Here is a 57,671-nt window from a genome sequence, read left to right on the forward strand (position 1 = left end):
TCGCTGTTGCGGGTGCAAAAGTAGAACCTTTTTCCGCTTTTCCAATGCTTTTGCCCAGCTTTTTTTGATCTTTTTTTTGATTATTTCCTAACTGTCTGGCAACGGACAGTTTACATTTCAGGATTTTTTAGCTTTATGTGGGGTTTTTCTGAATACAACCTTGTTTTTGATATTTTTTGGCGCTTCCCGCTTCCCCATTCTGCAGAATTTTCAGCTTTTCCATCTCTTTCCTGAAAAGATTTCAAGCCTCAAAGCTTCTTTTCCGCCATTTCTAATCTCGCAAAGGCGCTAAGCCTGCCCTTATCTTTCTTCTGGAAACCGCATCCCATAGCCCCGATAGGAGCGGAAATCCTTTTTGGGCCGGGGTTCGGCCCAAAAGATTGAAGCGCATAGCGGGAATAGCTCCTAATTAATATTAAAACTCCAATATTCCAAATTCCAAATTCCAAAACTCGATGCGCTTCGCTCCGCTCAGACCGGCAGTCGAGGCTTTCTCCTTATTATACAAACATAAGACGCACTGCAGTGCGTCTCTACGGGAAATTGGAATTTGATTAATCTTATTATACATCTATACACATATAATAAAAACAAACCCAACAGGTTTTAAAAACCTGTCGGGATAAGAACGAGAATTACCCTTATATATAATAATGAGTAAAAACTATACTATATATAATAAAGTAAACTTCTACATATATATTGTATGTATTTTTGTAATCATGTATATTTGCATTCACAAAATTATAAACAATGATCAAGATTACTTTACCCGATGGGTCAATTAGAGAGTTCGCTTCGGGCGTAACTCCAATGGAGGTCGCTAAAAACATTAGCGAAGGTTTTGCAAGAAATGTTATTTCTGCATCTTTTAATGGTACAACTATTGAAACCGAGACTCCATTAACGACCGACGGTAATCTTATTTTATATACTTGGAATGATGCGGAAGGTAAAAAAGCTTTCTGGCATTCGACTTCGCACGTAATGGCTCAGGCTCTTGAGGAATTGTACCCTGGAATTAAATTAACTCTAGGACCTGCAATTGCCAACGGTTTTTATTATGATGTGGATTTTGAAGATCAGAAAATTTCTGAAGCTGATTTCAAAAAGATCGAAGATCGTATTCTTGAAATCGCAAGAGGAAAATTTGACTTTAAAATGCGTCCTGTAACTAAAGCGGAAGCTTTAGAAATGTATAAAGACAACGTTTACAAGACTGAATTGATTTCAAATCTTGAAGACGGGACTATTACTTTCTGTGATCATGCAACTTTTACTGATTTATGCCGTGGTGGACATATTCCGAATACAGGAATTATCAAAGCTGTAAAAATCATGAGCGTTGCTGGCGCTTACTGGAGAGGTGACGAGAAAAACAAACAGTTAACTCGCGTTTATGGAACTTCGTTTCCTAAACAAAAAGATTTAACGGAGTATCTTGAACTTCTTGAGGAAGCAAAACGTCGCGATCACCGTAAGTTAGGAAAAGAACTTGAATTGTTTGCTTTCTCTCAAAAGGTCGGTCAAGGTTTGCCGTTATGGCTACCAAAAGGTGCTGCGCTTAGAGATCGTTTAGAGCAATTTTTAAAGAGAGCCCAGAAGAAAGCTGGATACGAACAAGTAGTTAGTCCGCATATTGGTCAAAAGGAGCTTTATGTTACTTCTGGTCACTATGCAAAATATGGAGCCGACAGTTTTCAGCCAATTCATACGCCAGCAGAAGGTGAAGAGTTTTTATTGAAACCAATGAACTGCCCTCACCACTGCGAAATTTACAATGTAAGACCTTGGTCATATAAAGATTTACCTAAGCGTTATGCTGAATTTGGAACTGTTTACAGATACGAGCAATCTGGCGAATTACATGGTTTAACTCGCGTTAGAGGATTTACTCAGGATGATGCGCATATTTTCTGTACTCCAGAGCAATTGGACGAAGAATTCAAAAAAGTAATTGACCTTGTATTGTACGTATTTGGTTCATTAGGCTTTGAAAACTTTACTGCTCAAATTTCATTGAGAGATCAGGAGAATAGAGATAAATATATTGGTACTGATGAAAACTGGGAAAAAGCCGAAAGCGCCATCATTAACGCCGCAAAAGACAAAGGTCTTAATACTGTTGTAGAATATGGCGAAGCAGCGTTTTACGGACCAAAACTTGATTTCATGGTAAAAGATGCCTTAGGAAGACAATGGCAGTTAGGAACTATTCAGGTGGATTATAATTTACCTGAACGTTTTGAATTGACATACAAAGGTGCTGATAATGAATTACATCGCCCTGTTATGATTCACAGAGCTCCTTTTGGATCTATGGAACGTTTTATAGCAATTTTACTTGAACATACAGCAGGAAATTTCCCACTTTGGCTAATGCCTGAGCAGGCTATTATCTTGTCTTTGAGCGAGAAATACGAAAATTATGCTAAAAAAGTTTTAGATTTGCTAGAAAATCACGAAATTCGCGCCCTAATTGACAACCGAAACGAAACTATCGGTAAGAAAATTAGAGATGCAGAAATGCAGAAAATCCCATTTATGCTTATCGTTGGTGAGGAAGAAGAGAAAAACGGTACGATTTCTATTCGCCGCCACGGTCAAGAAGGAAAAGGAAATATCACAGTTTCTATCGAAGAATTTGCTTCGATTGTAGACGAAGAAATAAAAAAGACATTAAAAGTATTTACAGTTTAACTTAAATTAGAAAGTCATAGCAATAAAAAGTAACAGAGGTTTTCAACCTCGAGTAGAGAAAAAAGATGCGCACAGAATAAACAATCTTATTCGTGTTCCTGAAGTACGTCTTGTAGGTGAAAACATTGAACCAGGGGTTTTTAAAATCGCCGATGCGCTACGTTTAGCTGACCAATTTGAATTGGATTTAGTTGAAATCTCGCCAAATGCAGAACCGCCGGTTTGTAAAATCATGGATTACAAGAAATTTGTTTACGAACAAAAGAAAAGAGATAAGGCATTAAAAGCCAAGTCTTCTCAGGTTGTTGTAAAGGAAATTCGATTTGGTCCTCAAACTGACGAGCATGATTATGAATTTAAAAGAAAGAACGCTGAAAAATTCTTAAAAGAAGGAGCTAAATTAAAAGCTTTCGTTTTCTTCAAAGGACGTTCTATCATTTATAAAGATCAAGGTCAGATTTTATTATTACGTCTTGCTCAAGATTTAGAGGAACATGGTAAAGTTGAAGCTATGCCTGTTTTGGAAGGAAAGAGAATGATTATGTTCATTGCTCCTAAAAAGAAAAAATAATTATTTGCTTTACAGTAAGCCTTAAGCTTTAAGCAAAAATTCAAACATTTGCCTAGAGCTTAAAGCCTACTGCCTAAAGCTTTTGAAAATATAAGTAAGTAAGAATAAATTAAAACACTAGGAAAAATGCCTAAAATGAAAACAAAATCTAGCGCTAAGAAACGTTTTAAAGTTACTGGCTCTGGAAAAATTAAAAGAAAGCATGCTTTTAAAAGTCACATCTTGACTAAAAAATCTAAAAAACGTAAATTAGCTTTGACTCACTCAGCGCTAGTTCACCAAACAGATATGAGAAGCATTAAACAACAATTAAGAATTATCTAATAAGTCTAAAGTTGGAAAGTCTTAAAGTCAAAAGTAATTTTCTTTCGACATCAGGCTTTCGATATTTGACTAAAGATTTTCTTTAGGTTAAAAAATTATTTATATAACCTTGGAGTATGGCTTTAAGTTCCTTTGATTCAATTCAGGACGCCTGCTACAAAAACACATTAAAATTATGCCAAGATCGGTAAATTCAGTTGCTAAAAGAGCAAGAAGAAAAAAAATAATGAAGCAAGCCAAAGGTTTCTTTGGAAGACGTAAAAACGTTTGGACAGTTGCTAAGAATGCAGTAGAGAAAGCGATGAGCTACGCTTACCGCGATAGAAAACAAAACAAAAGAAATTTCCGTTCATTATGGATTCAACGTATCAACGCTGGAGCTAGATTAGAAGGAATGTCTTATTCTCAATTCATGGGGAAAGTTAAAGCTAACGGAATCGAATTGAACCGTAAAGTTCTTGCAGATTTAGCTATGAACCACCCAGAAGCTTTCAAAGCTATTCTTAATAAAGTAAAATAAACGTTTTATAAACTCAATTTAAGATTACTTACTTATTATAAAAAAAGCCATTCGTTTATTCGAATGGCTTTTTTGTTTTTATTATCTTTCGATCCGAACACAATAAAGAAATGAAAAAACTCTTTGTATTCTTATTCCTTACACAAATACTTTGGACAAAAGCCCAAGAGAGTAATTTGGATAAAAACTCCGTGCAAACAATCGTTGGTATAATTGACAAACGTGATGCTGGCTGTCTCTCGGAAATTAGGAGAGCACAATTTGATTTTAAATCTAGAGAAGTCCTTTGTAATATTATTCCCGAAGGATCTCTTGACAGCAACTACAATAGACATTATCCTTATTTAATAAATTTACTTAAAGAAAAGGGAATTGCTTATTCTGAATCTTTTGAACCCGAGTTCTCACCAATTTGGAGTTCAGATAGTGCGAATAAATACCCTTTAGTAACAAATTGCTACTGCAAAGCATCTAATGAATTGTTGAATGTAAAATATGGTCGAAACTTCATTAAAAACATTGAAAAGACTGCTGACAGTTTGTATGTGATGAGTAGAATACACATACCTTTTGAATATCCTTATGGAGTAGATTATTACTGCATGATATATCCAAAAGCTCGAGACTTCCTCGAGCAAAAGATTCAAATTCAAAAAGATTTTTTCTCTTCGTTTGCATTGCCTAAAAATTTTATTCAAAGCAATGAAAAAAGAGATTTTTTTGCCAAAACTAAATTTACAATTAATAAAGACAATTCAATATCCAACATTACTGTAAAGATTGAATTTAAGAATCCGCAAAATGAAAAGTTTTACAATTTGATAGCAGACCAAATCAACGCATTTATTAAACATGCAGACTGGACTGCTGCGGTTAGTAATGGCATAAAAGTAAATAGTAACTTTGATATCAATTTCTACAATTAAAATATATAAATTTCAAAGTAATGCAAAACTCACTTATCCTTCATATTAAAAAATTCATTACTCTTGAACCTTCAGATATTGATAAACTAGAATCATGTCTAGAACTTTCGAAAATAAAAAAGAAAGAACACATTTTAGAAGAAGGCCAAATCTGCAATACAATGTATTTTGTTGTTAAAGGCTGTATGAGACAATATATCATCAATTCTAAAGGCACGGAACAAACACTTCAATTTGGCATTGAAAATTGGTGGATTACTGATTATTTGAGCTATCACAATCACATACCTTCAAGCTTTTATTTGCAGGCAGTCGAAAACTCAGAAGTTATTGCAATTGATAAAAACGTTTTAGAATCCTTACTAATTGAAATTCCGAATCTTGAAAGGTATTTTAGAATCGTCACTCAAAAAAGTTTCGGTGCCATGCAAATGCGAATTAAATTCTTATTTACAATGTCAGCCGAAGAAAGATACCATCACTTTAACGACCATTTCCCAGAATTTGTTCAACGCGTTCCCCAGTATATGCTTGCCTCCTATTTAGATTTCTCTGCAGAATTTATGAGTAAAATACGAGCTGGAAAAGTCTGATTTGAATTTCTTGAAGTAGTTCAAGTTTTTAAGAGTATCCATTACTGACCTTTGTAATGAACTTTTAAAACATATAAAAATGAAACCAAGAATTGTTATCCCACAAGTTGCTCCCGAAGCTTATCAGGCCATGTTAGGCTTAGAAAAATATATTGCTTCAACATCTTTAACTCCAGTTCACAAAGAATTAATCAAAATTAGAGCATCGCAAATTAACGGCTGTGCCTATTGCATAAAAATGCATACTGCCGATGCCAGAAAACTAGGGGTTACAGAAGAGCGCATATACTTATTAAGTGCATGGCGCGAAGCCGATTTTTATTCTGAAGAAGAAAAAGCAATACTAGCTTTGACCGAAGAAATTACTTTAATAAGCAATCATGTTTCTGAAGAAGTTTATCAAAAGGCAGCCCAATTATTTGATGAAAAATACCTTGCTGAAATCATTCTAGCGATTATCACAATTAATGCTTGGAATAGAATAGGAATTACAACTGGAATGAGAGCTATTTAAGTTTTATAAAGATAAGTTTTACAACATTTTAAAATTTTAACAACCCTCACTCTGAGGGTTTATTTGTATATCATTGTAAATGAATACTAGAAAATAAAAAAAATACATTTTTTGCAAAAACAGGTATTTATACTCTTTTACAGGAATTCAGATTTTTTATTTTTGGCGCATGATACCAAAAAGAATACAATTAATAACCTCTATTGCCTCCCTTTTATTAGTGCTTTTTTCTTGTCAGAAAGACAACAACGATAATTTAAAAGAGCTAAATAACAAGTTAGAAATTCAAAAAAAATATAGACAAAGCTGCGGTTTTTTACCAAAACTATAATAATAGCGATAGTTCCTTTTTTTACTATAACAAAGCAAAATTACTTTGTGATCCCAAAAAAGACCCTGATAATTATGCAAACATTCTTAACCATATGGCAGATATCCAACTTAATCATGGAGACCATATTGGAAGTGAAACTACAATAACCGATGCAATTCCTTATTTAAAGTCAATAAAGGATCAAACAAATGTTTGGAATATTTATACAACTTTAGGAACTAACTATCTTCGAACTTATAATCTTAATGATGCTTTGCTCTATTATAATAAAGCATTGGGTCTTAAAGTAGATGAATCTAGAAAATCATTAACTAAAAGTAATATTGCAACTGTTTTATTAGAACAGCAAAAATATGATGAGGCCTTACAGATTTTTTTACGTTTATCCACTCAAAAAGAACTGCAACAGAAGCCAGAATACAATGCAAAAAATATAGACAATATTGGTCTGTGTTATAACAAGATGAATGATCCGAAAGGAATTCAGTATCTGAATCATGCCTTAGAAATTAGAAAAGGGCTCAAAAATATTTCAGGAATTGGCACTAGCAATTTCCATATTGCAAAATATTATGATGAGACCAAAAATTATGTTCTAGCCAAAAAACATGCTCAGTTGAGTTATGAAAGTTATACAAAAGCCAACTCTATGGAGGACCGTCTTAACGCTTTAGCATTAATTATAAAAAACAGTAATGGGTCGGAGCTAAAGAAGAATTCTTTATTGTATGTTGCCTTGGTTGACAGTGCTTTTGAGGTTAGACAAAGAGCTAAAAATAAATTTGCAAAGATCAAATATGATTCAAAAAGTGAAAAAGAAGAGAACTTAAAACTTAGAACTCAAAAAGCGCAAAAAGAACTTCAAATAGAAAAACAAAAAAACAAAAATATAATCTCCTATCTTATTATTATTTTAAGTGTTATCATCATTTTTATTATATACTATTATTTAACATCAAAAGTTAATAAAGAAAAAATTGAAGCAACATATAGAAGTGAAACTCGAATTGCTAAAAAATTACATGATGAATTAGCTAATGACATTTATCACACGATTGCATTTACGGAAAATAAAAATCTTTCGATTGCAGAAAATAAAGATCAATTGATGCGCAATCTAGATGCAATTTACACAAGAACAAGAGACATTTCGAAAGAAAACAATCCAATTTCTACTGATCAAAATTACGTTTTACACTTAAAACAAATGATCTCTGAATTTAGTACTCCAGATATAAATCTTATGCTCAATGGCCTCAATATAGTTTCGTGGGATGCTATCGACCAAAATAAGAAAGAAGCGATTTACCGAATACTTCAGGAGTTACTTGTGAACATGAAAAAACATAGCAATGCAACATTAGTAAGTATCAGTTTTAAAAAAGTAGAGAAATATATTATTGTAAACTATAATGATAACGGAAAAGGCATTGATGCTAAAAAAATAACTTTTAAGAATGGACTACACAACATTGAAAGTCGTATTACGAAAATAAGAGGAGAAATTTCATTTGATTCTTTACCAAATAAAGGGTTCAAAGCTACATTTAAATTTCCATCTTAAAAATGCAAACAACTTTTCCATTTATACTTTTTTATAAATTAAAAATGTTCCTCCTATTTTTTGGAATTATATTTTTAATGCATGCATGCGAAACTAAAACAACTCAAAAAATACGGCAAAAGAAATATTCTGCTGAAATCGAAAAATTTGTAGCTAAAGCAGATACATTTTATGACCATAACAAAATTGACAGTTCACTACTTTATTATAACAAAGCACTGGCTCTGTCCAATCCAGATGTAGACCATGTTCAATACGTTTATATACTTTCTTCTATTGCCGACATTCTTACTATTGACAGTGATTATGCCACGAGCGAAGAATTACTAACAAGAACTCTCCCTTATTTAAGCAAAATAAAAGAACCAATATATGCCCGTAATGTATATTCATACATGGCATACAATTATTATAACACTTATGATTTTGAAAACGCACTATTATATCACAAAAAGGCACTAAAACAGCCAGCAACATCATACAAAAAGGCAGTAATTTTAAACGATATAGCCACAGTTTTCATAGCTCAAAAAAAATATAAAACAGCTGTCGAAATTCTGAAGCCATTAACGTCAGAAAAAATAATATTTAAAAAGTGGCCTCGATATAGCAATCAATTTCATGCCGATGTTCTTTTAAACCTTGGATATTGTTATTTTAAGCTAAAACAACCTAATGCAATTAAGTATTATGAGGAAAGTTTAAAAATTGGCATCAAAGTAAATAATGAGTATTCACTAGATTATACTTATCGCTTACTCTCAGAGTTTCATCAAGAAAGCAATCCCAAGCTTGCACTTATCTATGCAAAAAAATCATATGAACAAGCTTTCTTAGTAAAATCAGCTAGAAACAGAGCAAACTCTCTAGCCCAACTAATAAGAACAAGTGAAGGAAATGAGCTCAAAAAATATTCGCATGATTACATTAAAATAATTGATAGCATTACTGAAGGAAGGAGGCGTGCAAAAAATCAATTTTCAAACATGAAATATCTTTCCAAAAAAGATAAAGACGAAAATTTACAGCTAAAAACAGATAAAATTGAAAACGAACTTCAATTAGAAAGAGAAAGAAACAGAAATTTTATCTTATACGTCATTATTGCTTTCAGTCTTACAACATTACTGTTTTTATTTTATTATTTAATTTCAAAAGGGCGAAGAGAAAAAATAGATGCTGTATATACAAGTGAAGCCCAAATAGCTAGAAAACTTCACACTGAACTCTCATACGACATTTATGAAACTCTTTCTTTCGCAAAAGAAAATAATCTAGGATATGATAATAAAGAAAAGTTTCTATCTCATCTAAACAATATTTATTCAAAGACAAGAAACTTATCCAGAGAAAACAGCGAAATACTTACCGATGAAAATTTCGAAAAAGTTCTTAAAGAGATGATTTCCGGGTATTCAAGCTCTAAATTAAACATCATCACAAATGGTTTAAGTACGTTTTCTTGGTCCAAAATTGATCGTGCAAAAAAAATTACTGTTTTTCGCGTTATTCAGGAAATTTTCAATCAAGTAAAAACTCGCAATAATTTCTCTCTTGCAAGTATAACATTTAAAATGGATGAAGAAGAAATTATAATAACGTACGCTGACAATAGTAGCGAAATTCACGATCAAAATAATTTAAACGAAAGATTTGCTAATATTGAAAACCGTCTAAAATTGATAAAAGGCACTTTTAATGTTTCTTTAAACCAAAGTCAAGGTTTTAAGGTTTTAATTAAATTTCCATTATAATGATTAGAGATTTGCTTTACTTTTTTCAAAAAAAACACATTCTTTATTGTTTGCTAATCTGTTGTGCTATTTTTATTGCCTTTCTTTCTATACAATCTTCGGACACTAAAAAATCACCTTTAAGTTATACCAAACCCGATCGTTTGCCAGAAATAAAACAAACATTGGAAAAGGCACATGCTTTTTGGGACGCTGGAAAAGGCGACAGTGCTTATTTTTATTTTAATAAAACTCAATTATTATGTGAACCAAAAGAGAATTATGCCGATTATTATGTGGAATCACTAAACTATATTGCTGAAATTTTACAAAGATATGGCGATTATTATGAAGTAGAAAATACACTCGTAAAAGCCTTTCCATACTTAGACAAGACAACTAATGTAAAGTATGCCGTTAATGCTTATACATTTATGGCTTATAACTATCATTCTACTTATGACTATGAAAAAGCATTGTATTATCACAAAAAAGCATTAAAAAAGGCCTTCTCCACATTTAGAAAATCACGTATAATATCTGAAATTGCCTTTGTTTATATGGAACAAGGAAAATATCAGGAGGCTATAGATTTACTAGAACCGATAGCCTGGCTGAATATCGAGGACAAAATTACTCCTTCAAATACAGGTTATCAACGTACCGCTAAACTATATAATTTGGGGCTTTCCTACCTCTATCTCGGAGGTCACAAGCAAGAAGCCTTTGATTGCTTTAATGAAAGTCTAAAAGTAGCTCTTACTTTAAATGATGACTACGAACTAATTACCTGCTATTATGCCTTTTATAAATATTACAAAAAATACAATAATCCTGAACTCAAAAAAAACAATATTGAGAAAGCTTATTATTATGCCAAAAAATCAAATTCTAAACTCTACGAGATTAACATGTTAGGTTATTTGATCAAAGCTGAAAATGATGAAAATATTGACAATACTGAAAGTTTAAAAAAACATTTGAAAATTTATATAAGAAAAACGGATAGTCTCATGACTGCCAGAAAAAAAGCAAAAAATCAATTTGCCGATATTATTTATAATTCAAAGAAAGATAAAGAAGAAAATTTAGAACTAAAAAATCAAAAAACAGAAAATGAATTACTGCTTCAAAGGCACAAAAACAGAAGCTATATCTCTTATGTCATAATTTCTGTCAGTCTTCTATCATTAATTTTTATAGCTTTTTATATAACCAAAAAAGGAAGAAGAGAAAGAACCAGTGAAATTTTTAAGAATGAAATGCGCATTACTGAAAAATTGCAGTTTGAACTTGAAAAAGATATTGACAAAATCTTGCAGTTTACAGCAAAAAGCGATTTAGAAAAAGAAGAAAACAAAGAAAAACTCCTTTCTCATTTAAACAATATCTATTCAACAACAAGAAACATATCTAGAGAAAACAGCGAAATACTTACCGATGAAAATTTCGAAAAAGTTCTTAAAGAAATGATTTCAGGATATACCAATCCAAATTTGAACATCATAATAAATGGAGTAAATACTATTTTATGGAATAAAATGGATCGAGTAAAAAAAATTGTTCTTTTTCGTGCTATCCAGGAAACTCTCAATCAAATGAAAACACTGAACGATGCTACATTAATGAGTTTAATATTTAAAAAAGAAGAAGAAAATATTGTAATACTATACTCTGATAATGGCCATAAAATCAAGCAAAAATACGGTATTTTAGAAAAAAGACTACAAAATGTGGAAAACCGTATTGAAACAATAAAAGGAACATTTAATTTTGATGCAAATTCAGAAAGTGGTTTTAAAATAAGTTTCAAATTTCCTATATAACCCAATATATGTTTAAAAAAGTTTTAGTTGCCGAAGATTTAGATAGTATCAGCATTGCAGTTGTTCAAGTACTTGAAGAGCTTAAAGTTCCTGTAATTAACCACGTGAAATATTGCGATGAAGGTTTGCTTAAAATTAAAAAAGCACTGGCTGATAAAGAACCTTATGATTTATTGATTACAGATTTATCATTTAAATCAGATCACAGAAAAGTAAGCTTAAATAGTGGCGATGAACTTATTGATGCCATAAATAAAGTGCAACCAAATCTAAAAAAAATAGTTTTTTCTATAGAAGATAAAAGTTATAGAATTAAAACACTTTTTAACGAACTAGGTATTAATGCTTATGTATCTAAAGGAAGAAATAGTATTTCAGAACTAAGAAATGCTATTGAAAGTACATTTAATAATGAAGAAAAAATACTTTCTTCTGATTTGTCTTTTAGTTTTAACGATAAGTCCTTAATCGAAATTGAATCGTATGATATTTCCATCTTAAAACTTTTATCGCAAGGATATATTCTAGAGAGTATTTCAAAAGAGTTTAAAGATTTATCTATAACTCCTAACGGAACAAGCAGTATAGAAAAAAGAATCAATAAACTAAAAATTTATTTTAAAGCTAACAATAATGTGCATTTGATCGCAATTGCAAAAGATTTCGGATTGGTGTAATTTCTACAACTCTTTACGGTTTCCCGTAAGGATTGCACATCTGATACTGCTATATTTGTGATACTCTATCAATTAACCGATGAAACCAAAAAGTAAAGCGAGTATTATATTCTCTAAAATTAATACTACTCAAAATAAAATTATTATGAAAACAATGTTACTCTGCCTTTTTTTATCTCTAAGTTTTGCTGTTATTTCTGAAAGAACAGGCTGGCTTGAAATTGATTGGAAAATAATATTTATTCCAGCATTATTAGTATTGCAAATTATAATTATTGGGACTGCGTTAAAAAATAGATATAAAAAACATTAATTAATTTTAAGAAGGGCTTAATTATTGCTGGAAGGGAAGATTCATATCTTAGCTTCATTAATTGTACATGAAAAAAACGCTCAGTCTAGTCTTATTATTATTTACATTTTTATCTTTTGCGCAAACCAAAGTAGTATCATGGAATATTGAAAACTTTGGAAAATCCAAAACAGACACCCATCTAAATTACGTTGCAAAAACAGTTTCCAATTACGATATAATTGCAATTCAAGAAGTTGTTGCAGGAAATGGAGGCGCACAAACTGTTGCAAAGCTTGCAGAATTACTTAATCAAAAAGGAAATAAGTGGGACTACACAATAAGCGATCCAACTTCTAGCAGCAGTTACAAAACCGAGCGTTATGCATTTATTTGGAAAACCCGCAAAGTCAAATTAAAAAACAAACCTTGGCTAGAGAGGAAATTTAGTGTAGAAATTGATCGTGAGCCCTATTTTGCCACATTTGAGATCGACAGAAAAACTGTTACTCTTGTCAATTTTCACGCGATAACACAAAAGAAGCAACCTGAAACTGAAATCAAATATTTCAAGTTTTTACCAAACGAACACCCCTCTTTAAATCTCGTTTTTTTAGGCGACTTTAACTGTCCCGAAAAACACTCTGTTTTTAATCCTTTAAAAAAAATGGGGTATAACTCTATATTCAAAAACCAAAAAACGACTCTTAAACATAAATGCAAAAACAATATTTGTCTTGCCTCTGAGTTTGACAATATTTTTTATAAAACATCAAACCTAAAAATCATCAATTCTGGCATTGTTAAATTTTACGAAGATTTTGATTCTTTACAAAGCGCCAGAAAAATATCTGACCATATTCCGATTTGGTTTGAGTTTTCTTTAAACTAATTTACGTTTTAAGTTTCTTTTTTCTAGCGGCAGGAAACAAAACATTATTCAAAATCAATCTATAACCTGGCGAATTAGGATGTAAATCTAAAACCGTTGGCGGATCTCCAACCTGATGCTGAAAATCTTCTGGATCATGTCCGCCAAAAAAAGTAAACATTCCTTTGCCTTTTTCTCCATGAATATATCTAGACTCACCGTTTAGTTCGCACGTACCCATAATCAAAATATTTGATTTGATCAATGAGGTATCAAATGAAGTTGTTTGTCCCATAAAACCTTTCACTAATTGTGTATGGTTCTGACACAACATACTCGGAATTGGATCCCATTTTGCTGAAAATTCCATTAATGTAAAATAATCTTTCTCCATTACAATACGCCTTTTCGTCGTCATATCGATATCTGAAAACTCGTAAACTTCTGGTCTTCTTTCTAAAGTGAAATTTTTGAAAGCAAAAGAATTGTTATAATTTAATTTTGACTGGTAATTAGATTCACTCGGATCTCCGTCAAACATGGTTTCGCAAATATCGACACCATCGGCAGCAAGTGCAATATCAAAACTATCTGTTGCAGAGCACATGGCAAACATAAAACCTCCGCCAATTACAAAATCTCTAATTTTTTTGGCAACCGCTCCTTTTTCTTGAGATACTTTTCCATATCCTAATTTGGCCGCCAGAGCTTCTGCATCCTTTTTTTGATCAATATACCAAGGTGTATTTTTATACGCTGCATAAAATTTTCCATACTGTCCTGTAAAATCTTCGTGATGCAAATGAAGCCAATCGTACATTAATAGCTGATCACTTAAAACTTCTTCATCATAAATTGGAGTAAAAGGAATTTCGGCATACGTTAAAACCAAAGTCACAGCATCATCCCATGGCTGTTTTCCTTTTGGAGTATAAACGGCAATTTTTGGCGCTTTTTCCAAAATAACTGATTCCATATTCTGGGAAGGACTCGAAATTTCATTTAAAATAGATGTTTGTTCGCTATCTGAGATAACTTCAAAACTAACTCCTCTTATCTTACACTCTTTTCTAATTTCATCAGCATCAGGAAGTAAAAAAGAACCTCCACGATAATTTAAAAGCCAACTTGCTTTATAATCTCTACTTAAACACCAATAGGTAATTCCGTAAGCTTTTAAATGATTTTGCTGTGTTGTTTCGTCCATCGGAAGTAAGATAAACGAAGCTCTAGCATTAAATCCTGCTAGTAGTATAAAAAGGTAGAGTAAACTCTTATTCATCAGAAAATTATTTTAGTAAAGATATAAAAGGCCGCAAGAAAAAAAGAACGCTTACAACCTTTTCTGACACAATAGAATGTTAAATAAGAAAGCTCGAAAAAAAGATGACTTTCAACGATAAAAAAACAGGTAAAAATACCTGTACTTTGATAGAATTTTCTCTATAAATTTGTTGTCCCAAGTTCACAGAACTAATCGCTGTAAAAAATTAACCACTATGAAGTTTAATGAAAGTAACAACCAACAAAAGGGTTTAAATATGATTCAGAAAATAGGTTTATGTGTTCTTGTGATAACAATCATATTGTATTATGTATTGTCAATTCAATTTTTGACAGCATAATTTAAATCGTTAAAACTGCTAATTCATTTTGAATAGCATAAACAACCAAACCAGCTATATTTCTTGATTCTGTTTTAAGCAATAAGTTGTTTCTATGTCCTTCTATAGTTCTTGGGCTCAAAAAAAGATGTTCTGCAATCTCCGCAGTAGTTTTCTGCTGGCAAATTAATTGCAAAATTTCAATTTCACGAGGCGAAAGAAAATTAGTCTCTAACCCCCCTCTTGAATTTTTAGGAGATACTATTGTTTCTTGAATTGTTTTTAAAACATTCTCATTATAATAAAACCCTTTTTTTGCTACTTCGCTAATTGTATGAATTAGATCTTTTGGAGTCGTATTTTTAATTAAGTACGCCACAGCGCCAACTTGAATCATATTTGCGATAAAAGATTTTGTATCATAACTGGTCAATGCAATAATCTTAATATCAGGAAAGAGTTTTTTAATAATTTTAGTGGCCTCGACTCCGTTTAAAACTGGCATCTTTAAGTCCATTATTATTATATCGGGTTTGATTTCTCTCTCGCTTAGTTGAGAAATAAGCTCTTCTCCGTTTGAGGCTTCAAAAATAACGTCTATATTTTCTTCCCTCTGTAGTAAAAAAGAAATTCCTTTTCGAAACAAAATTTCATCATCAACTAGAGCAATTTTAATAACAGAATTCATCTTATTTGATTTTGGTCGTTTATTTGGTTTATCGAAATTACAAAATATGATTTAGAAAAAATCTAAATACCTTGTTTTATTGACCAAAAACCTTAATAAAATAGTTAAATTATGCTTAGAAGGTAAAACTCACATTAATTCCGTTATTAATTTTAGAACTAATTTCTATTGTCCCTTCCAAAAATGATATTCGGCTGTCAATATTTTTCATTCCCAGACCTTTTTGATTTTCAGCATTTGAACTATCAAAACCAACACCGTTATCTTCATAATAACAAGTGTTAATTCCATCTTTATCTGTAAAAGAAATCCATACTTCTGATGCTTTTCCATGACGGATTGAATTATTCATGAGTTCTTGCAGAATTCTAAAAACATGCAAATGCCTGTCTATTTCTTTCTCGTCAAAATCAATTTCGTTTTTATAATGTGTTTTTACCGATTTGCTGCTTTCAAACTCTTCACATAACTCCTCTATGCCGGCATTCAATCCAAATTTTTCAAAAACTGGCGGCAATAAATTGTGCGCAATTTTTCTAGAATTATCCAATGCCTTTGTTGTCAAAGCAATTATATTTTCTGTAATTTCTGCAGTTTCAGCTTCAGTTAAGTTTGGCGCTGTAAGCAAATGGCTGTTTAAGGAAACAATATTTAATTTTGAACTAATATCATCATGCAAATCTTGCGCAATTCTTTTACGCTCTTCTTCCTGTGTTACAATAATGGCATGTAATTGTTCTTTTTGATATTGAAGTATTAAATCTATTTTCTCTAATTCTTTTTGAATGATTTTTTTTCTAGAAAAATAAAAAAATACGATTAATACAACTGCTAGAATCATTAGAAACATAGAGATATACAAAATAATTGCAACAATCTCTTTTTCTGGCAACGCATGTACACCCATCTTTATATAACAACATTAATTAGCAACATCTTTTGATAAATTCTTTTTCCAATCATACAAAATAAAACCATAATACATAACTAGCAAAATAGAATTTAACTGCCAACTCAAAAACTTAAACTCTTTGCTTAGGTTGTGGGTTAAATTACCAATTAAAAACAACACTGTGCTAGTCAACAGATAGAACACTACAGCAATACTAATATAATAGTATTCTTTGCTTTCTGTAAGCATGTTATAAAAATGAATTAAGGCAAAAATTACAACTAGTAGAGAAGTCAGAGTTATTTCGAACAAATTGAAACGTAAAAATTGATTCCAATCTATTATAAATTGAACCGCGAGTATTAATAATGCTGCGACAATACTAATCAGTACGAATTTCTTTTGACTTTTTAATTTAAAAATAGAATTATAAAATAACCCTAATAAAATCATTTGTCCAATAATAAAAATATTCACTAGAAATAAATTATTCATTCTAAAATGATACATCACTTCCATTGAAAACTGCATTATAAAAGAAAACGCGAGGTAACTGACAAAAAAAACATTAGCTTTTTTCTTTCGAAAAAAGCTATATGTATATAAAATTAGGTCTATAGATAAAACGAAATAGCCTAAGTATATAAAAAAATCAAACATTTTTATGGGTTTAATGGACTCTCAGGATCACCGTAAGGAGGAACTGGACGAGCACCATCATAAACAACATCTCCACCAGTTAATAATCCATCATTTCTGAAAACATCAACATAAATTTTCTTTTCAGGATCCCATTTTGCTCCAACAAATATTAGAGTTTGTTCTCCCTCATTATTGATTCCATTGTAAGCACGCACAGCTTGAATATCCTGATCCAATACCATTCTTAGTGTTTCAACCGGTATCAAAAATCCGTCAACTTTTTTTCTTTTACCTTCTTCAATCCCAGTATCTTTACGATACTTATCTGCCCATTTAATTCCCTCAGACAAAGAAATCTCAATATTTTCTAAACTTAATTCTTCATTCATAATTTAAAATTTGTTATTGGTTAATAATTAAAAAAAAACTTTAATAGTTTATAATTGGTTTAGCTAAACTACTGATTTTTATTAGAAAATTAACATTCAAACATAAAAAAAGCCTTAAAAATTAAGGCTTTTTGATTTTTTAGAATGGAACATCGCTATCATCATCGTCATCATTTAAATTACTTCCGAAGGCTTCATTAGCAGATGGTAAATTTTTTGTTAGGAAAGGGTTATCATCATGGTTCATTTTAGATGGCAAATCATCGTAACCTCCAGTAAATTCTTCAAGGTTATCAAACTTACCCAAATGTCCTAAGAATTTCAGACGAATATTCTCCAAACCACCATTACGGTGCTTGGCTATAATAAACTCTGCCTGACCCTGTGTAGAAGAAGCTTCATCATCATCCCACTCTTCAATTTTATAATATTCAGGACGATAGATAAACGATACGATATCGGCATCCTGCTCAATAGCTCCAGATTCACGAAGATCCGAAAGAAGTGGTCGTTTACTAGATCCACGGGTTTCAACGGCACGCGATAACTGAGAAAGTGCAATTACCGGAACGTTTAGCTCTTTTGCCAATGCCTTTAAGTTTCGGGAAATTGTCGAGATCTCCTGCTCACGGTTTCCTCCTCCTTTTCCGCTTCCTCCTGCAGTCATTAACTGCAAGTAGTCAATAATAATCAATTTGATTCCGTGCTGAGAAGCCAAACGACGGCATTTTGCACGTAAATCGAATATCGAAAGCGAAGGCGTATCATCAATAAATAATGGTGCTTTTTCTAAGTTTTTTACTTTCGTACTTAATTGCTCCCATTCGTGTTTTTCTAGCTTACCAGTCCTTAATTTTTCTGAAGACAATCCTGTTTCAGAAGAAATAAGCCTCGTAATCAACTGAACCGATGCCATCTCCAGAGAGAAAATCGCAACGGCATGCCCAAACTGAATACTTACGTTTCTCGCCATCGAAAGGACGAAAGCCGTTTTACCCATACCAGGACGAGCCGCAATAATGATCAAATCCGAAGGCTGCCATCCAGAAGTAACTTCATCTAGTTTCTCAAATCCAGTTGCAACACCACTCAATCCTTCTTTACCAGCAATTTCTTCAATACGTTTCTTTGCTTGAAGAACCAAACTTTGAGCTGTTTCAGAACTACGTTTGATGTTTCCTTGCGTTACTTCATACAATTTAGATTCTGCTTTGTCCAGCAAATCGAATACGTCTGTTGTCTCGTCATACGATTCTTCGATAATTTCAGATGAAATTCGAATCAAACTTCTTTGAATAAATTTTTGAAGAATAATACGTGAGTGGAATTCGATGTGGGCAGAAGAAGCAATTTTTTGCGTAAGCTGAATTAAATAAAAATCTCCTCCAGCCAAATCTAGCTTTCCGTTTTTCTTTAACTGTGTAGAAACCGTCAGCAAATCGATTGGCTGAGTTTCTGTAAAAAGCTGCAAAATTGCTTCAAAAATATGTTTGTGTGCGTCTTTATAAAAAGCATCTGGCTGTAAAATATCAATTACATCATCTACCCCTTTCTTATCAATCATCATCGCACCAAGCACAGCCTCTTCCAAGTCAATTACTTGCGGAGGAAGCTTACCTTTTTCTAGATTGATGATTGTGGTTTTATCGACCTTGACAGGGTTTACATTTTTGAAATTTTCCATATAGCGAAAGTAGCAAAATTTAAAAAAAATCTGCTATCTAGTTATAACTAATTAATTGTTTATAAATAATACCGACCTGTTCATAACCAAAAAAAAATCCGAAACCGCAGGGCTTCGGATTTTTAATTCTATTTTATGAATTTACTCTTTAAACTCGCCCATATTGCTGTATTTGTCCATTCTTTGGGCAATTAAATCGGCTGTTGATAAGTCTTTCAATTCGTTATATCCTTTTGTAATATATTCCGCTACTGTTTTAAAAGTAGTTTCTCTGTCATAATGTGCTCCTCCTAGTGGTTCTGGAATTACATCATCAACAAGTTTTTGTTTTTTCATATCAGAAGAAGTCAGCTTTAAAGCTTCCGCTGCACGCTCTTTATACTCCCAGCTTTTCCATAAAATAGAAGAGCAAGATTCTGGAGAAATTACAGAGTACCAAGTGTTTTCTAACATATAAACACGGTCTCCAACACCAATTCCTAAAGCTCCACCAGAAGCACCTTCACCTACAATAATAGTAATGATTGGCACTTGCAAACGAACCATTTCGAAGATATTTCTAGCAATAGCCTCTCCTTGTCCTCTTTCCTCAGCTTCAAGTCCTGGATATGCACCCGGAGTATCTACTAAAGTAAGAACTGGAATCCCGAATTTTTCTGCCATCTTCATCAAACGCAAAGCTTTACGGTATCCTTCTGGATTAGCCATACCAAAATTACGGTATTGACGTGTTTTTGTATTAAAACCTTTTTGTTGACCGATAATCATAAACGATTGTCCGTTTATTTTACCAAGACCACCAACCATTGCTTTGTCATCTTTAAAACCTCTGTCTCCATGAAGTTCTAAGAAAGTCTCTCCACAGATTGCTCTAATGTAATCTAAAGTATATGGTCTATTTGGATGTCTTGACAATTGCACTCTCTGCCAAGCCGTAAGGTTTTTATATATTTCTTTTTTAGTCTCTACTAATTTTTTGTTGATTTCCTTGCACGTTGGCGTTACGTCAACGTCAGATTCTTTCCCAATAATAACGCACTTTTCTAACTGTTCTTCAAGTTCTTTAATTGGAAGCTCAAAATCTAAATATTCCATGGATTTTTGAATTTTGTTTTTAAATCGAACCGCAAATATAAAAATATTATATCATTGGCGAAGTTAATTGTTATTTAAAGTATAAAAATGCAATTTAAAAATAAGTAAACTATTACAAGTTTTCTTTCTTGTTCTGATAATGCTTGAATATGCCATTTAGAATAACTGTTATGATTATTATAACAGCTCCAATATAAAATTCGACACTCATTTTTTCTTTTCCTCCCAAAATAAAATAAGCCAACACTATCCCGTAAACTGGCTCTAAATTAGTGGTTAACATCACGGTATAAGGTGTCAATCGCTGCATTACTTTTACCGAAGCAGTAAACGCGTACGCCGTACAGATTGAAGCTAAAACCAATAATAAAACCCAGTTATTTAAAGACATTTGAAAGAAATCTGCTGTGAATTTTCCTTGAAATAAAAAATAAATTGTAATAAAGAAAACGCCCGCTCCAAACTCATAGAAAGTAATAACTGAAGGTTCATGATCTGAAATTAATTTCCCATTCATCAAAGTAAACAAAACACCTAAAATAATCGCAGCCAAAGCATAATAAACACCTTCAAGGTATTTTATTTCAACCTGAAGAATCAATCCTAAACCGGCAATTATTACAAGTCCGAAGAGAACCTCATACCAAAGCACTTTTCTTCCGTAAAATAATGGTTCTAATAAGGAGGCAAAAAAAGCTCCCAAAGAAAATATGGAAAGTGTAATTGAAACATTGGAAACATGAATTGCTTTAAAAAAGAAAATCCAATGAAGCGCAATTAGTAATCCAACAAAAATCAATTTGAAAAGTTCTTTTATCGGGACTTGAAAAGACTGTTTTTTAAATGCAATAAATCCGCCAAGAAAAACCATGGCGATCAACATTCTGTACCAAACCAGATTATCGGCATCAATGGTAATTAAAGCGCCTAAAATGGCTGTAAAACCCCAGATAAAAACAATTAAGTGAAGATTTAAATAACTTTTTAAATTATCGTTTCGCATTGCGTAATAAGTAAACTGCTAAAATTCCGAAAACAATATTCGGGAACCAAACAGCTAATAAAGGTGAGAATGTAGATTTTTCGGCAAGTGTACCAAAGATTTTATCAAAGAATACGAAAGAAAACGCGATGGCAATTCCAATAGCAAGGTTCATTCCCATTCCTCCACGGCGTTTCATAGAAGAAACTGAAACCGCAATAATGGTCAGAATAAATGCTGAAACAGGAATACTATATTTTTTGTAAAGAACAACCAAATAGGTATTAATGTTTCCCGAACCTCTTTTTCTTTCTTTTTCAATAAAATCTATCAATTTGCCCAAAGTCAATGTTTCTGCAATATAAACTACAGGCGTTAAATCGGCCAATTCAAATTTAAAAGCAACATTTCTTTCAGGAAATTTTTCAATTACATCGTTTAATTCCCCTACTGTTCTTTTAGTATAATCGTATAAAACATAAATCTTCTTTTTAGGATCCCATTTTATACGGCTTGCAGTGATTTTATAAGTCAATTTTTCTTTTTCGAAATGTTCCAAAGAAAAGTTGAAAGCCGTTTTAGTTTCTTCATTAAAACTGTTCACAAAAATAAAATCGTGATCGTTAATTTGTCTGTAAACATTGGTGTTTTCACCTCGCATGAGTTCTTTTCCATTTCCTTTCAGATAAGTATATCTGAAATTATTATAGCCTTCACTCGCTGCAGGAACAATAAAAAATCCCATTAGCAATACAAAAAGCGAAACAATTGTTGCACCTATAATATAAGGTCGCAAGAAACGTGTAAATGAAATTCCGGAACTTAAAATCGCAATAATTTCTGTATTGTTTGCCAGTTTTGAAGTAAACCAAATTACCGACAAAAACAAGAATATAGGAAACAGCGAATTAATGAAGTAAATTGTAAAATTGTAATAATAGAATGCAATATCGCCAAACGGAATCTTGTTTTCGAGCATTTTATTTACTTTTTCGGAAACGTCAATTACGATTCCGATTGGTGCAAATAAAAGCAACATCACAGAGAAAGTTCCCAGATATCTTTTTAAAATGTATTTATCTATTATTGAAAGCATATAGTTTTATTGTTTCAAGTTTTTTTAGTTTCAGGTTTCAAGTTGTAGTTCGTCCTGTAGAGAACCTGAAACTTGAAACTTAAAACTCTTAAAGACGCTGACTCATATTTTTAACCATCATTTCTTTCCATGGTCTAAAATCTCCGGCTAATATATGTTTTCTAGCTTCACGAACCAACCACATATAGAAACCAAGATTATGAATGGTAGCAATTTGCTTTCCTAAATATTCATTAGCAGCAAACAAATGGCGTAAATAGGCTTTTGTATATTCTGTATCAACAAAAGTGTGTCCCATTTCATCAATTGGAGAAAAATCAGCTTCCCACTTTTTATTTTTAATATTGATTGTTCCGTTTGCTGTAAACAACATTCCGTTTCTCGCATTACGAGTCGGCATAACGCAATCGAACATATCAATACCTAACGCAATATTTTCTAAAATATTAATTGGAGTTCCAACCCCCATTAAATAACGAGGTTTGTCTTCAGGAAGAATTTCGCAAACCACTTCGGTCATTGCATACATCTCTTCAGCTGGTTCACCAACCGAAAGTCCGCCAATTGCATTTCCTTGCTGACCTGCATTTGCAATATACTCCGCCGACTGACGACGAAGGTCTTTATAAGTACTTCCCTGTACAATAGGGAAAAACGTCTGTTCGTAACCGTATTTATAAGGTACTTTTTCTAAATGATTAATGCAACGATCCAACCAACGATGTGTCATGTGCATAGAACGCTGTGCATAACGGTAATCGCAAGGATAAGGTGTACATTCATCAAAAGCCATGATAATATCAGCACCAATTGTACGCTGAATTTCCATTACATTTTCTGGTGTAAAAAAGTGATAAGAACCGTCAATATGAGACTTAAACTTTACTCCTTCTTCCTTAATTTTTCTGTTTGAAGAAAGAGAATATACCTGATATCCTCCAGAATCAGTCAAAATATTACGATCCCAGTTCATGAATTTATGAAGACCTCCAGCTTTTTCTAAAATTTCTGTCTGCGGACGCAGATACAAATGATAGGTATTTCCAAGAATAATATCTGGATTAATCTCTTCCTTAAGCTCACGCTGATGCACTCCTTTTACAGAAGCAACAGTACCAACTGGCATAAAAATAGGAGTTTCTATAACTCCATGATCTGTAGTAATACTCCCCGCTCTTGCTTTAGACTGCGGATCTTTTTGTAATAAATCAAACTTCATAAATTCGTTTTTCAGTCGGCAAAGATAGTTTAATTTCAGGGAAATTTTATGAATTAGGTAATTTGTCAAGTAGAAAATTAGCTAATATTTTCTTAATATATGATTCTATGTTTTAGAACTTCCGTTTTCACATTTGAAATTTAATTTTATCTGGGCATTCCTAACCCCGATAACTATCGGGAGGGCACCAGCCATATCTTTGCCTCAAGAACATTCATTTTTAATCAATAAAATATAAATCTTAAAAGGATACTAATTCTATCCCTAATACAAATAACCAAGAGCATTTCAAATCAGAAACAATTGAATGTAAAAACTAGAATATCAGCCTAATAAAATATAACCGTAAGCCATTTTTATTTTGTAATTTTAGATAAATAAACAATATCAAGAACTAAAATTTTAAAATCATGATAAATTCTGAAGAAAAATTAGACCAAATCAAGGACGATCAAATTGAAAGAAATCTTGAAAACCTGGATTATCCAGCAAATGAAGACATTTACAATCAAGGCAACAAACTAGAAGACATTGATCTTGAGGAAATTTCAAGCGAGCGCATTATTAATAAGAACAATAACGAATGGAAACAAAACAGTGACAAAATCGGAAATGATTTAGACATTCCAGGCGCCGAATTAGACAATCAGCAAGAAGAAATAGGTTCTGAAGACGAAGAAAACAATTATTACAGCGAAGGTGACACAGAATAATCTCACCTAAAATCAAATAAAAAAATCTTGCAAAACGCAAGATTTTTTTATTTCTCATTTTAAAATTGTAAAAAACACACTTATAAAAAACTGAAAAGCAAAATATCCGTTATATTTTTTCTCATAATGTAAAAAAAAGAGCAAAATTTAACAATTGGAATAAAACTAAAGCAAAAAATCATTTGTCTGCCCACAAAATAACGTTTACTTTTGCTCCAGTTTAACTTTTACATATAAAATGAAGCCTAACACACAACAATTAAGCGATTTAACGATCCAAGTAAGAAGAGATATTCTTAGAATGGTACATGCTGTAAACTCTGGACACCCAGGTGGTTCATTAGGTTGTACTGAATTTTTGGTAACATTATATCAAAACATAATGGACCGCAAAGAAGGTTTTGATATGAATGGAATTGGAGAAGATTTATTTTTCCTTTCAAACGGACACATTTCTCCTGTCTTTTATAGCGTTCTAGCACGCAGTGGTTACTTTCCAGTTTCAGAATTAGCTACATTCAGATTATTAGATTCTCGCTTACAAGGGCACCCAACAACTCACGAAGGTTTACCTGGAGTTCGCATTGCGTCTGGTTCATTAGGACAAGGTTTATCTGTAGCTTTGGGAGCAGCTCAAGCTAAAAAATTAAACAAAGACAATCACATAGTATATAGTCTACACGGAGATGGTGAGTTACAAGAAGGTCAAAACTGGGAAGCTATCATGTACGCTTCTGCTAAAAAAGTAGACAATATTATTGCAACAATCGACCTTAACGGTAAACAAATTGACGGAACTACAGATGAAGTTTTGCCAATGGGAAGTATCCGCGCTAAATTTGAAGCTTTTGACTGGGATGTTTTAGAAATTAAAGAAGGAAATAACATCGATGCTATTATCGCTGGATTGACTGATGCAAAATCAAGAACAGGAAAAGGAAAACCCGTTTGTATCTTATTGCATACAGAAATGGGTAATGGTGTAGATTTTATGATGCACACACATGCTTGGCACGGTAAAGCACCAAATAATGATCAATTAGCAAGTGCTTTAGCTCAAAACGTTTCAACTTTAGCAGATTATTAAAAAGCTTTAAGCAGTAAGCATTAAGCTTTAAGCCTATTGCCTACAGCCTATTGCGTATAGCAAAAAAACAAAATGAAAAAATACGAAAATACAGGAAGTAAAGATACTCGTTCTGGTTTTGGAGCGGGAATGACTGAACTAGGTCAAAAAAACGAAAATGTTGTCGCATTATGTGCTGACTTAATTGGATCATTAAAATTTGATGATTTCAAGAAAAACCACCCAGAACGTTTTTTCCAAATCGGAATTGCTGAGGCTAACATGATCGGAATCGCTGCAGGTTTAACTATTGGAGGAAAAATTCCTTTTACTGGAACTTTTGCTAACTTCTCTACAGGAAGAGTTTACGACCAAATTCGTCAATCTGTTGCTTATTCAGATAAAAATGTAAAAATCTGTGCTTCTCACGCTGGTTTAACTTTAGGAGAAGACGGAGCAACACACCAAATCTTAGAAGATATCGGTTTAATGAAAATGTTGCCTGGAATGACTGTAATCAACACTTGCGATTACAACCAAACTAAAGCTGCAACTATTGCATTAGCAGAGCATCACGGCCCTGCTTATTTACGTTTCGGGCGTCCAGTTGTAGCAAACTTCACTCCTGCTGACGAACCTTTCGTAATTGGAAAAGCAATTTTATTAAACGAAGGAACAGATGTTACTATCATCGCAACAGGACACTTAGTTTGGGAAGCTCTTATCGCTGCTGAAAAATTAGAAGAAAAAGGAATTTCTGCTGAAGTAATCAACATCCATACTATTAAACCTCTAGATGAAGAAGCTATCCTTAAATCTGTTGCTAAAACAAGATGCGTAGTTACGGCAGAAGAGCACAACTACCTTGGAGGTCTTGGAGAAAGTGTTTCTGGAGTATTAGCTTTAAACAATCCAACTCCGCAAGAATTTGTAGCAGTAAAAGATAGTTTCGGAGAATCTGGAACTCCTGAGCAATTAATGGAAAAATACAAATTAAACAATCAAGCGATTGTTGAAGCTGTAGAAAGAGTAATCAAAAGAAAATAATTTTAAGTTTTCTTACTTTATAAAAAAAAGCCTCGAAATTTACATTTCGAGGCTTTTTATCTTTACATCAATTTATTTCTTAATACCAAGAAAGTGGAATTTCATGCCAAGCATTTACTACGTAAATCTTTAAGTTTCCTGACACCACAAAATTTTGATACCAAGCTTGCTCAGCATAAGGCGTTTTTGGAGTCCAAGTAGCTAATAAAAAAGTTTTACTTCCAGAAACCGAATTATCCATAATTAACGAAGCAGACCAAAACAGAGAATTTGCAGATATATTACTTCCATCTACTTGCATAGGAGTTGATTCTGTTTTCCAAGTACATCTCCAAGTTGAACATGAACGATATTGCATTAATGATCTTAAAAACATTTTACTTGAATAGACAGCATTATTTAAAACAACTGTCTCATTATACAAATCCAATACATGTCTATATCTCATTCCTGGCACATTAAAACTTCCTTCATCTGTAACAAATGTTTTAGTTCTATTTTCATTTGGAATAACATATCTGCTCGCTAAATCTTTAGTAGATTTTGAAACACTTAAAGCTGGCCATAAACTACTAGATTCTCTTTAATACTAATAAGTTCCTTTGGACTCTTATTAACTTCATTCTCTGATAAGAGATAAAAATCACGTTCATTAAGCCATAATACCTTATCACCAATTTTAACTTTAGATTCATCATTTAAAATTGCTTCTAACGCATCTGAATAAATAATTCTTGTTTCCTGATCAACATCTTCTTCCATACCGGTTGATTCATCAGAAACTTTTAGCAATGGATTTAATCCTTTCGAAGCAATCCAATCCTGAAGGCCCTTACCGTCTAACAAAGCAAGATCTGAGTACTCTTTAATAAAAGACTCTTCATTTTTAAATGATAATATCTTACCATCTAAGACTGAAGCTGAAATTTCTTTTGAAGAAGCAACATCTTGATTTACTTGATCTTCGCTACTACATGACAAAATAGTAAGCCCTAAAAATAATGCAATTAATTTTTTCATTTTGTAAATTTTAATATTATTCTTTCAAATTTAGAAACAAAAGAAATAAATTACTGACATGATTCCGTAAAACAAAAAGACAATTCTTACAATAAAACTAAGTAAATGATACAGAGTACATTAAAAACAACCTTTAATACATCTTTAATACTTATTACAAACGCATATAGCTCAGAATTTTACATAAAAAAACCTCGGGATTTTCATTCCGAGGTTTTTTTATAGGGATCATTAAATCTTATTTAGCGCTATGATGATCTTTATCAACATGAATTCTTAATCTTCCTGGACTAGTATAATCTGGATTTCCTGTCGCTGAGAAAGCAGGAATACCCCACGTTTCACTTTCATCAATATTTGGTGTAGCAGGATTATCAGGAATTGGATCATAAGGATAATACAAACTAATACCTGTTACAGGTGCATCTGTTGGTTTTGTAACTTCAAATCTTGTAGTATAACCATCGCCATCATCATCAAAATCATAAAAATCAGGAACTCCATCTCCATCCGTATCATCTATTAAACTCGCTGGCATATTAGGAAATCTTACTTTATCTCTATGATCATAAACATAACCATCACCATTGATGTCTTCTTTATAAGTTGGCACACCATCTCCAACAATTATATTCGTACCATTCGAAATATTGTATTCACTATCAGCTCTTTTTAACGCAAATAATTTAAAACTAAACATGATTGGCGAATAAGCTGGAATATCTGGTTGAGCATTCGCATAAAATCCTAAACCAGAAGGCAGAAACATTACCCCAGCACCATAATTGTCGTAAGTAATCGTTCCGTCAGAACCGGCAGCATTTTGTGTCCCTACATTAAACTTAGGCATAATTTCACCCCATCCTTCAATAATATTATTTGCATATATATCGAGATTAAACTCACGAGCTAAACCGTAAGAGCTATCAAACTGAGTTCCATTCAAAAGGTTACCCGTATAAGCTACCGACACACTATCAAAATTACAAGGTGCTTCTCCAGTACCCTTTCTTAATATTAGATAGTAGACTCTGTATGTAACATCACGATTGTAAACATCTCTATGTTCTAAAGAATACTCTTGTTGATCCCAGATAGAAACCTGAGTTGCTGGATCTGTAATTTTCTCAAATGTGATATCAAAATCTGCAGTTACGTTTTTAATGTAATTATTCTTTAAATATTTTTCAATCGAATCATTATCTGCTTTATACTGCTCTTTATAATCCCTCACAGGAACAACTACTACTTCATCATCATCCTTTTTATTACAAGAAACGATGGCAAGACCAGCAAGCAATAAAACAAAATAATATTTAAATTTATTCATTATTAGCATTTTTTTAGGTGCGCAAGATACAATATTGATTTATTTTTGTAAAGAATTTAACTTGGATTTTAGAAAAATTATGAGAATAGATAAATACTTGTGGTGCGTTCGTTATTACAAGACCAGAAACATGGTAACTGAAGCTTGCAAAAAGAATCAGATCACAGTAAATGGACAAATTGCAAAACCATCAAAAGAAGTTTTTCCAACAGACCGAATTACTTTTAGAAAAGATCAAATTACACAGATTATCACGGTTTTAGACATTCCGCAAAATCGTGTTGGAGCAAAGTTGGTAGATATTTATCAAAAAAACGAAACTCCACCAGAAGCTTTTGCACATTTAGAATTATTAAAACTATCCAAAGAGCATTCTAGAAGAACAGGTGCAGGACGTCCGACCAAAAAAGATCGAAGAGACATTGACGATTACGGAGACGATTTTTATGATGACGAAGAAGACCATGATGAAAATTAAATTTCAAATCCCAAATCCCAGATTCCAAATACGATAAATTTGAATTTCACAATTTCATTCTTGCTTCACAAAGTTTGGAATTTGGAATTTTAAAAATTGGAGTTTAAAATTATTTATCTTAGCAAAAAAATAGACTATGAGCAGCAATATAATCTTGACCAATCAAGAAATCGATCATAAAATAAAACGTATCGCTTACCAAATTTACGAGACTTTTGTAGACGAAGATGAAGTTGTTATTGCAGGAATTGCTTCTAACGGATTTGTTTTTGCCGAAAAAATTGCTTCGGCACTAAACAATATTTCTACCTTAAAGATTTCTATCTGTGAAGTCAAAATAAACAAACAAAATCCGCAAGAAGCGATAAAAACTTCATTAAGCCCTGAAGAATACAAAAACAAAGGATTAGTACTGGTTGATGATGTCTTAAACTCAGGAACCACATTAATCTATGCTGTTCGTCATTTCTTAGACGTTCCGCTTAAAAAATTCAAAACAGCAGTACTTGTTGACCGAAATCACAAAAAATATCCTGTAAAGGCAGATTTCAAAGGAATTTCGCTTTCAACTTCTTTATTAGAGCATGTTCAAGTTGTTTTCAATTCAGAAAACGGCGATTATGCTTTTTTAAGCTAATATTTCTAAAATATCCTGAACCGTTTCTTCGACAGATTTATCGTCTACTGAAACTTTATGTTTTGCCTGATTGTAGTAAAAACTTCTGTCGAATAAATGTTTCGCGATAAACTCTTTCATTTCCTCCTCATTCATATTAGCAATCAAAGGACGTTTGCTTTTATTATTCACCAATCTATTATATAAGGTATCAATTGATGCTTTTAAATATATAGATACAACGTCATCTCCTTTTAGCAATTCATGATTATTGGCATAACAAGGAGTGCCTCCCCCTAAACCGATAATATTATTCTCAGAAGATTGCAGCAATTCGACAAACATTTCGTGTTCTAATTTTCGAAAATACACTTCTCCGTGTTTCTCAAAAATCTCATTTATGGATAAATTTGCTCTTTCCTCGATACATTTATCCAAATCTAAGAACGGAATATTTGTAATTTTCGACAAATTTTGGGCAATTGTTGACTTTCCGCAACCCATGTAACCTAACAGTACAATTTTTTTCATATTAATAAAACCTTATAAACTAAGCAATTGGAGATTTTTCCAAAAAAAAGACAAATTTATGATAAAATAGCTTGGAAACTTCAAAAAAAACTCCTTATATTTGCACCCGCATTCAAGAAATTAAATGACTCGATAGCTCAGTCGGTAGAGCACATCACTTTTAATGATGGGGTCCTGGGTTCGAGCCCCAGTCGGGTCACAAATTTTGTGATTAACAAACTAAATTTCATTGAAAGCAATGACTCGATAGCTCAGTCGGTAGAGCACATCACTTTTAATGATGGGGTCCTGGGTTCGAGCCCCAGTCGGGTCACAAAAGGTCAAGTAATTTATTTTACTCGACCTTTTTTTCTTTTAAGGCCATGTGGAGAAACGGTAGACTCGCCATCTTGAGGGGGTGGTGCTCGCAAGGGCGTGAGGGTTCAAATCCCTCCATGGTCACTTAAAGCGGAAATCTTTATAATTAAGATTTCCGCTTTTTTAGTTTTAAAACCTCCCCTTAAAACTACTTTCAAAATCGACTATATTTACATTACTGTAAACCAAATTACAATAATCGAAATAAATATATGAAGCCGACACCTGTATTATACATCGCACTGTTTTTTATTTTACATTCTTGCCAGACGAATAATAACGAAAAGCTAAAAAAAGATATTATTGGCGAATGGATGTATATCAAAACGAATGATCAGCGAAAACCGAAGACCAAAAACCCTAATATTCCACCTCCTCCTCCATTTGACTCTCCTAAACAAGGGTATGTCTTTTTAAAAAACAATATAGCTGAGTACAAATCTGGATATTTTAAATTAACTAGAGCAAAAGAATGGGACAACAGAAAGACTTACTTTTTAGGAACCAATACTAAATATAAAATAGAAAATGATAGTTTAAAAATTTTTGATTTAGTAAGTGAAACTTGGGAGAATCAAAAAATAGAATCTATTATTGGAGATACATTAACAACAAAAGTAGCCGATAGTATTTTTGCAAAATACGCAAGAACTAAATACAAAATCAATCCAAATGAGAATTACGACCAAATTATAGTTTCATCTTCGGGTTGCTATGGTTCTTGCCCTATTTCAAATATCAGCATTGAAAACAATGGCAATGTCTTATACTATGGTCAAGATTACAACACTCAAAATGGCTTTTTCACATCTAAAATTAATAACGATCAATATTTAAAGATCCAAACTAGATTTAAGAAAGCCGACATAATGAACCTTAAAGACCAATATGTCGCAAACTGGACAGATGATCAAACGATCACTATAACATTCATTAAAAAGAGCAAAATTGTAAAATCGATTAGTGATTATGGAAGACAATCTCCTGAAGCTTTAATTTGGGCATCTATTCCTGTTCGATTTTTATACCAACAAATAAAACTGTCTCCTCTAAAAACAGAAGAACTTTTATTTCCAATATGGCGAATCAGTTTCAAAAAAGGAAATCAAATTTGTGATTTGACTAAATCCGAAAGCTATTATCTATTTACAGAAATTTTCAAAGGCAAGGAAACAACTTCTAAATTTGAAAACAAATACTATATTGAATTTTGGAATGATCAAGATAAAAAAGAAATAGTTTATACTGACGGCAGGTATTTCAAATTTAAAAACAAAACTATTGACATTGGCTATAACTTCTTAACTGTAAACAATTCGACCATAAAATTTAGATTAAAAGACAAATACGATTAAAAACAATCTTAATTTTTATTTCACTATAAAACAACACCTTACTTATTTTTATAAACTTTATTTAAAAATTCATTCAAAAAAGGCTTGTCAAGCTAAAATAAGTCCTTATATTTGCACCCTCATTGAAGAAATGAATGACTCGATAGCTCAGTCGGTAGAGCACATCACTTTTAATGATGGGGTCCTGGGTTCGAGCCCCAGTCGGGTCACAAAAGGTCAAGTAATTATTTTACTTGGCCTTTTTTTTGTTTTATAGGATATTCAATTACAAATCATCCGGCAATAATTTGTTTTCATACAACAACTCCAACTGACTTTCCCGCATATCAACTCCCATAATAAAACCGAGCTTGTTCTTATAAGCTATATCCAACAATTCTAAGAAAGATTTTGCCAGTTCATTATCATCAAAGTGCAAATTTTCTTTATCGAGAAACAGAAGCTCAACATCTTCATGCGTTATCCAATTTGTAATCCCCGTCATGCCATGAGCAAAAAATTCACTCCAATAATCCAGCTCCCTCATAACGTTGCATGAAATCGTTTTGTTAGCAATGGTAAAATTCCGCGAAACCCCACCTTTACCCAAACCTAAATTTGGATTGAAGTCAGCACAAGTCTTAAACAAATAGTATTGCATGAATTCACAAAATTCATAATGCCCGTCTAATTGGCCCAAATAATGTCTTTTACTTTTATAATCTGTAATTTTATCAAACTCATAATGAATTTTAAAAGTTTGATCCATTGACTTCGAAATTGAAATGACTCTTTGATTATTCTTTTCGATCAAACTATTGATCTTTTCTTCAGAAAAATGAGAAATCCCACCATAACTATAATACCTTAAAAACTCCCTACTAGCTTCAGTCAAATCTCCGACTTCTCCTCTGAGCTGCGGAACTACTTCTCTGTAAAATTTCTTATCGTCAAACAAATGCAAACTACACCAATACCCCATATCAATTCATTTTCTAACGAATGTATAAATAATTTAATCCTCTACTTGTTTTCTATTCAAATTTTAAAGCAAAAGAAACAAAAGCAGCCCCATGTGACTCATACAGAATCCTTTTTCTTTCAAATCAAATATTCAGTTCATTATTTTAAAAAGAAAGCTTTCCAGAAAACAAAACTTTCTTAAATTCGTTGACGAATAATAAAATCACTAATCCCAAATTAGTATTATGAAAAACCTACTATTAGCATCATTAATGATGATGACATGCTCTATCTGGGCACAATCTGCAACTGGCTATTTTGACAAAGCCATGAAAAAAGCTGAAGCTGGCAACACCAAAGGCGCAATTGCCGATTACACCAAAGCCATCAGTATGAATTCTAAATTTGTCGAAGCTTATCAGAATCGTGGCGTTGCAAAATTCAAACTAAACGATTTAAAAGGGGCTCAAGCAGACTTTAGCAAAACAATCGAGTTGGACAGCATGAATGCGGATGCTTTTACAGGTAGAGCAAATGTTAATTACAAACTGCAAAACTATCAGGGAACAATTGACGACTGTACGGCTTCTCTAGGTTTAAATCCGAAAGATTATATTGCCTATAATTTAAGAGGATTAGCTTATAACAAAATCGGCGACAAGAAAAATTCTTGCAAAGATTTCACAAAAGCAATTGAACTTGGAAGCCAGAGCGCTATAAAAAACAAAGCTACTTTTTGCAAGTAACAAGACTTAAAAAACTCAAAACGGTCTGCATATTAAAACATGCAGACCGTTCTTTTTTGTTAAAGTAATATATTTCTTAAAAATTATATACCTGATTTTAGGTAAAAAATATATTTTAAATACGTAAACCTCTAATCCTCTATCTTTTTAATGTAGTTTTAAGGCCGAATCTAAGATTTTATTTTACATTTGTTGACTTAATCGCAAAAAATGATAAACAATATAAAAACTGTTTTCAGCATTAAAGATCTTGAGAACTTATCTGGAATAAAAGCGCATACTATACGCATCTGGGAAAAGAGATACAACATTCTTGAACCTATGCGAACCGACACAAATATTAGATTTTACAATCTTCAGAATCTGCAGAAACTTTTAAATATAACGTTGCTGCACGAATACGGCTATAAGATTTCTAAAATTGCAACATATCCTGAAGAAAAGATACCACAACTGGTACGCGAAATAATTTCAAAGAAAAATTCTCAAAACTATGCCATTACTTCTTTTAAAATGGCGATGATGAACTTTGACCAAGAATTATTCTTCAACACATTTGATTGGCTTATTACTGAAAAAACGTTTAAAGAAGTTTTTAAAGAACATTTTTTGCCTCTTTTAAAAGAGTTGGGATTATTATGGCAGTCTGAAACAATCACTCCTGCAAATGAACATTTCATGAGTCATTTAATAAAGCAGAAAATATTGATTTATACAGAAAGTCTTCAAATTAGAAAACCAATCAAAACTGACCGAATTTTTGTTTTATCACTTCCGTTAAACGAAATTCACCAAATCGGTTTATTGTATCTGCAATATGAAATCCTTGATAAAGGCTACAAAACCATTTATTTAGGAGAAAGCATGCCAATTGAGAACTTACAAGATCTGACCAAACATTTTGAGAACATTACATTTATTTCTTTTATGACCGTTCAACCGGACCGAAGCGTAATTAATCAATATGTAAAATCTATGGGACAGAAATTATTGCAGAAAAACAATGAAATCTGGCTTATGGGCAAAATGGTTGAATACATAGACGAGAAAGTCTTAACGGACAGAATTCGAGTTTTTGATTCGATGGAAGAAACTATTAACATGCTTTAATTTATTTTTGTTTAAGTTTTTCTTATATTTGTTAAACAAATGAGAAAAACTATCCAAATAATAGGCTCAGGCTTCTCTTCTTTGGCAGCCGCATGTTACCTTGCAAAACAAGGAAATAGAGTTACCGTTTACGAAAAAAACAGTACAATTGGCGGGCGGGCTAGACAGTTTAAAGCAGATGGTTTCACCTTTGACATGGGACCAAGCTGGTATTGGATGCCAGATGTTTTTGAACGCTTTTTTCAAGATTTCAACAAAAAAACTTCCGATTATTACGAACTGATAAAACTAAATCCAGCCTATCGGGTTTATTTTGGAATGGATGATTTCATCAGTATTTATGATAATTTGGAAGAAATTAAATATACTTTCGAAACCATTGAAAAAGGAAGCGGTGAAAAACTGCAAAACTTTATTGACCAAGCCAAAAGCAATTACGACATTGCCATTAAAGATTTGGTTTATCGTCCCGGAGTTTCTCCGGTAGAATTAATCACCAAGGAAACTGCATTAAAACTCAATCAGTTTTTTAAAAATGTAAGCACTGATATTCGGAAAAATTTCAAGAATGAAAGATTAATTCAAATTCTAGAATTTCCAGTTTTATTTCTTGGAGCAAAACCAACTAAAACGCCTTCGTTTTACAATTTTATGAATTACGCCGATTTCGGTTTAGGAACTTGGCATCCTAAAACCGGAATGTTCGATGTTATTCGAGGAATCGAAAAACTCGCTCTAGAACTTGGCGTTACCATTAAAACTAATTCTCCAATTGACAAAATAATCGTTGAGAATAAAACTGCAACAGGAATCGCAATTAATGGCGAAATCCTAAAAGCTGACATTGTTTTAAGCGGTGCCGACTACCATCATTCTGAAACTTTATTAGAAAAAGAACACCGAATGTATTCTGAAAAATATTGGAAAAGCAGAGTTTTCGCTCCGTCTTCTCTCCTGTTTTTTGTTGGTTTCAATAAAAAAATAGAAAACATATCGCATCACGCTTTATTTTTTGATGTCGATTTCAACCAGCATGCAGCCGATATTTATGATAATCCAAAATGGCCGACTACCCCACTTTTCTATGCCAATTTTCCATCCAAAACAGATGCGACAGCTGCCCCTGACGGAATGGAATCTGGGTTTTTCTTAATTCCGCTTGCGCCTGGAATTGAAGACAACGAAAAATTACGAGAAGAATATTTTGAGAAAATCATTTCTCGTTTTGAAAATCTTACCCAACAAAAAATTAAAAATAACATTATCTTTAAGAGATCATTCTGCAAAAATGACTTTGTATCAGATTATAACGCTTACAAAGGAAACGCTTACGGAATGGCCAATACTTTATTGCAAACGGCTTTTTTAAGACCAAAATTAAAAAGCAAAAAAGTCAAGAATCTATATTTTACAGGACAATTAACTGTTCCTGGCCCAGGTGTTCCGCCTGCTTTAATTTCAGGAAAACTCGTAGCTGAATTAATTCAAAAATCTTTTAGATCTTAAAAAATGAAATCAATATTCGACGCCGTTTCTTTCAAATGCAGCAAACTGGTTACCAAAAACTACAGCACTTCATTTTCGCTAGCCGTAAAAATGCTCTCACCAAGCATTCGCGATGCCATTTACAGCATTTACGGATTTGTTCGTTTTGCTGACGAAATCGTAGATTCATTTCATGATTATGAAAAAGAATATCTTATTGAAGATTTCGAAAAAGAATATTACAAAGCAATGGAATTAGGCATCAGTTTAAACCCGATTTTGAATTCTTTTCAGCAAACTGTCAAAGAATATAATATTACCGACGATTTGGTTCAGGCTTTTCTAAAAAGCATGAAAATGGATCTTATAAAATCCAATTATCAAACTCAAACTGAATACATAGATTATATTTACGGTTCTGCCGATGTTGTGGGCTTAATGTGTTTAAAAGTTTTTGTTTCTGGAAAAGAACATAAATACGAGCAATTGAAAAATGAAGCCATGCGTTTGGGATCAGCTTTTCAGAAAGTAAATTTTCTGAGAGATTTAAAAGACGATAACACGATCTTGAACAGAGCGTATTTTCCAGGCGTAAATCTGAACAATTTCAACGAAGATTCAAAAAACCAAATTATCAAAGAAATCGAAGAAGATTTTAGAATTGCTTATCAAGGAATTGTAAAACTGCCAATTGAAGCCAAATTTGGAGTTTACACCGCTTATGTTTACTATAAAAAACTGCTTCAAAAACTAAAAAACACACCGTATTACGAAATTGGAAATTCAAGAATTCGGGTTTCCAATTATACAAAAGCGGGACTTTTGGCGCAGTCTTTTGTGACTTATAAATTGAAGTTGGTTTAATTTCGTTCAGCTTTGTACTTACAATTAAACCAACAGTATGTCATTTCGACGAAGGAGAAATCTTCGCAAGTAGCTCCGCAATCTAAAGTGACAATCTTTGTCGAGTTTCTCGCGAAGATTTCTCCTTCGTCGAAATGACAAAAATGAGAGAACCATTAATAAAAAATCCATTTGAGTCAATCTTTTCTAATCTAAAGCTAAACTCAAAACTAATAAAACAATAATTTTAAAACATTAACAAAATGATTTCTTTTTTAATCTTTTTAGGCGTTTTTCTATTTATGGAATGTGTGACCTGGCTTACGCACAAATATGTCATGCATGGTTTTATGTGGTATTTTCACGCTGATCATCATCAGCCGAAATATGAAAACACCTTTGAGCGCAACGATATTTTCTTTGTCATTTTTGCCACTCCGAGCATTATTTTATTCTACTTTGGCGTCGAAGGCGGATTCAATTACTTGTTTTTCATTGCTTGCGGCATAACCCTTTATGGCGCTTGTTATTTTTTAATTCACGATGTCTTGATTCATCAGCGATTTAAATGGTTTAAAAACACCAAAAACAAATACCTCATCGGACTTAGAAAAGCTCATAAAATACACCACAAACACCTCAACAAAGAAAAAGGAGAATGTTTCGGAATGTTGTTTGTTCCATTCAAATATTATAAAATGTAGCATTAGTTAGCATTTTAAAGAACGATTTGATTATGAAGTTATACAAAATAGTAACCGTACAGCATATCAATGCAAGTGTTGAAGATTGCTGGGATTTTTTCTCAAGTCCTAGAAATCTTCAAACCATCACGCTTAACAATATGAGCTTTAAAATTCAAGATTATGATGAAAAACGCATGTATCAGGGACAACTCATAACTTATACTTTAAAACCGCTTTTCGGAATCAAAACATCGTGGGTTACCGAAATCACGGCTTGCCAAGAAAACGAATATTTTGTAGACATTCAACAATCTGGTCCTTATAAACTTTGGCATCATAAACATTTCTTTGAACCAACGCCAGATGGAGGAACCAAAATGACAGATATTGTTCATTATGCATTACCATTAGGAATTCTAGGTCGAATTATGAACCGCTTAGTCGTAAAAAACAAACTGAAAAGTATTTTCGATTATAGATTTAATAAAATCGAAGAGTTGTTTAATTCTAAAAAAGCCTAAAAATTTTAAACACATAGAATCATAGAATTTAGATTGACAAAAAAAGGCGTTTCACTTGCATAAATACACATAGCTATGTGTTAGAAACTAGTTTCTTTCTAAACTCTTTTTAAAAGAAAAATAAAATCTATGTTTCTATGTGTTGAGAAAAACAGCCCCGAGAATAAAAAATCATTCGAAATCCATTAATCTGTGGCAAAAAATAAAAACAATGACAAAACAAAAAGTTACTTTATTCTGGTTTAGACGTGATTTACGTTTAGAAGACAACACGGGATTATTTCATGCTTTGCAATCTGACTTTCCTGTTGTTCCATTATTCATTTTTGACGATGACATTCTAGAACATCTTCCTAAAAACGATGCCAGAGTAACTTTCATTTATGATTCATTAGAAAAAATAAATTCAGAATTAAACAAACTAGATTCTTCCATTTTAATTAAAAAAGGAAAAACTATTGACGTTTGGAAATCACTTATTAATGAATTTGATATTCAAAGCATTTTCTTCAATAAAGATTACGAACCGTTTGCTATCAAACGTGATACTGTAATTTCATCTTTATTACAAGAAAACGACATTAAATCTTTCTCTTTTAAAGATCACGTCATCTTCGAAGAAAAAGAAATCACAAAAGCTGACGGACTTCCGTACACGGTTTACACTCCTTATAAAAATAAATGGCTCGAAAAATATCATTTTTTAGGATCAGCTCCAGAATATGATTCTACTTCATATCAATCTAATTTTGCTAAAAAGAAATTCAAGTTTCCAGATTTAGCTGAAATAGGTTTTGACAGAAGCTCTATAAAAGTTCTTCCTCACAACTTAACACAAATTGCCAGTTATAAAGAAACAAGAGATTTTCCAGCCTTAGACAGCACTTCTTATCTTTCTCCACATTTACGTTTTGGAACAGTTAGCATTCGAAAATTAGTAAACTGGGCAAATAGAAAAAATCAGACGTTTTTGAGCGAATTAATCTGGAGAGAATTCTTTATTCAAATTTTGTTCAATTTCCCGAATTGTGTCAATCACAATTTCAAATCCAATTATGACGGAATCCAATGGCGAAATAACGAAGAAGAATTTAGACGCTGGTGTTCTGGAACAACTGGATATCCAATGGTTGATGCAGGAATGCGTCAGCTTAACGAAACAGGTTATATGCACAATCGCGTGCGTATGGTTGTGGCAAGTTTTCTTTGCAAACATTTGCTTATCAACTGGCAATGGGGCGAAGCTTATTTTGCCGAAAAACTTTTAGATTTTGAATTGGCTTCAAACGTAGGTAATTGGCAATGGGCAGCAGGAACAGGTTGCGACGCCGCGCCATACTTCAGAGTTTTTAATCCTGAAATTCAACAAAAGAAATTTGACCCAAAGGGAGAATACATCCGTAAATGGATTCCTGAATTTGATTTTGGCTATAATGAACCAATGGTGGATCATGCTTTTGCCCGAGATCGTGCGATTGCGACTTACAAGGCTGGGATTTTGAAGTAGTTTTTTTTTATTTCAGGTTTCAAGTTTCAGGTTCATACTGGATGCTTAATTTTGTTTCACGCAGATTTTGCAGATTAAGCAGATTTATACTCATTTTTGTCATCCTGAGGAACGAAGGATCACACTAGAAACTCTGCAATCAGAATCGATAATCTTTGTGGACCTACGAGTGTGATCCCTCGTTCCTCGGGATGACAAACTAAATAAAAAACTTTGTCAAAGTTTTAAACTTTGACAAAGTTCTATAGATAAAGTTCAGCCAACTTGAAACCTGAAACCTGAAACAAAAAAACTTAATACTTCAAATAGTCATTCACCACAATTTTAGCTTTCAAATCAAACATTAAATTATACAAACCAAAGAAAGTACGATTCATGTAAATAAAGTGCTTAGAACCGCGATTTCCGTTCATTTTTTTCAAGTTTGTGTCTTCTGAGAAACGCTTTCCTAATTCGGCAATTGCGTTGAAGAATTTTTCATCGGCAAAATCGAAAGTTTCGTTTTGGAAAGGTTTTGTAAAAAGAGACAGCAAATCATGAAACATTTCGGTAAAATATTCAATTTCTGCAGGCGTATCATCTGGGCGAAGAATTTCCAATTCGAATAATTTCTGGTTGAAAAGCTTCTCATCTGTAATAACATTTTTATTAATCAGCTCAAAATACGGTGTATAGAAATCGTCTGGAATTTGTTTCATACAGCCAAAATCCAAAGCAATTAATTGATTTTTATCGTCAACTAAAAAATTTCCCGGATGCGGATCTGCATGTACTTTTCGTAAAACATGAATCTGGTACATATAAAAATCCCAAAGCGCCTGCCCTATTCTATCGCCAACTTCCTGATCGGTATTTTTTGCCGTGAACTCAGAAAGATGAATTCCAGTCATCCAATCCATTGTGATAATTTTCTCTGATGAAAACTCTGGATAGTAATTCGGAAAAGTAATATTTTCGATTTTTGAGCAAGCATCTACAACCTCTTGGCTTTGTTTTAATTCCAGCAAATAGTTGGTTTCTTCAATCAGTTTGTCTTCAACTTCTTTGAAATATTTATCAGAATCTTTTCCTTGCAGATTAAACATTCTTATTGCAATAGGTTTTACCAAAGCCAAATCTGACGATATACTATTGGCAACTCCAGGATATTGAATTTTAACCGCTAGTTTTTTGTCATTTTTCTTTGCCAAATGCACTTGACCAATACTCGCAGCATTTACAGAATTTGGATTGAATTCGTCAAAAATCTCGTAAGGTGTTTTTCCAAAATTGCTTTTGAACGTTTTTAAAACCAAAGGAGCAGAAAGCGGCGGAACAGAAAACTGCGACAATGAAAATTTCTCAACATAAGCTTGAGGCAAAAAATTCTTGTCCATACTCAACATTTGAGCCACTTTCAAGGCACTTCCTTTTAAGCTTTTTAGTCCGTCATAAATATCTTCGGCATTATTCTCATTTAGTTTATCACGTGTCAGATCGGGATTTACTATTTTTTCAGCATAATGCTTTACGTAGTTCACACCAATTTTAGCACCAGTCTGAACCAATTTTCCCGCTCTTTCAATTTTTGAAGTTGGGATATAGTCTATTGTTTTCATTATCTGCTGTATACTTTTTCTTTGAACAAAAATTTTCCAAAATCTATCAAATGATTCATTGGCGCAACATTCATCAATTCGAATGAGGCATTAACTGATTTTTCAATAAAAATATCTGTTTTCTCAAAAGCAGCAGATTCATCTTCCATCCAAAATTTAATTGTCAGCATTAATTGCAGCCAAGAAGATTCCTGAATAGCTTTTTCTTGAAATTTTTGAAATTTTTCCTGTTCCAATCTATAATCGTCTGTCAGGATTTCAGAAACATATTCTTTAAAACTATTTCGAAGTGCAGTTAACTGAACTAAATTTTTAAGTGGATTTTTATCAATCTTAAGCGATTGCAAAACGTAGCTTCTGTTCGCTGTCAAAATTTCAAAAAAAGTAAAATAAAAACTCAGCATTTTATTCTTCATATCATATCCCTGATATTCTTCATTTTTATGAAGAAGATTAACCGTGTTTTCAAAAAACAGTCGGAATATTTCTTTTTCTAAACCTTCTAATGTTCCAAAGAAAGCATAAAACTCAGCTTCAGTAAAATCATTTTCTTTAGCAAAATGATAAACCGATTTTGGTTTTTGACCTTTTTCCAGAACTTCTTCCATATATTTTGAAACGATATCATCTTTGGTAATCACCTTTTTTTTAGTCGCCATCTTATTAAAATTTAGAATTTGCCATAAAGGTAAACATTGTTTAAGTACCTTTACTTATCCTTAAACACTATATACTGTTAAATATATTATAAACTATTATGGCTCAAAATGTTCTATTAACAGGCGGAACTGGTTTCATTGGAAAATATTTGACAGATGTTCTGATCGAAGCTGGATATTCTGTATCTATTTTGAGTCGTTCTGATAAAGAAAATACTCCAAGAGTGACCTATTATAAATGGGACATTAAGAAAAACTACATTGATAAAAATGCCATTCTTAAAGCAGATTATATCATTCATCTTGCAGGAGAAGGAATAGTGGAGAAAAGATGGACTAAAAGACGTAAAAAAGCCATTATTGAAAGTCGTGTAAGACCGGTAGAAATGATTTATTCTGTTTTAGAAATGAATAATAAAAAACTGGAAGCTTTTGTTTCTGCTTCTGGAATTGGAATTTACGGCGCAGTTACAAGCCATAAAATCTGTACTGAAAACACGCCTCCAACCGACGACTTTCTTGGCACTACATGTCAGAAATGGGAAAGCGCAGCAGATAAAATAGGTTCTTTAGATATTCGAACAGTTAAAATTAGAACAGGTATTGTTTTGGGCAAAAACGAAGGCTTCTTAAAAAAAATGACTCCATCATTTAAATCTGGTTTTGGCGCCATTTTGGGTTCTGGCAAACAATACCTTCCTTGGATTCATATTGAAGATCTGTGCCAGATTTATTTAAAAAGCATTGAAGACACAAAACTAGAAGGTGCCTACAATGCTTGTATAACAGATAATACAACAAATGCCAGATTTTCTAAAACTTTGGCTAAGCTTTATGATTATACGATATGGTTGCCAAAAGTTCCGCCATTTGTATTAAAGATTATGCTAGGGCAAATGAGCATAGCAGTTTTAACTGGACAGCGTGTTTCGTCAGAGAAAATTCAGAAAACAGGTTTTGAGTTTCAATTTACAGATTTAGAGAAAACGCTTATAAATTGTATAAAATAGCTTTATTTTAAGGTTAATAACGATTCTTCGCTTCTAACTATTCCTGTCAATTCTGTATTGGCAGTTGTAGCAATTTTTGAAGCTATAGAACTTGGAATATGAATATTAAAATCAGATACCAAAATTGGAAAATCTGAAATAACCTGAATACCTTCTGGCACCTTTTTAATTAAAGCATTTACAACAATATCTTTCGATTTGCCACGTAAATTCAGTTTTCCTTTTATCTCATATTGCTTTTCAACTTCAGTAATATCTTTCAAATCAAATTTCTGGATTTTCCCTTTAAATATTGCTTTAGGATAGCGATTGCTTTGCATATAATTCTGATTGAAGTGCTCTTGCATCAAGTCCAGTTTAAAGCGAAAATTTTTGACAATAACAGTACAGATAAAAGTACTTGTTTTAGGTTCTAAAAGTATGGCAACTTGTCTATTTACCGCTTTCACTTCTTCAAATAGAGGAACAGAGGCTTCAAAATTTATTGTTCCTGTATTAGTAAAAAACTTGTCTTGGGCAATGACAGAAAAGGCGGTAAAAAGTAAAAATAATAAAGTAGTTGTTTTCATAATCGTCTGCATTTAAACAATTATGTCATTCAATTTATTCTGACTAAGAGAAAATTAAAAATCTGATTTTAATTAATCCGAAAAATTGAACGGCAATACCCAGTGAAAAAATTCCGTAACCCAATAATTACACTTAAAGTTACGAAATTTCCTCATTAAAAGTTCTGAGAGCAATGCTAAAAATTTGTGAATTTTTTGCCTCATTAAAGGGATTTTAGAAAAAGTCCCTACGGGACAAAATATAGGTGTGTCTAATATTTTTTCTCTACCGATATTTAATCTCTACGAGATATTTCTTCACAATATCATTTTTAAAATATTCCGCTAGGAATTATATATCGGTAGACAAAATATTGGCGTGTGTATTTTTTTTCTACCGATATGTAATCTCTACGAGATATTTTTTTAATATCAATTTTTCAAGTATTCCGTTAGGAATTATATATCGGTAGAAAAAAGTATTGGTTCACCCACATTTTGTCCCATAGGGACTTTATGTAATTTTTGACAATGAATTTCTATGCTTTTACCTCTGTGCAAATCTCAATCAAAAACCCATTTAAATCTCTTGCATAAGCTACAATTTGCCCCCATGGTTTCTCCACCGGTTCTGAAACGATAACGGCTCCAAAAGAAGTTGCTTTTTGCAAAACTTCGGGAACATTGTCTGTTATAAAACCAATTTCTATAGCAAAAGGCTTGTCTTCTAAACTGCTTTCTATAAAACCTTCAGGCAAACTTTTTGAAGCTAATTTTTTGGAAGCAAACGAAAGTGTTGTTTCTCCCGTAATTAATTCGCCATAATCATTATCTGGTGTTATAAATTTTCTCGAAAAACCAAATGCGTTTTCATAAAACGCAATAGATTCTTCGACATTTTCAACGTATAAAATTGTATATCCAAACTTGACCATAATTTCTAATATTTAATGTGCATCAAATAAATATAAGAAAATTTAGCTAATTTCTAAAAGGACATTGTATTTTTCTAAACTCGCCAAATCTTCAATAGAATTTATATTGGCCAATTTTTCGTGTTCTTCTACTTCTTTTCTTACTTCGATATGTTTTATTGCTTTTCTAAAACGGCGTATTTCTTCTAAGTTAGATAAAATCAGTCCCGGAACCTGAACACTTTTTCCTTCTTTATCTTTGGCAACCATTGTAAAATAAGACGAATTACAATGTTTAATAACTCCTGTCTGGATATTTTCTGCTTCTACGCGAATGCCAACAACCATAGAACTTCTTCCGACATAATTTACAGACGCTTTCATGGTAACCAATTCTCCAACTTCAATTGGTTTAAGAAAGTTTACGGTATCTACAGAAGCGGTTACGCAATAATTTCCGCTGAATTTTGATGCCGATGCAAAAGCAATCTGATCTAATAATTGTAAAATATATCCTCCGTGAATTTTCCCGCTAAAATTAGTATGCGAAGGGAGCATTAATTCTGATATACTAACTTTTGATGATGAAACGGGTTTAAAATCTGTACTCATGTTTTTGTTTTTGGTATTTTGATTAGTTGTATTTCTATTTTCTATTTTCTTGCCTCTTTTCTCTTTCTTAATTCAATAACTCATTTTCATCTGAATTTACGGCTCTTGCAATAATATTCTCAGGAAGCGACTTTTTGGCTTTTGCTCCCATTTTTTTTAATCTCTCTACGCTCGAAATCAGATTCCCTTTTCCGTCAACCAATTTATTCATGGCGCTTTCGTATTCTGTTTTGGTATCTTTTATTTTATTCCCAATTCGAACCAAATCAGAAACAAAACCTTCAAATTTATCATACAGAGCTCCGGCTTGTCTCGCAATTTCCAAAGCATTTTCTTGTTGTTTTTGATTGGTCCACATGCTATCAATCGTTCGTAAAGTTGCCAAAAGCGTGCTCGGTGTTACAATAACAATATTTCGGTCGAAAGCTTTGGTGTATAAAGAAGGATCTTCGTTTAAAGCAATCGCAAAAGCAGGTTCCATCGGAATAAAAAGCAGAACAAAGTCTGGGCTTTCCATTTGATACAAATCATGATAATTTTTACTGCCCAACTGCTCTACATGTCTTTTTATAGAAATGACATGTTCTTTCAGAAATTCTATTTTTAAAAGTTCTGATTCTTCGTTTACCCATTTTTCATAAGCTGAAAGGGAAACTTTAGAATCGACAATCATTTTTTTTCCGTCTGGAAGATTAATTACAACATCGGGCAAAACTCGGTTTCCTTCACTATTTGTAAAACTCTGTTGCACTTCGTATTCTCTTCCTTTTTCTAATCCCGATTTTTCTAAAACACGTTCTAGAACCAATTCACCCCAATTCCCTTGCATTTTGCTGTCTCCTTTTAATGCTTTAGTTAGATTTAAGGTTTCTTTGCTCATTTGTGCGTTCATTTCGCTCAAACCAATAATCTGCTGGCGAAGCGCCGCATGATAGTCGATACTTTCCTTATGGGTCTGCTCGACTTTCTGTTCAAAAACCAGAATTTTATCCTGCAAAGGCGTCAGGATATTTTTCATGTTTACAGTATTTTGTTCGGTAAACTTTGCCGATTTTTCTTCTAAGATTTTATTGGCAAGGTTTTCAAATTCTTTGGTGAATTTTTCTTGAAGTTCGTTGATTTCGCTTTTTTGTTCTTTATGGCGTTCCCATAAATTTTCAAAATCAACTTCTTTTTTAGAAAGCTGAATCGCAAGACTATCTTTTTCTGTCCTGATGTTTTCTTTTTCGGCAATATTTAACTGCAGCTGTTTCTGAAAATTATTTTTTTCATTTTCATATTGTTCTTTCTGCATTTGCAATTGACCATTTAAGGCATTTAATCTCTCTTCTGAAATGGCTTTTTCCGAATGAAATTTTGATGCAGAAAGCATTCTTCCTACGTATATGCCCACAAAAAGTGCAACAACAAACCCTAATAAAAACGGTATATAATCAGCCATAACTAAGTTTATTTTACGTAAAAGTACGCAATAATACGTAGTGCCTACTTTTTAAAGCAGAAATTTCACTAATTCATTCTCAATTCAAACTAAACCAACATTTTATTTTTCAAAAAAAAAAATATCCTCAACGCAACCTTTTTTTGAAACCGCTATCTACTAAGATATAAACCTATTAAATAGATATGAAAAAAATAATGCTTGGCTTATTTGTAGCCTTCGGATTCAGCGCCTGTTCTCTAAATGATGGAAATAACTATGTCGATTGTGGCGCTAATACAGTAGTAAATTTTACTGGCTTCCCGTTCTCATGTAATTATAGCGAAAAAACGCAGCAAAACAATTCAGCGGCAATTGTTATTGGATCAGAAGAAAAAATGAATGAATATTTCACAAAACATAACAACAGCTGTCCTGTGGCGAGCGATCCTACTATTGATTTCACAAAAGAATATTTAGTTGGAATTTTTGCTGGAGCCAAACCTACAACCGGATATAAAATTGTAATAAGCTCTATTGTAGAAAACAATTGTGAAATTGTTGTAAACTACTACGAAAAAGCTCCTGCAGCAGGTGAAAATGTAACTCAAACTCCTACTTATCCATATGATTTTGTTTTGATTCCGAAAACCACAAAAGGAATGATTTTCAATAAAACGAATGAGAATGCAGACAATATAGTTATTGGTAGCTTCAATAATCAATGTTTAAGTTCAGACTGTCAAAAATTCTATCAAATTAATGATTACAACACGCTAAAATTCTTAAATGTTGCTGCGAACCAATACGATTTTGGACAATACAGATACACTCCAACAATCAAAAGAGGAGAATATACTTTATTGCTAAAAAGTGTTCCTGCTGAGATTTTGGCTTTAAAGGGACAAACCAAAACATACGGTACTCCAGATGCTGCAGATCAAGGCGGAATTTATTTTGAACTGCGTCAAGGTGCGGTACTTACTAAAGTTTATATCGACAACAATGACACTGAAGATCAAAGCACTGAAATAAAACTATTCAAAAAAACTATTCAAGAAAAAATTACAAGTTTAAAATAATTCAATCATGAAAAAACTCTTTTTATCTTTTATTATTTGTTTTCTTTTTACATCAATGATTTCTATAAATGATTCTAAAGAAGTTGCGGGGTCAATAATAAATACTTGGACTTGGGAAAAATCTATTGGAGGCTCTAATAATCCATATGTGACAACTCCAAAAACAATCGGATTTACTAAGAAAATTATCTTTACTCAAGACGGGAGGGTTATTACGTATAAAAACAATGTGGAGATAAGAAACAGTTCTTATCAGATAGAAAAAGGAAAAGGATTTCTTGATCAATCGGAACATGATCTAATTACGTTTGAAGGCAAAACTTATGTAATAGAAAACCTTGACAATCAAAACCTAACCATTGTAAGCAATAGTCAAGATGGTAGTCGAACTATTTTTAAAAGATAGTTTTGTAAGCTATTTAAAACTATTTTTGCAAAATCAAATTTAAACCATTTCTTGAAAGACGAGTTAGAAAAATATATCAAACTGTGCATGAAAAATGACAGAGAGGGACAGCTGAAAATCTATCAGTTGTTCTCTCCTGTTTTGTATGGCATATGTTTGAAATATATGAAAAACGAAGATGATGCGAAAGATGTTTTTCAAGAAGCTTTTGTAATTGCGTTTCAGAAAATAAGCCAATATAAATTTGAAGGAAGTTTTGAAGGTTGGTTAAAACGGATTTTTATAAACAAACTCATCGAGACTTTAAACAAAAAGAAAAAAGAGAGTTTCTTTTTGGATGTTTTTGATCCCGATACCGACTTTGTGGAAGAAGAGGAACTGGAAACAATTCCAATAGAACAGGAAAAACTGCTGGAGTACATTAGGGATTTGCCAGATCAATATCGAACGGTTTTTAACTTGTATGTATTTGAAAAAATGAAACACAGAGAAATCGCCGAACTCTTAAAAATCTCCGAAGGGACATCAAAATCAAATTTAAATCGCGCCAAACACATATTACAAAAGCGAATTTTGAGCATAAAAAATTTTAAAACAGCATGAAGAAGCACAAAATAGAAGATATTTTTTCATCAATGGAAGACTTTTCGAGTGTTCCGCCTCCAGAATTATGGAGTCAGATTGAAGAAAAATTAGACAAACCTAAAAAGAAGAAACGAGTTGTTCTTTGGTGGTCGGCTGCTGCATGCTTATTATTGGGGTTGCTTCTGCCTTCAATTTTACATTTTACTGATTCATCTGAAAATGCCAAATTTAACAATGGTGGTTCAGAAAACAATAATAGCATTGTTCTTGATAAAAACACAAATGACATTAAGGACAACAATAAAAATACGAACAAAACAATTGATTCTTTAAATGAAAATTCTACAAAGAACCAATTTAATAATGAACCGAAAAATCAATTTGAAGAGACTTCTGTAGCTGAGACAAATTCTAAAAGCAAAACCAGTAAAAAAGATTCTAAATACAGTGTGCCAAATTCGGCTAACACTCCAAACCAATCTGTTGCATTTCAGAATTCTATTTCATCAGAAAATAAATCGAATCAAAAATCTTCTAAAAAATCTAGCACAGCAGTTCCGGCAAATGCCCCGAACCAATCTATTGCTTATCAAAATTCGGGTTCATCAGAAGAAAAACCGATTGCAAAATCTTCTAAAAAATCTAATGCAGGAGTTCCAGCAAATACTCCAAACCAATCTATTGCCTATCAAAATTCGGGTTCATCAGAAGAAAAATCGATTCTAAAATCTTCTAAAAAATCCGTTTTAGGAAATAATGCAAAATCTTCAAATAAAAATATTTCTGAGGAACGAATTGCATTTGGCAAACAAAGCAAATTTAATTCAACAGCAAAAAAACAGCTTTCAAATTCTATTTTTGAAGAGCAGATTGCTCCGAAAAACAATAAAAATCTTGCCTTCAATAATCAGCGCTATTCTGCAAATAATAACGCTTTTACAAACAGCAACGCCTATAATTCTAACAATTCGATTTCGGGCAAAAATGAGAATAAGCGTACTGACAAAGCAGTTATCATAAAAGATGATCTAAAAATTACCAACAGTTTGAGCAAAACCGATTCTGTACAACTAGCTGAACTTCAGAATTTAGAAAAAGGAATTTTAAGTCCGGAAAAGGAAAAAGAAGAAAAAGAGAAAAAAGACAATTTGATCAATAAAAAAGAAAGATGGGCTGTTGCCGTTTTTGCTGGTGTTGCAAGTTCTGAAAATACCAAGAACGAAAAAACATTGGGTAACGTAAACGATTCTAAACAATCTAATTCTTATGGTGTAAAAACAAAATACAGCATTAACAAAAAATGGGCTGTTGGTTCTGGTTTAAAAATTAGCGAATTGGGACAAAGCGTTGCCAATGTATCGTACGTAAGTGCCAAAAACAATGCATTTTTTGCTCCTGCCGCTTCATATGCCGACAGTAGTCCAGTTGCGTCATCAGATCCATCAAGACAGGAATATTTTTTTGTTTCAAATAGCACAAAAGAAGCCATGAAAAATGAAAATGTACAAACTGGTAAATTGGATCAGAATTTAAGATATGTAGAGATGCCGCTTGAAGTTTCTTATGCTGTTTTTAATAAAAATAAAGCCAGCATTAACCTAAACACTGGAGGTTTTGTAGGTAAATTAATTTCTAACAATGTGGCTCTAGACGGACATTCTATTGGAGAAAATATGAATGCCAATGATTATGTTTATGGTTCTACTTTGAGCAGTACGGTTCAATATCGTGTGTACAAAAAGACCAATGTTTTTGTTGAGCCTGCCGTAAACTATTATATCAATCCATTAAACAGTCAGTCTTTCAACCAGTTCCAATGGGGATTAAATTTTGGACTGAATGTTAACTTTTAAAGTAAATTTGTAGTAATTTTTAAACTATTTTTAGAATAGATTTTTATGAATTCTACCATTGGTTCTCCTGATTTACTATTGAGTAAAGAAAATATTTTTGATAAAGCTGATTTGCAAATAACTTCTTTACAAAAGGAAAACGAAAGCGAAGAATATAGCGCATTTCGTTTTCAAATAAACCACAAAAATATCTGCTATAGAGAAGCTAAAATTACCCCAACTAAAACAGGGCAGTTTGTTACTTTATGGAAACGAAATCTATCTGGAATCATTGAACCTTTTGATTATTCAGATAATATTGATTTTGTAATTGTCACTGTTCGAAAAGATCAGAATTGGGGACAATTTATTTTTCCGAAAAAAATCCTAGTAGAAAAAGGTATTTTTTCGACTCAAAATAAAGAAGGAATAAGAGCTACAAGAGTTTATCCACCTTGGGATGAAACTACAAGTAAACAAGCGCAGAAAACGCAAAAATGGCAATTAGATTATTTCTTTAACTTTTCAGATCAAAGTAAAATTGATTTAGAGGAATTGAAAAAAGTATTTATATAAAAAAAGGCAGTCTTAAATTGACTGCCTTTTCTGCTTTATAATCGATTTTTATTTCTTGATGATTTTATCTTTAAAAATCACTTTATTATTTTCTGTAACCGTGTAGAAATAAACTCCAGAAACTAAATTACCAACAGCAACAACTGCGGTACTAACTTCAGATTCATTCTTAACGCTGATTGGGTTTCCAATCACACGACCATTAAAATCGTATAATCTGATTTTTAGATCTCTTCCTTGCGTAGTTTTTACATCAAAATTCAAAACATCTGTTGCAGGATTCGGATAAGCTTTTACGAAATATTTATTCTTCCCAAAATCTGGCGTAGAAAGTACATCTTGTTTTAATTCGAAACGAGCAATTACTGGTCCATGATCTGATGTTGTTGTGGTATAATTTGCAATATCATTTCTTGGATCGTATACAGCAATCGAATTAGTGATATAATCATCATTCAATTCATTCGAAATTAAGATGTGATCTAAAAATCCTTGTGAACTTAAGAAACTATAAGCTCCAGCTTGACTAATATCCCATGTTAAAGCATTATAATTAGTACTGTCATCTACAAATTTCTTATAAGACGAAGCTGTATTTGCATTTCCAACCCAAGCTTTTACATCATCATTAAAATCTCCTAAAAGAATTAAATTCACATCTGGATATTCAGCATCTAATGCATCTTTCAGGTAATCAATATCATATTTACGCTGATTGTATTTTGAAATATCAGTTCCACTGTTTGCGCGTGCGTGAAGATCAATTAAGTTAAGCTCTTTCTTAATTCCGCCAATATTAGCTTCAACTTGAACCAAAAAAGGAAGACGACCTGATGAGAAAAAACTATCATCGTTTTCTTGTGGAGTATCTGTTCCCGGATAACCTGTTAAAACCACAGTGTTTAAGCGAATTTGATCGTACAAATCTTTAAACAATACTTTTGTACTTTTTACAGTTATAGTTTGCGTATTATAAAGCACTACTAATTTTTGAGGCGGAAAATAGGGGTCTAGAGCCTGAAATGAATAAGACCAAGAAGTTGAAACTACTTTATCAAATGTTTTCCCATTGATATTAATTTTCTGAATTAAAGCATCAATTGAAGGATCATCAGAAACTTCCTGAACTACATAAACATCTGCGTTTAATTTGTTCATTACTTTGGCCACGTTTTCTATTTGCAACGCATCATTTGTTGGTCCAAATTCTTTACCAGTTTTATCTTTAACATCAGAACCAAAAAACTCTAAGTTATAAGTTACTACATCAAAAGTATCCACCTTTAGAATAGATGATCCCGTAAATAAGCCAATTTGCTTGTTTAGCGATGTTCCTGTAATGTTCAACACACCAGAAATTGTTGGTTCTTTTGCTGTTGGCGCAAATCTTGCATAAACTGTTTTTCCGGTTAATGCATCTGCTGCAGCAATAATAATGCTTGATGAAAATGAAATATTATCTAATGACAATTCGTAAGAAGCGGGAGCTACAATAGTGATATCGCCATAGCCTGCTGCTGCAAAAACAAAAGTTTGACTAGCAGAAACCGTATTTGGACTTACATCTGCAAAATCTAAACGCGGGTTAGAATCCACATATTTTGATTCATCAATAATAGCAAAATCATCAAAAGACCATTCCGCAGCATTATCATTTCCGCCAGAAGTGGTTTCGTAAACCCAAGCCAAATAAGTGTGATCTGTTTTATAAGCTGATAAATTTATATATTCAGATTTCACATAACTTCCTGTATCTTGCGGAAATCTTCCATTTATCAGTGTCCATGTTGCAGTATTTGGATCACTTACTCCATCATAATTGGTTGAAACCATTAATTTTAAAGATGGCCCATCATAAAATTGACGAGAATAAAAAGATAATAATGGAATTTGAGTAAAACCATCTAAACGTAATCTTGGAGAAATCAGCCAATCTTTACTTGCGCCACTATCCGAAAATCCGTTCATTAAAACAGCTCCAGTTCCAGAGTTAACATTACGTGACTGATTCGTATAAGCCCATTTGTTTATTGGTCCAGCCTCATTATATTGTGACCATTTACTATTTGCAAAAACATTTGCATCATCAAAATTCTGTACAAAAGGATTTACTCCAAGAGCTGTCAGATTAACTGTCTTAGTTGTACCTCCAGTTGTTTCATGAGTTATTGTACCTGTAAAACTGCCAACTGAAGTTGGGGTAAATTTTACATAAACTGTTGGCGTTGCATTAGAATCAAAATCAGTGGGAACAAATGTTAAAGATGTTGAGAATGCCACGTTATCTTTTGAAATAGTAAAATTCCCTGAAGCTGTAAGCACTACATTCGCCGTAAGATCTGAAGCTCCTATCTGATAGCTTTTTGTTAAAGGATCAAAATTTGGTTCAGTACCCCCCAAATTTAATGCAGAAATAGATGGAGATATAGCAGGAGGCATCACACTTAGTGTTGTCACATCTACTTTATTAACCGATGCCTGAACATTTCCAACAACATCTTCTGAGATAGAAAAAACCGAATATGCTGTACTTAAAGGCAATCCTGTAAAACTCTTTACATATTCCAAATCAGAATTTCTAACGTCAAATACTCCTGATTGCAACGCTGGAGTTCCATTTGAATCTTGTCCTGCTTTTATTTGTGCAACCGTTGGTTCTGCACTACCTCCTGGAAGCAAAACATAGTATGTTTTTCCTATTTCATTTATTTTATTAATAAAATCGAAACTTAATCCTAAAACATTAGCCGCTTTTGGATAACCAGAACTATTAACTGGAGCTAGTATATCTTTTTCAATAGTAATATTATCTATTGCATAAGATTGGCGGGAACCCGAAGTTCCTGAAGCTAATCTTGCAATCCATCTTATTTGAACCACTACTTGGTTATCACACTCACTTGGCAACGTAACACCAATTCTTTTAACAATATTATCTAACGGATTAGTAACTGCTGTAAGTTGCGGTGTTGTACTATTATTAATATAAGCTGTTGAAGGTAAAGTGATAAAAGGCCCACTAACTCCAACTCTATACTGTAAAGCCATTTCTTGAAGACGATAATTGGCTGTTCCATCATAAGGATTTCGTATAACCATAGCATCGTATTCAACTCTAACACCTGTAATACCAGAACTTGAAAATGCGAAGCCAATTGCAAAATCTGCACTAGTAGTATTTAAAAAACCTATTTTACCATCAAAATTATGGATGTTTCCGCTAGTAGTAAATGCCGTACTGCTAGCTATTAAAGCTCTATCGCCAGACAATGCTGTACTATAAGTTGATGTGTTTTGACTTGAACTCACCAACCATCCCTGAAAACCAGCTGGATAAGTAGTAGAGTTTGCAGCGAATCCAATAAATCTTTGATCTATAGGTAGCGTTTGGGGCGTTGGATTTGTCTGGGCAAAAAGATCTCCAGAGATGCAACAAAAAAAACATAAAAGAGCCAAAAGGCGCGAAAAGTAAAGTTTTTTCATACGTTAAAAAATAGAGTTTTTAGAGTTCAAATTTATAGTCTTTAAAGTTAAGCGAATATTACAAAAACATAAACTTAACGTTTAGATTTTTATAAATATTTTTCATCAAAACTTAACACAACACTAAATATACTAAAATATAACCAACAAAAAAGCTACAAAACAAAACATTCTTCAAAACAACACAAAACCAACGAAAGCCCTTAAAACACTATGTTTCCTACAAATAACATAGGTTCAAAAACAAAAAAGCAGCAAACTTTCGCTTACTGCTTTTACTAATTCAAAATAGTATTCTTTAAAAAAATTATTATACCGCGGTATAACCTCCATCGGCAATAATATAACTTCCTGTTGTAAATGATGATTTGTCAGAATTTAGAAAAACGACCAACTCGGCAACCTCTTCTGCAGTTCCTAAACGGTTCATTGCAGATTTTGCTGCAACGGCCTGCATCATTTCTTTATTTAAATTATCTTTTAAAAGTGCTGTTTCAATATAACCTGGTCCTACGGCATTACATCGAATATTTTTCTGCGCATATTCTACTGCTATATTTTTTGTCAAACCTACCACACCATGTTTACTTGCTGTGTATGCAACGCTATTTGGCGCGGCTACCTGTCCGTGAATTGAAGCAATATTTACAATGCTTCCTCCACCATTTTTCTCCATTTGCTCCAATTGGTAACGGCAGGCATAAAAAACACCGCTTAAGTTTAATGCAATCACTTTATCCCAAGCTTCTGGCTCATATTCTCCAGTTGGTTTTGCCGGTCCTCCCATTCCTGCATTGTTGCAAGCAATGTCCAATCGGCCATATTTAGAAACTGTCACCTCAACCATATGTTTATTGTCGGCTGCACTAGACGAATCCCCTTTTATGAAAAAAGCTTCTCCACCTTTTTCCTTTATCGTTTTTACGGTTTCTTCACCGTGTTCTACATTTATATCAGCTACTACTACTTTTGCTCCTTCTCGAGCGTAGGCTTCTGCCACTGCGCGTCCAATTCCTGAACCACCACCAGATACAAAAGCTACTTTGTTTTCTAAAAGTGCCATTTTATATATGTTTTTAAATTGATTCCTCTAATTTACGAAGATCTCAACCGATACAAAAGCTTTGAAAAGAGTTTAAAATAACATTAACGCGAACCGCTAATCTTATGTTATTTGACATTTTATTGACTCAATTTTGTTTTAAATTTTGTATTGTCTTATTCCTCTTCGTCCAATTTCATATTCCCACGATCTTTATGATTATCGGGATGTGAGTTCGGATATCGATTTGGCGTTATATCAGAATTACGATCTTTATTCTCTACTGTTTTATTTGCTTCATCCTCCGTTTCCACTCCACGATTTGCATTTGGATTATCTGGATTTATTTGATGGAGAGCTTTATAAATATCTTCATTCTCGTTTCGGGCTCGCTCCACAATCTTTTTATCTCCGTCTGCGTCTGTTACCAATTCTTTATTCAATTTGGCTTCTTTTAATTCTTTATCATGCGAGACATTTTTTCCTTTAGATTCATCAATATTCTTTTGTGTCCCGTTTATCTTTTTTGTTCCTAAATCATTTGTTTCCATGGCATTATTCTTTTTTACATTAAATACTTTATAATATTACGAATTCCAGCCGTCAAAAAATTATGACTTCATATCGCTTTCTTTTATAATTGCCATCTGTTTTTTTATTTACTACCTTTATTCAAAGCAACTTAACAACCTTAAATAATTATGAATTTCTTTAAAATCAAAACGAGCTGGTCTAATTCTGAATTTATCTTAATCAAACTTTGTATGGCTTCTGCTTATATTTTAATTGGAAGCTATTTCCATACTTTCTTCGAAAACTATTATTCAGTTTTAATTGTCATTTTTACCGTAACTGTAATTTGGTTTGTTTATCAATGGCTGAAAAAAATGAAATCTGAAAAGCAGTTATAAGATTTAGTTTAAGAAAGAAACTATCTTTGCAAAAAATTAAAAATGCACCGACACTTCATTCTTTTTAAACCTTACGGTTACTTAAGCCAATTTATTTATGAATTAAAAAGAAGGAAAAAGCTTTTGGGCGAATTGCACGATTTCCCAAATGGAACAATGGCAATTGGAAGATTGGACGAAGATTCTGAAGGTTTGCTCTTACTGACAACTGACGGAAATATGAGTGAACTTGTGCGAAGCAAAAAGGTCGACAAAGAATATTACGTTCAGGTTGACGGATTAATTACGCCAGAAGCAATTGAACAATTGCAAAATGGTGTCGAAATTGGACTTGACGGCGGAAAATACAAAACGAAACGCTGCAAAGCATCTATTGTTACAGAAATTCCAGATTTTGGACCAAGAGCCAAAAAAATAAGAGACGAACGCCATGGCCCAACCTCTTGGGCATCCATCACAGTAAGAGAAGGAAAATTTCGTCAGGTTAGAAAAATGACCGCCGCAGTTGGTTTTCCAACGCTGCGTCTTGTTCGCGTTCGAATAGGAAATGTATATTTGCAAAATCTAAAAGCAGGTGAAGTTTTAGAAGTTTCCGATTTTCAATTAGATAATTAGATAATTAGAAAATGTGCCTATTAGATAATTTCCAGAAACTCATAACTTATAACTCATAATTCATAACTAAAAAAAGATGTTAAACGTTGTTCTTGTCGAACCAGAAATACCAAATAATACCGGAAATATCGGCAGATTGTGCGTAGGTACGGAAAGCCGTCTTCATTTAATTCATCCTTTCGGATTTGTGATTAATGACAAAAACCTAAAACGTTCCGGATTGGATTATTGGGTTCATCTTGATGTGACGGAATACCAAAATGTAGAAGAATGGATTGCACAGATTCCA

The 57,671-nt window shown here is 32.7% G+C and carries 59 protein-coding genes and 4 tRNA genes (1 of these 63 running past the window's edge); 39 read left to right on the forward strand and 24 right to left on the reverse strand.

The features are described 5' to 3' along the window. Positions 1-753 precede the first annotated feature (753 nt). The 13 genes from thrS to RB618_RS21975 all read left to right on the forward strand — a co-directional run bounded on the left by thrS (position 754) and on the right by RB618_RS21975 (position 13,466). Entirely contained in the window at positions 754-2,700 is a 1,947-nt protein-coding gene (thrS, locus tag RB618_RS21915) for a threonine--tRNA ligase (protein ID WP_308070765.1), read from the forward strand. A 16-nt stretch (positions 2,701-2,716) separates the two neighbouring features. Continuing rightward, on the forward strand, positions 2,717-3,271 hold the full coding sequence (gene infC, locus RB618_RS21920) for a translation initiation factor IF-3 (protein ID WP_095931668.1): 555 nt from the start codon (positions 2,717-2,719) through the stop codon (positions 3,269-3,271). A gap of 126 nt (positions 3,272-3,397) precedes the next feature. Beyond that, positions 3,398-3,595 carry a 50S ribosomal protein L35 gene (gene rpmI, locus RB618_RS21925; protein WP_008464950.1) on the forward strand — a complete coding sequence of 66 codons (198 nt, stop codon included), beginning with the start codon at positions 3,398-3,400 and terminating at the stop codon, positions 3,593-3,595. Between the two features lie 175 nt (positions 3,596-3,770). Continuing rightward, the gene (gene rplT / locus RB618_RS21930; RefSeq protein WP_008464948.1) at positions 3,771-4,115 is read left to right on the forward strand and encodes a 50S ribosomal protein L20; all 345 of its coding nucleotides are present in this window, start codon (positions 3,771-3,773) and stop codon (positions 4,113-4,115) included. A gap of 110 nt (positions 4,116-4,225) precedes the next feature. Continuing rightward, on the forward strand, positions 4,226-5,041 hold the full coding sequence (locus tag RB618_RS21935; RefSeq protein WP_308070766.1) for a hypothetical protein: 816 nt from the start codon (positions 4,226-4,228) through the stop codon (positions 5,039-5,041). A gap of 20 nt (positions 5,042-5,061) precedes the next feature. Continuing rightward, positions 5,062-5,634: a Crp/Fnr family transcriptional regulator gene (locus tag RB618_RS21940; RefSeq protein WP_308070767.1), complete on the forward strand. Its 573-nt coding sequence runs from the start codon at positions 5,062-5,064 to the stop codon at positions 5,632-5,634. 79 nt (positions 5,635-5,713) lie between these two features. Further along, positions 5,714-6,148: a carboxymuconolactone decarboxylase family protein gene (locus RB618_RS21945; protein ID WP_308070768.1), complete on the forward strand. Its 435-nt coding sequence runs from the start codon at positions 5,714-5,716 to the stop codon at positions 6,146-6,148. Between the two features lie 425 nt (positions 6,149-6,573). Then, the gene (locus RB618_RS21950; protein ID WP_308070769.1) at positions 6,574-8,046 is read left to right on the forward strand and encodes an ATP-binding protein; all 1,473 of its coding nucleotides are present in this window, start codon (positions 6,574-6,576) and stop codon (positions 8,044-8,046) included. 2 nt (positions 8,047-8,048) lie between these two features. Beyond that, positions 8,049-9,800, forward strand: a complete 1,752-nt coding sequence (locus RB618_RS21955; protein WP_308070770.1) for an ATP-binding protein — start codon at positions 8,049-8,051, stop codon at positions 9,798-9,800. Further along, positions 9,800-11,605 (forward strand): hypothetical protein, encoded by a 1,806-nt coding sequence (locus RB618_RS21960; protein WP_308070771.1) that lies wholly within the window; start codon positions 9,800-9,802, stop codon positions 11,603-11,605. The genes RB618_RS21955 and RB618_RS21960 overlap by 1 nt, the downstream gene beginning before the upstream one ends. A gap of 8 nt (positions 11,606-11,613) precedes the next feature. Further along, positions 11,614-12,282 carry a response regulator gene (locus tag RB618_RS21965; RefSeq protein WP_308070773.1) on the forward strand — a complete coding sequence of 223 codons (669 nt, stop codon included), beginning with the start codon at positions 11,614-11,616 and terminating at the stop codon, positions 12,280-12,282. A gap of 145 nt (positions 12,283-12,427) precedes the next feature. Then, positions 12,428-12,595, forward strand: coding sequence for a hypothetical protein (locus RB618_RS21970; RefSeq protein ID WP_308070774.1), 168 nt, complete (start codon positions 12,428-12,430; stop codon positions 12,593-12,595). 67 nt (positions 12,596-12,662) lie between these two features. Continuing rightward, the gene (locus tag RB618_RS21975; RefSeq protein WP_308070775.1) at positions 12,663-13,466 is read left to right on the forward strand and encodes an endonuclease/exonuclease/phosphatase family protein; all 804 of its coding nucleotides are present in this window, start codon (positions 12,663-12,665) and stop codon (positions 13,464-13,466) included. Between the two features lies 1 nt (position 13,467). Here the strand turns inward: RB618_RS21975 and RB618_RS21980 are convergent, their stop codons facing one another. From RB618_RS21980 to tgt, 10 genes are all read right to left on the reverse strand, one after another. Beyond that, positions 13,468-14,727 (reverse strand): asparagine synthetase B, encoded by a 1,260-nt coding sequence (locus RB618_RS21980; protein WP_308070776.1) that lies wholly within the window; start codon positions 14,725-14,727, stop codon positions 13,468-13,470. 344 nt (positions 14,728-15,071) lie between these two features. Beyond that, positions 15,072-15,737 (reverse strand): response regulator transcription factor, encoded by a 666-nt coding sequence (locus RB618_RS21985; RefSeq protein WP_308070777.1) that lies wholly within the window; start codon positions 15,735-15,737, stop codon positions 15,072-15,074. A 115-nt stretch (positions 15,738-15,852) separates the two neighbouring features. Beyond that, the gene (locus RB618_RS21990) at positions 15,853-16,644 is read right to left on the reverse strand and encodes an ATP-binding protein (protein ID WP_308070778.1); all 792 of its coding nucleotides are present in this window, start codon (positions 16,642-16,644) and stop codon (positions 15,853-15,855) included. Between the two features lie 15 nt (positions 16,645-16,659). Next, on the reverse strand, positions 16,660-17,148 hold the full coding sequence (locus tag RB618_RS21995) for a hypothetical protein (protein WP_308070779.1): 489 nt from the start codon (positions 17,146-17,148) through the stop codon (positions 16,660-16,662). Between the two features lie 143 nt (positions 17,149-17,291). Next, positions 17,292-17,660, reverse strand: a complete 369-nt coding sequence (locus tag RB618_RS22000; RefSeq protein WP_308070780.1) for a hypothetical protein — start codon at positions 17,658-17,660, stop codon at positions 17,292-17,294. Positions 17,661-17,799: 139 nt separating this feature from the next. Further along, a complete protein-coding gene (gene dnaB / locus RB618_RS22005; RefSeq protein WP_308070781.1) occupies positions 17,800-19,344 on the reverse strand; it encodes a replicative DNA helicase in 1,545 nt (514 codons plus the stop codon). 141 nt (positions 19,345-19,485) lie between these two features. Next, the gene (locus tag RB618_RS22010) at positions 19,486-20,439 is read right to left on the reverse strand and encodes an acetyl-CoA carboxylase carboxyltransferase subunit alpha (protein ID WP_308070782.1); all 954 of its coding nucleotides are present in this window, start codon (positions 20,437-20,439) and stop codon (positions 19,486-19,488) included. 112 nt (positions 20,440-20,551) lie between these two features. Continuing rightward, entirely contained in the window at positions 20,552-21,442 is an 891-nt protein-coding gene (locus RB618_RS22015; protein ID WP_308070783.1) for a DMT family transporter, read from the reverse strand. Continuing rightward, positions 21,429-22,517 (reverse strand): LptF/LptG family permease, encoded by a 1,089-nt coding sequence (locus tag RB618_RS22020; RefSeq protein ID WP_308070784.1) that lies wholly within the window; start codon positions 22,515-22,517, stop codon positions 21,429-21,431. The genes RB618_RS22015 and RB618_RS22020 overlap by 14 nt, the downstream gene beginning before the upstream one ends. An 88-nt stretch (positions 22,518-22,605) precedes the next feature. After that, on the reverse strand, positions 22,606-23,736 hold the full coding sequence (gene tgt, locus RB618_RS22025; RefSeq protein WP_109190358.1) for a tRNA guanosine(34) transglycosylase Tgt: 1,131 nt from the start codon (positions 23,734-23,736) through the stop codon (positions 22,606-22,608). 410 nt (positions 23,737-24,146) lie between these two features. On the opposite strand from tgt, the gene RB618_RS22030 reads away from it, so the two are divergent. From RB618_RS22030 to RB618_RS22040, 3 genes are all read left to right on the forward strand, one after another. Continuing rightward, a complete protein-coding gene (locus RB618_RS22030; protein WP_308070786.1) occupies positions 24,147-24,449 on the forward strand; it encodes a hypothetical protein in 303 nt (100 codons plus the stop codon). Between the two features lie 238 nt (positions 24,450-24,687). Next, entirely contained in the window at positions 24,688-25,536 is an 849-nt protein-coding gene (locus RB618_RS22035; RefSeq protein ID WP_308070787.1) for a transketolase, read from the forward strand. A 72-nt stretch (positions 25,537-25,608) separates the two neighbouring features. Continuing rightward, positions 25,609-26,562, forward strand: a complete 954-nt coding sequence (locus RB618_RS22040; protein WP_308070789.1) for a transketolase C-terminal domain-containing protein — start codon at positions 25,609-25,611, stop codon at positions 26,560-26,562. A gap of 79 nt (positions 26,563-26,641) precedes the next feature. Here RB618_RS22040 and RB618_RS22045 read toward each other — a convergent pair whose 3' ends face one another. The 3 genes from RB618_RS22045 to RB618_RS22055 form a co-directional block, all read right to left on the reverse strand. Continuing rightward, complete coding sequence (locus RB618_RS22045) at positions 26,642-27,010, reverse strand: hypothetical protein (protein WP_308070790.1); 369 nt, start codon at positions 27,008-27,010, stop codon at positions 26,642-26,644. 104 nt (positions 27,011-27,114) lie between these two features. Beyond that, positions 27,115-27,582 carry a hypothetical protein gene (locus RB618_RS22050; protein ID WP_308070791.1) on the reverse strand — a complete coding sequence of 156 codons (468 nt, stop codon included), beginning with the start codon at positions 27,580-27,582 and terminating at the stop codon, positions 27,115-27,117. Between the two features lie 238 nt (positions 27,583-27,820). Then, complete coding sequence (locus tag RB618_RS22055; protein WP_308070792.1) at positions 27,821-28,912, reverse strand: FKBP-type peptidyl-prolyl cis-trans isomerase; 1,092 nt, start codon at positions 28,910-28,912, stop codon at positions 27,821-27,823. A gap of 79 nt (positions 28,913-28,991) precedes the next feature. Here RB618_RS22055 and RB618_RS22060 point away from each other — a divergent pair, with 79 nt between their 5' ends. Then, the gene (locus RB618_RS22060) at positions 28,992-29,390 is read left to right on the forward strand and encodes a S4 domain-containing protein (protein ID WP_308070793.1); all 399 of its coding nucleotides are present in this window, start codon (positions 28,992-28,994) and stop codon (positions 29,388-29,390) included. A gap of 136 nt (positions 29,391-29,526) precedes the next feature. Beyond that, on the forward strand, positions 29,527-30,027 hold the full coding sequence (locus RB618_RS22065) for a phosphoribosyltransferase family protein (protein ID WP_308070794.1): 501 nt from the start codon (positions 29,527-29,529) through the stop codon (positions 30,025-30,027). Here the strand turns inward: RB618_RS22065 and RB618_RS22070 are convergent. After that, on the reverse strand, positions 30,019-30,537 hold the full coding sequence (locus RB618_RS22070; protein WP_308070795.1) for a shikimate kinase: 519 nt from the start codon (positions 30,535-30,537) through the stop codon (positions 30,019-30,021). The genes RB618_RS22065 and RB618_RS22070 overlap by 9 nt on opposite strands. A gap of 126 nt (positions 30,538-30,663) precedes the next feature. Here RB618_RS22070 and RB618_RS22075 point away from each other — a divergent pair. The 5 genes from RB618_RS22075 to RB618_RS22095 all read left to right on the forward strand — a co-directional run bounded on the left by RB618_RS22075 (position 30,664) and on the right by RB618_RS22095 (position 32,458). Then, positions 30,664-30,736 (forward strand) — tRNA-Lys (locus RB618_RS22075). Between the two features lie 41 nt (positions 30,737-30,777). Further along, positions 30,778-30,850: transfer RNA gene (locus RB618_RS22080), tRNA-Lys, on the forward strand. Between the two features lie 45 nt (positions 30,851-30,895). After that, positions 30,896-30,978 (forward strand) — tRNA-Leu (locus RB618_RS22085). Between the two features lie 128 nt (positions 30,979-31,106). After that, positions 31,107-32,249, forward strand: a complete 1,143-nt coding sequence (locus RB618_RS22090; RefSeq protein ID WP_308070796.1) for a DUF6438 domain-containing protein — start codon at positions 31,107-31,109, stop codon at positions 32,247-32,249. 136 nt (positions 32,250-32,385) lie between these two features. Beyond that, positions 32,386-32,458 (forward strand) — tRNA-Lys (locus tag RB618_RS22095). Positions 32,459-32,514: 56 nt separating this feature from the next. Here the strand turns inward: RB618_RS22095 and RB618_RS22100 are convergent. Next, a complete protein-coding gene (locus RB618_RS22100; protein WP_308070797.1) occupies positions 32,515-33,210 on the reverse strand; it encodes a hypothetical protein in 696 nt (231 codons plus the stop codon). A 226-nt stretch (positions 33,211-33,436) separates the two neighbouring features. Here RB618_RS22100 and RB618_RS22105 point away from each other — a divergent pair, with 226 nt between their 5' ends. The 7 genes from RB618_RS22105 to RB618_RS22135 all read left to right on the forward strand — a co-directional run bounded on the left by RB618_RS22105 (position 33,437) and on the right by RB618_RS22135 (position 40,089). Further along, positions 33,437-33,937: a hypothetical protein gene (locus RB618_RS22105; RefSeq protein WP_308070798.1), complete on the forward strand. Its 501-nt coding sequence runs from the start codon at positions 33,437-33,439 to the stop codon at positions 33,935-33,937. A 210-nt stretch (positions 33,938-34,147) separates the two neighbouring features. Further along, the gene (locus RB618_RS22110) at positions 34,148-35,047 is read left to right on the forward strand and encodes a MerR family transcriptional regulator (RefSeq protein WP_202006145.1); all 900 of its coding nucleotides are present in this window, start codon (positions 34,148-34,150) and stop codon (positions 35,045-35,047) included. A 39-nt stretch (positions 35,048-35,086) separates the two neighbouring features. Continuing rightward, a complete protein-coding gene (locus RB618_RS22115; RefSeq protein WP_308070799.1) occupies positions 35,087-36,553 on the forward strand; it encodes an oleate hydratase in 1,467 nt (488 codons plus the stop codon). A 3-nt stretch (positions 36,554-36,556) separates the two neighbouring features. Further along, positions 36,557-37,396: a phytoene/squalene synthase family protein gene (locus RB618_RS22120; RefSeq protein ID WP_308070800.1), complete on the forward strand. Its 840-nt coding sequence runs from the start codon at positions 36,557-36,559 to the stop codon at positions 37,394-37,396. Between the two features lie 242 nt (positions 37,397-37,638). Beyond that, entirely contained in the window at positions 37,639-38,079 is a 441-nt protein-coding gene (locus tag RB618_RS22125; protein ID WP_308070801.1) for a sterol desaturase family protein, read from the forward strand. A gap of 32 nt (positions 38,080-38,111) precedes the next feature. Then, positions 38,112-38,582, forward strand: coding sequence for an SRPBCC family protein (locus RB618_RS22130; RefSeq protein WP_308070802.1), 471 nt, complete (start codon positions 38,112-38,114; stop codon positions 38,580-38,582). Positions 38,583-38,793: 211 nt separating this feature from the next. After that, positions 38,794-40,089: a deoxyribodipyrimidine photo-lyase gene (locus RB618_RS22135; protein ID WP_308070803.1), complete on the forward strand. Its 1,296-nt coding sequence runs from the start codon at positions 38,794-38,796 to the stop codon at positions 40,087-40,089. Between the two features lie 293 nt (positions 40,090-40,382). Here the strand turns inward: RB618_RS22135 and RB618_RS22140 are convergent, their stop codons facing one another. Both RB618_RS22140 and RB618_RS22145 read right to left on the reverse strand, forming a co-directional pair. Next, positions 40,383-41,687, reverse strand: coding sequence for an AarF/ABC1/UbiB kinase family protein (locus RB618_RS22140; protein ID WP_308070804.1), 1,305 nt, complete (start codon positions 41,685-41,687; stop codon positions 40,383-40,385). Further along, entirely contained in the window at positions 41,687-42,346 is a 660-nt protein-coding gene (locus RB618_RS22145; protein ID WP_308070806.1) for a TetR family transcriptional regulator C-terminal domain-containing protein, read from the reverse strand. The genes RB618_RS22140 and RB618_RS22145 overlap by 1 nt, the downstream gene beginning before the upstream one ends. A gap of 98 nt (positions 42,347-42,444) precedes the next feature. Here RB618_RS22145 and RB618_RS22150 point away from each other — a divergent pair, with 98 nt between their 5' ends. After that, the gene (locus tag RB618_RS22150; RefSeq protein WP_308070807.1) at positions 42,445-43,356 is read left to right on the forward strand and encodes a TIGR01777 family oxidoreductase; all 912 of its coding nucleotides are present in this window, start codon (positions 42,445-42,447) and stop codon (positions 43,354-43,356) included. A 2-nt stretch (positions 43,357-43,358) separates the two neighbouring features. On the opposite strand, the gene RB618_RS22155 is transcribed toward RB618_RS22150, so the two are convergent. From RB618_RS22155 to rmuC, 4 genes are all read right to left on the reverse strand, one after another. Next, complete coding sequence (locus tag RB618_RS22155; protein ID WP_308070808.1) at positions 43,359-43,925, reverse strand: YceI family protein; 567 nt, start codon at positions 43,923-43,925, stop codon at positions 43,359-43,361. 518 nt (positions 43,926-44,443) lie between these two features. Further along, a complete protein-coding gene (locus RB618_RS22160) occupies positions 44,444-44,839 on the reverse strand; it encodes a VOC family protein (RefSeq protein WP_308070809.1) in 396 nt (131 codons plus the stop codon). 42 nt (positions 44,840-44,881) lie between these two features. Then, positions 44,882-45,430: an acyl-CoA thioesterase gene (locus RB618_RS22165; protein ID WP_308070811.1), complete on the reverse strand. Its 549-nt coding sequence runs from the start codon at positions 45,428-45,430 to the stop codon at positions 44,882-44,884. A 67-nt stretch (positions 45,431-45,497) separates the two neighbouring features. Further along, the gene (gene rmuC / locus RB618_RS22170) at positions 45,498-46,871 is read right to left on the reverse strand and encodes a DNA recombination protein RmuC (RefSeq protein ID WP_308070812.1); all 1,374 of its coding nucleotides are present in this window, start codon (positions 46,869-46,871) and stop codon (positions 45,498-45,500) included. A 185-nt stretch (positions 46,872-47,056) separates the two neighbouring features. On the opposite strand from rmuC, the gene RB618_RS22175 reads away from it, so the two are divergent. The 5 genes from RB618_RS22175 (at position 47,057) to RB618_RS22195 (ending at position 51,331) form a co-directional block, all read left to right on the forward strand. Beyond that, on the forward strand, positions 47,057-47,932 hold the full coding sequence (locus RB618_RS22175; protein ID WP_308070813.1) for a protease complex subunit PrcB family protein: 876 nt from the start codon (positions 47,057-47,059) through the stop codon (positions 47,930-47,932). Positions 47,933-47,939: 7 nt separating this feature from the next. Then, positions 47,940-48,338, forward strand: coding sequence for a hypothetical protein (locus RB618_RS22180; RefSeq protein WP_308070814.1), 399 nt, complete (start codon positions 47,940-47,942; stop codon positions 48,336-48,338). Positions 48,339-48,425: 87 nt separating this feature from the next. Continuing rightward, a complete protein-coding gene (locus tag RB618_RS22185) occupies positions 48,426-48,941 on the forward strand; it encodes an RNA polymerase sigma factor (RefSeq protein WP_374121158.1) in 516 nt (171 codons plus the stop codon). Further along, positions 48,938-50,776 carry a hypothetical protein gene (locus tag RB618_RS22190; RefSeq protein ID WP_308070816.1) on the forward strand — a complete coding sequence of 613 codons (1,839 nt, stop codon included), beginning with the start codon at positions 48,938-48,940 and terminating at the stop codon, positions 50,774-50,776. Before RB618_RS22185 ends, RB618_RS22190 begins: the two co-directional genes overlap by 4 nt. 45 nt (positions 50,777-50,821) lie before the next feature. Continuing rightward, complete coding sequence (locus RB618_RS22195; RefSeq protein ID WP_308070817.1) at positions 50,822-51,331, forward strand: MepB family protein; 510 nt, start codon at positions 50,822-50,824, stop codon at positions 51,329-51,331. A gap of 48 nt (positions 51,332-51,379) precedes the next feature. Here RB618_RS22195 and RB618_RS22200 read toward each other — a convergent pair whose 3' ends face one another. The 3 genes from RB618_RS22200 to RB618_RS22210 all read right to left on the reverse strand — a co-directional run bounded on the left by RB618_RS22200 (position 51,380) and on the right by RB618_RS22210 (position 56,407). Further along, positions 51,380-54,814, reverse strand: coding sequence for a T9SS-dependent choice-of-anchor J family protein (locus RB618_RS22200; RefSeq protein ID WP_308070818.1), 3,435 nt, complete (start codon positions 54,812-54,814; stop codon positions 51,380-51,382). Between the two features lie 310 nt (positions 54,815-55,124). Beyond that, a complete protein-coding gene (locus RB618_RS22205) occupies positions 55,125-55,877 on the reverse strand; it encodes a glucose 1-dehydrogenase (RefSeq protein ID WP_308070819.1) in 753 nt (250 codons plus the stop codon). Between the two features lie 155 nt (positions 55,878-56,032). Further along, entirely contained in the window at positions 56,033-56,407 is a 375-nt protein-coding gene (locus tag RB618_RS22210; RefSeq protein WP_308070820.1) for a hypothetical protein, read from the reverse strand. A 150-nt stretch (positions 56,408-56,557) separates the two neighbouring features. On the opposite strand from RB618_RS22210, the gene RB618_RS22215 reads away from it, so the two are divergent. From RB618_RS22215 to RB618_RS22225, 3 genes are all read left to right on the forward strand, one after another. Next, positions 56,558-56,767, forward strand: a complete 210-nt coding sequence (locus RB618_RS22215; RefSeq protein WP_308070821.1) for a hypothetical protein — start codon at positions 56,558-56,560, stop codon at positions 56,765-56,767. A 42-nt stretch (positions 56,768-56,809) separates the two neighbouring features. Next, positions 56,810-57,382, forward strand: coding sequence for a pseudouridine synthase (locus tag RB618_RS22220; RefSeq protein WP_308070822.1), 573 nt, complete (start codon positions 56,810-56,812; stop codon positions 57,380-57,382). A gap of 76 nt (positions 57,383-57,458) precedes the next feature. Continuing rightward, positions 57,459-57,671, forward strand: partial view of a tRNA (cytidine(34)-2'-O)-methyltransferase gene (locus RB618_RS22225; RefSeq protein ID WP_053474310.1) — the 5' end (the start) only. It continues 243 nt past the right edge of the window; 213 of the gene's 456 nt are visible here — the first part of the coding sequence; it begins with the start codon at positions 57,459-57,461; the stop codon falls past the right edge of the window.

This window comes from Flavobacterium sp. LHD-85, from assembly GCF_030929595.1.
In the GTDB taxonomy this organism is placed as follows: domain Bacteria; phylum Bacteroidota; class Bacteroidia; order Flavobacteriales; family Flavobacteriaceae; genus Flavobacterium.

What these genes read in the sequence shown, in the direction of transcription:
- thrS (WP_308070765.1), top strand. Translation starts at nt 754, where the DNA reads ATGATCAAGATTACTTTACCCGATGGGTCAATTAGAGAGTTCGCTTCG.
- rpmI (WP_008464950.1), top strand. Translation starts at nt 3,398, where the DNA reads ATGCCTAAAATGAAAACAAAATCTAGCGCTAAGAAACGTTTTAAAGTT.
- rplT (WP_008464948.1), top strand. Translation starts at nt 3,771, where the DNA reads ATGCCAAGATCGGTAAATTCAGTTGCTAAAAGAGCAAGAAGAAAAAAA.
- RB618_RS21935 (WP_308070766.1), top strand. Translation starts at nt 4,226, where the DNA reads ATGAAAAAACTCTTTGTATTCTTATTCCTTACACAAATACTTTGGACA.
- RB618_RS21940 (WP_308070767.1), top strand. Translation starts at nt 5,062, where the DNA reads ATGCAAAACTCACTTATCCTTCATATTAAAAAATTCATTACTCTTGAA.
- RB618_RS21945 (WP_308070768.1), top strand. Translation starts at nt 5,714, where the DNA reads ATGAAACCAAGAATTGTTATCCCACAAGTTGCTCCCGAAGCTTATCAG.
- RB618_RS21950 (WP_308070769.1), top strand. Translation starts at nt 6,574, where the DNA reads ATGGCAGATATCCAACTTAATCATGGAGACCATATTGGAAGTGAAACT.
- RB618_RS21955 (WP_308070770.1), top strand. Translation starts at nt 8,049, where the DNA reads ATGCAAACAACTTTTCCATTTATACTTTTTTATAAATTAAAAATGTTC.
- RB618_RS21960 (WP_308070771.1), top strand. Translation starts at nt 9,800, where the DNA reads ATGATTAGAGATTTGCTTTACTTTTTTCAAAAAAAACACATTCTTTAT.
- RB618_RS21965 (WP_308070773.1), top strand. Translation starts at nt 11,614, where the DNA reads ATGTTTAAAAAAGTTTTAGTTGCCGAAGATTTAGATAGTATCAGCATT.
- RB618_RS21970 (WP_308070774.1), top strand. Translation starts at nt 12,428, where the DNA reads ATGAAAACAATGTTACTCTGCCTTTTTTTATCTCTAAGTTTTGCTGTT.
- RB618_RS21975 (WP_308070775.1), top strand. Translation starts at nt 12,663, where the DNA reads ATGAAAAAAACGCTCAGTCTAGTCTTATTATTATTTACATTTTTATCT.
- RB618_RS21980 (WP_308070776.1), bottom strand. Translation starts at nt 14,727, where the DNA reads ATGAATAAGAGTTTACTCTACCTTTTTATACTACTAGCAGGATTTAAT.
- RB618_RS21985 (WP_308070777.1), bottom strand. Translation starts at nt 15,737, where the DNA reads ATGAATTCTGTTATTAAAATTGCTCTAGTTGATGATGAAATTTTGTTT.
- RB618_RS21990 (WP_308070778.1), bottom strand. Translation starts at nt 16,644, where the DNA reads ATGGGTGTACATGCGTTGCCAGAAAAAGAGATTGTTGCAATTATTTTG.
- RB618_RS21995 (WP_308070779.1), bottom strand. Translation starts at nt 17,148, where the DNA reads ATGGAAGTGATGTATCATTTTAGAATGAATAATTTATTTCTAGTGAAT.
- RB618_RS22000 (WP_308070780.1), bottom strand. Translation starts at nt 17,660, where the DNA reads ATGAATGAAGAATTAAGTTTAGAAAATATTGAGATTTCTTTGTCTGAG.
- dnaB (WP_308070781.1), bottom strand. Translation starts at nt 19,344, where the DNA reads ATGGAAAATTTCAAAAATGTAAACCCTGTCAAGGTCGATAAAACCACA.
- RB618_RS22010 (WP_308070782.1), bottom strand. Translation starts at nt 20,439, where the DNA reads ATGGAATATTTAGATTTTGAGCTTCCAATTAAAGAACTTGAAGAACAG.
- RB618_RS22015 (WP_308070783.1), bottom strand. Translation starts at nt 21,442, where the DNA reads ATGCGAAACGATAATTTAAAAAGTTATTTAAATCTTCACTTAATTGTT.
- RB618_RS22020 (WP_308070784.1), bottom strand. Translation starts at nt 22,517, where the DNA reads ATGCTTTCAATAATAGATAAATACATTTTAAAAAGATATCTGGGAACT.
- tgt (WP_109190358.1), bottom strand. Translation starts at nt 23,736, where the DNA reads ATGAAGTTTGATTTATTACAAAAAGATCCGCAGTCTAAAGCAAGAGCG.
- RB618_RS22030 (WP_308070786.1), top strand. Translation starts at nt 24,147, where the DNA reads ATGATAAATTCTGAAGAAAAATTAGACCAAATCAAGGACGATCAAATT.
- RB618_RS22035 (WP_308070787.1), top strand. Translation starts at nt 24,688, where the DNA reads ATGAAGCCTAACACACAACAATTAAGCGATTTAACGATCCAAGTAAGA.
- RB618_RS22040 (WP_308070789.1), top strand. Translation starts at nt 25,609, where the DNA reads ATGAAAAAATACGAAAATACAGGAAGTAAAGATACTCGTTCTGGTTTT.
- RB618_RS22045 (WP_308070790.1), bottom strand. Translation starts at nt 27,010, where the DNA reads ATGAGATATAGACATGTATTGGATTTGTATAATGAGACAGTTGTTTTA.
- RB618_RS22050 (WP_308070791.1), bottom strand. Translation starts at nt 27,582, where the DNA reads ATGAAAAAATTAATTGCATTATTTTTAGGGCTTACTATTTTGTCATGT.
- RB618_RS22055 (WP_308070792.1), bottom strand. Translation starts at nt 28,912, where the DNA reads ATGAATAAATTTAAATATTATTTTGTTTTATTGCTTGCTGGTCTTGCC.
- RB618_RS22060 (WP_308070793.1), top strand. Translation starts at nt 28,992, where the DNA reads ATGAGAATAGATAAATACTTGTGGTGCGTTCGTTATTACAAGACCAGA.
- RB618_RS22065 (WP_308070794.1), top strand. Translation starts at nt 29,527, where the DNA reads ATGAGCAGCAATATAATCTTGACCAATCAAGAAATCGATCATAAAATA.
- RB618_RS22070 (WP_308070795.1), bottom strand. Translation starts at nt 30,537, where the DNA reads ATGAAAAAAATTGTACTGTTAGGTTACATGGGTTGCGGAAAGTCAACA.
- RB618_RS22090 (WP_308070796.1), top strand. Translation starts at nt 31,107, where the DNA reads ATGAAGCCGACACCTGTATTATACATCGCACTGTTTTTTATTTTACAT.
- RB618_RS22100 (WP_308070797.1), bottom strand. Translation starts at nt 33,210, where the DNA reads ATGGGGTATTGGTGTAGTTTGCATTTGTTTGACGATAAGAAATTTTAC.
- RB618_RS22105 (WP_308070798.1), top strand. Translation starts at nt 33,437, where the DNA reads ATGAAAAACCTACTATTAGCATCATTAATGATGATGACATGCTCTATC.
- RB618_RS22110 (WP_202006145.1), top strand. Translation starts at nt 34,148, where the DNA reads ATGATAAACAATATAAAAACTGTTTTCAGCATTAAAGATCTTGAGAAC.
- RB618_RS22115 (WP_308070799.1), top strand. Translation starts at nt 35,087, where the DNA reads ATGAGAAAAACTATCCAAATAATAGGCTCAGGCTTCTCTTCTTTGGCA.
- RB618_RS22120 (WP_308070800.1), top strand. Translation starts at nt 36,557, where the DNA reads ATGAAATCAATATTCGACGCCGTTTCTTTCAAATGCAGCAAACTGGTT.
- RB618_RS22125 (WP_308070801.1), top strand. Translation starts at nt 37,639, where the DNA reads ATGATTTCTTTTTTAATCTTTTTAGGCGTTTTTCTATTTATGGAATGT.
- RB618_RS22130 (WP_308070802.1), top strand. Translation starts at nt 38,112, where the DNA reads ATGAAGTTATACAAAATAGTAACCGTACAGCATATCAATGCAAGTGTT.
- RB618_RS22135 (WP_308070803.1), top strand. Translation starts at nt 38,794, where the DNA reads ATGACAAAACAAAAAGTTACTTTATTCTGGTTTAGACGTGATTTACGT.
- RB618_RS22140 (WP_308070804.1), bottom strand. Translation starts at nt 41,687, where the DNA reads ATGAAAACAATAGACTATATCCCAACTTCAAAAATTGAAAGAGCGGGA.
- RB618_RS22145 (WP_308070806.1), bottom strand. Translation starts at nt 42,346, where the DNA reads ATGGCGACTAAAAAAAAGGTGATTACCAAAGATGATATCGTTTCAAAA.
- RB618_RS22150 (WP_308070807.1), top strand. Translation starts at nt 42,445, where the DNA reads ATGGCTCAAAATGTTCTATTAACAGGCGGAACTGGTTTCATTGGAAAA.
- RB618_RS22155 (WP_308070808.1), bottom strand. Translation starts at nt 43,925, where the DNA reads ATGAAAACAACTACTTTATTATTTTTACTTTTTACCGCCTTTTCTGTC.
- RB618_RS22160 (WP_308070809.1), bottom strand. Translation starts at nt 44,839, where the DNA reads ATGGTCAAGTTTGGATATACAATTTTATACGTTGAAAATGTCGAAGAA.
- RB618_RS22165 (WP_308070811.1), bottom strand. Translation starts at nt 45,430, where the DNA reads ATGAGTACAGATTTTAAACCCGTTTCATCATCAAAAGTTAGTATATCA.
- rmuC (WP_308070812.1), bottom strand. Translation starts at nt 46,871, where the DNA reads ATGGCTGATTATATACCGTTTTTATTAGGGTTTGTTGTTGCACTTTTT.
- RB618_RS22175 (WP_308070813.1), top strand. Translation starts at nt 47,057, where the DNA reads ATGAAAAAAATAATGCTTGGCTTATTTGTAGCCTTCGGATTCAGCGCC.
- RB618_RS22180 (WP_308070814.1), top strand. Translation starts at nt 47,940, where the DNA reads ATGAAAAAACTCTTTTTATCTTTTATTATTTGTTTTCTTTTTACATCA.
- RB618_RS22185 (WP_374121158.1), top strand. Translation starts at nt 48,426, where the DNA reads ATGAAAAATGACAGAGAGGGACAGCTGAAAATCTATCAGTTGTTCTCT.
- RB618_RS22190 (WP_308070816.1), top strand. Translation starts at nt 48,938, where the DNA reads ATGAAGAAGCACAAAATAGAAGATATTTTTTCATCAATGGAAGACTTT.
- RB618_RS22195 (WP_308070817.1), top strand. Translation starts at nt 50,822, where the DNA reads ATGAATTCTACCATTGGTTCTCCTGATTTACTATTGAGTAAAGAAAAT.
- RB618_RS22200 (WP_308070818.1), bottom strand. Translation starts at nt 54,814, where the DNA reads ATGAAAAAACTTTACTTTTCGCGCCTTTTGGCTCTTTTATGTTTTTTT.
- RB618_RS22205 (WP_308070819.1), bottom strand. Translation starts at nt 55,877, where the DNA reads ATGGCACTTTTAGAAAACAAAGTAGCTTTTGTATCTGGTGGTGGTTCA.
- RB618_RS22210 (WP_308070820.1), bottom strand. Translation starts at nt 56,407, where the DNA reads ATGGAAACAAATGATTTAGGAACAAAAAAGATAAACGGGACACAAAAG.
- RB618_RS22215 (WP_308070821.1), top strand. Translation starts at nt 56,558, where the DNA reads ATGAATTTCTTTAAAATCAAAACGAGCTGGTCTAATTCTGAATTTATC.
- RB618_RS22220 (WP_308070822.1), top strand. Translation starts at nt 56,810, where the DNA reads ATGCACCGACACTTCATTCTTTTTAAACCTTACGGTTACTTAAGCCAA.